Source organism: Methanoregula sp., assembly GCF_041645475.1.
GTDB lineage: Archaea > Halobacteriota > Methanomicrobia > Methanomicrobiales > Methanospirillaceae > Methanoregula.
Window position 1 is genome coordinate 1 of sequence record NZ_JBAZQA010000002.1, and the last position, 57,039, is coordinate 57,039.

The 57,039-nt window shown below is 54.7% G+C and carries 54 protein-coding genes and 2 tRNA genes (1 of these 56 only partly in view); 21 read left to right on the forward strand and 35 right to left on the reverse strand.

Features of this window, described 5'->3' with window-relative positions; translation table 11 throughout:
• Positions 1-7: 7 nt before the first annotated feature.
• Positions 8-82, reverse strand: a tRNA-Pro gene (locus WC598_RS01910).
• A 48-nt stretch (positions 83-130) separates the two neighbouring features.
• On the reverse strand, positions 131-835 hold the full coding sequence (pyrH, locus tag WC598_RS01915; protein WP_372959776.1) for a UMP kinase: 705 nt from the start codon (positions 833-835) through the stop codon (positions 131-133).
• A 39-nt stretch (positions 836-874) separates the two neighbouring features.
• Here pyrH and WC598_RS01920 point away from each other — a divergent pair, with 39 nt between their 5' ends.
• On the forward strand, positions 875-1,060 hold the full coding sequence (locus tag WC598_RS01920; protein WP_372959777.1) for a hypothetical protein: 186 nt from the start codon (positions 875-877) through the stop codon (positions 1,058-1,060).
• Positions 1,061-1,424: 364 nt separating this feature from the next.
• Here WC598_RS01920 and WC598_RS01925 read toward each other — a convergent pair whose 3' ends face one another.
• The gene (locus WC598_RS01925) at positions 1,425-3,152 is read right to left on the reverse strand and encodes a histidine kinase N-terminal 7TM domain-containing protein (RefSeq protein WP_372959778.1); all 1,728 of its coding nucleotides are present in this window, start codon (positions 3,150-3,152) and stop codon (positions 1,425-1,427) included.
• A gap of 108 nt (positions 3,153-3,260) precedes the next feature.
• Here WC598_RS01925 and amrS point away from each other — a divergent pair, with 108 nt between their 5' ends.
• The 3 genes from amrS to WC598_RS01940 all read left to right on the forward strand — a co-directional run bounded on the left by amrS (position 3,261) and on the right by WC598_RS01940 (position 5,165).
• On the forward strand, positions 3,261-4,274 hold the full coding sequence (gene amrS / locus WC598_RS01930) for an AmmeMemoRadiSam system radical SAM enzyme (protein WP_372959779.1): 1,014 nt from the start codon (positions 3,261-3,263) through the stop codon (positions 4,272-4,274).
• Entirely contained in the window at positions 4,264-4,755 is a 492-nt protein-coding gene (locus WC598_RS01935; RefSeq protein WP_372959780.1) for a Mut7-C RNAse domain-containing protein, read from the forward strand. Before amrS ends, WC598_RS01935 begins: the two co-directional genes overlap by 11 nt.
• Before the next feature lie 137 nt (positions 4,756-4,892).
• Entirely contained in the window at positions 4,893-5,165 is a 273-nt protein-coding gene (locus WC598_RS01940; RefSeq protein WP_372959781.1) for a hypothetical protein, read from the forward strand.
• Positions 5,166-5,191: 26 nt separating this feature from the next.
• On the opposite strand, the gene WC598_RS01945 is transcribed toward WC598_RS01940, so the two are convergent.
• The 12 genes from WC598_RS01945 to WC598_RS02000 all read right to left on the reverse strand — a co-directional run bounded on the left by WC598_RS01945 (position 5,192) and on the right by WC598_RS02000 (position 16,283).
• Entirely contained in the window at positions 5,192-5,884 is a 693-nt protein-coding gene (locus WC598_RS01945; protein WP_372959782.1) for a molybdopterin-dependent oxidoreductase, read from the reverse strand.
• Positions 5,885-5,937: 53 nt separating this feature from the next.
• A complete protein-coding gene (locus tag WC598_RS01950; protein WP_372959783.1) occupies positions 5,938-6,717 on the reverse strand; it encodes an alpha/beta fold hydrolase in 780 nt (259 codons plus the stop codon).
• A 70-nt stretch (positions 6,718-6,787) separates the two neighbouring features.
• Positions 6,788-7,306, reverse strand: coding sequence for an NADH-quinone oxidoreductase subunit B family protein (locus WC598_RS01955; protein WP_372959784.1), 519 nt, complete (start codon positions 7,304-7,306; stop codon positions 6,788-6,790).
• A gap of 11 nt (positions 7,307-7,317) precedes the next feature.
• The gene (locus WC598_RS01960) at positions 7,318-8,898 is read right to left on the reverse strand and encodes an NADH-quinone oxidoreductase subunit C (RefSeq protein WP_372959785.1); all 1,581 of its coding nucleotides are present in this window, start codon (positions 8,896-8,898) and stop codon (positions 7,318-7,320) included.
• Positions 8,898-10,385, reverse strand: coding sequence for a proton-conducting transporter membrane subunit (locus tag WC598_RS01965; protein WP_372959786.1), 1,488 nt, complete (start codon positions 10,383-10,385; stop codon positions 8,898-8,900). The genes WC598_RS01960 and WC598_RS01965 overlap by 1 nt, the downstream gene beginning before the upstream one ends.
• Complete coding sequence (locus tag WC598_RS01970; protein ID WP_372959787.1) at positions 10,382-11,071, reverse strand: hydrogenase subunit; 690 nt, start codon at positions 11,069-11,071, stop codon at positions 10,382-10,384. Before WC598_RS01970 ends, WC598_RS01965 begins: the two co-directional genes overlap by 4 nt.
• The gene (locus WC598_RS01975) at positions 11,068-12,009 is read right to left on the reverse strand and encodes a respiratory chain complex I subunit 1 family protein (protein WP_372959788.1); all 942 of its coding nucleotides are present in this window, start codon (positions 12,007-12,009) and stop codon (positions 11,068-11,070) included. The genes WC598_RS01970 and WC598_RS01975 overlap by 4 nt, the downstream gene beginning before the upstream one ends.
• Positions 12,006-13,946 carry a proton-conducting transporter membrane subunit gene (locus WC598_RS01980; RefSeq protein WP_372959789.1) on the reverse strand — a complete coding sequence of 647 codons (1,941 nt, stop codon included), beginning with the start codon at positions 13,944-13,946 and terminating at the stop codon, positions 12,006-12,008. Before WC598_RS01980 ends, WC598_RS01975 begins: the two co-directional genes overlap by 4 nt.
• Before the next feature lie 538 nt (positions 13,947-14,484).
• A complete protein-coding gene (locus WC598_RS01985; protein WP_372959790.1) occupies positions 14,485-14,823 on the reverse strand; it encodes a hypothetical protein in 339 nt (112 codons plus the stop codon).
• 66 nt (positions 14,824-14,889) lie between these two features.
• Complete coding sequence (locus tag WC598_RS01990; RefSeq protein ID WP_372959791.1) at positions 14,890-15,405, reverse strand: ferredoxin-thioredoxin reductase catalytic domain-containing protein; 516 nt, start codon at positions 15,403-15,405, stop codon at positions 14,890-14,892.
• A complete protein-coding gene (locus tag WC598_RS01995) occupies positions 15,402-15,683 on the reverse strand; it encodes a glutaredoxin family protein (protein WP_372959792.1) in 282 nt (93 codons plus the stop codon). The genes WC598_RS01990 and WC598_RS01995 overlap by 4 nt, the downstream gene beginning before the upstream one ends.
• Positions 15,684-15,785: 102 nt before the next feature.
• Positions 15,786-16,283, reverse strand: a complete 498-nt coding sequence (locus WC598_RS02000; protein WP_372959793.1) for a ferritin-like domain-containing protein — start codon at positions 16,281-16,283, stop codon at positions 15,786-15,788.
• A 179-nt stretch (positions 16,284-16,462) separates the two neighbouring features.
• Between WC598_RS02000 and carA the strand changes: the two genes are divergently transcribed.
• The 6 genes from carA (at position 16,463) to WC598_RS02030 (ending at position 24,947) form a co-directional block, all read left to right on the forward strand.
• Complete coding sequence (carA, locus tag WC598_RS02005) at positions 16,463-17,518, forward strand: glutamine-hydrolyzing carbamoyl-phosphate synthase small subunit (RefSeq protein WP_372959794.1); 1,056 nt, start codon at positions 16,463-16,465, stop codon at positions 17,516-17,518.
• A gap of 1 nt (position 17,519) precedes the next feature.
• A complete protein-coding gene (gene carB / locus WC598_RS02010; protein WP_372959795.1) occupies positions 17,520-20,681 on the forward strand; it encodes a carbamoyl-phosphate synthase large subunit in 3,162 nt (1,053 codons plus the stop codon).
• A 140-nt stretch (positions 20,682-20,821) separates the two neighbouring features.
• Positions 20,822-21,325 (forward strand): hypothetical protein, encoded by a 504-nt coding sequence (locus WC598_RS02015; protein WP_372959796.1) that lies wholly within the window; start codon positions 20,822-20,824, stop codon positions 21,323-21,325.
• 181 nt (positions 21,326-21,506) lie between these two features.
• Positions 21,507-22,703, forward strand: coding sequence for an argininosuccinate synthase (locus WC598_RS02020; protein ID WP_372959797.1), 1,197 nt, complete (start codon positions 21,507-21,509; stop codon positions 22,701-22,703).
• Between the two features lie 481 nt (positions 22,704-23,184).
• Positions 23,185-24,684, forward strand: a complete 1,500-nt coding sequence (locus WC598_RS02025) for a methanogenesis marker 14 protein (protein WP_372959798.1) — start codon at positions 23,185-23,187, stop codon at positions 24,682-24,684.
• 23 nt (positions 24,685-24,707) lie between these two features.
• Positions 24,708-24,947 carry a hypothetical protein gene (locus WC598_RS02030; RefSeq protein WP_372959799.1) on the forward strand — a complete coding sequence of 80 codons (240 nt, stop codon included), beginning with the start codon at positions 24,708-24,710 and terminating at the stop codon, positions 24,945-24,947.
• Between the two features lie 24 nt (positions 24,948-24,971).
• Here the strand turns inward: WC598_RS02030 and argF are convergent, their stop codons facing one another.
• From argF to WC598_RS02050, 4 genes are read right to left on the reverse strand one after another with little or no spacing between them, the layout of a single operon-like run.
• A complete protein-coding gene (gene argF, locus WC598_RS02035) occupies positions 24,972-25,895 on the reverse strand; it encodes an ornithine carbamoyltransferase (RefSeq protein WP_372959800.1) in 924 nt (307 codons plus the stop codon).
• Positions 25,892-27,178, reverse strand: coding sequence for a phosphoribosylamine--glycine ligase (gene purD, locus WC598_RS02040; RefSeq protein ID WP_372959801.1), 1,287 nt, complete (start codon positions 27,176-27,178; stop codon positions 25,892-25,894). The genes argF and purD overlap by 4 nt, the downstream gene beginning before the upstream one ends.
• A gap of 35 nt (positions 27,179-27,213) precedes the next feature.
• Complete coding sequence (pyrE, locus tag WC598_RS02045; RefSeq protein WP_372959802.1) at positions 27,214-27,726, reverse strand: orotate phosphoribosyltransferase; 513 nt, start codon at positions 27,724-27,726, stop codon at positions 27,214-27,216.
• Positions 27,720-28,220: a CDP-2,3-bis-(O-geranylgeranyl)-sn-glycerol synthase gene (locus tag WC598_RS02050; RefSeq protein ID WP_372959803.1), complete on the reverse strand. Its 501-nt coding sequence runs from the start codon at positions 28,218-28,220 to the stop codon at positions 27,720-27,722. Before WC598_RS02050 ends, pyrE begins: the two co-directional genes overlap by 7 nt.
• Positions 28,221-28,367: 147 nt before the next feature.
• Here WC598_RS02050 and tes point away from each other — a divergent pair, with 147 nt between their 5' ends.
• Positions 28,368-29,840, forward strand: a complete 1,473-nt coding sequence (gene tes / locus WC598_RS02055) for a tetraether lipid synthase Tes (RefSeq protein ID WP_372959804.1) — start codon at positions 28,368-28,370, stop codon at positions 29,838-29,840.
• Between the two features lie 540 nt (positions 29,841-30,380).
• On the opposite strand, the gene WC598_RS02060 is transcribed toward tes, so the two are convergent.
• From WC598_RS02060 to pyrC, 5 genes are all read right to left on the reverse strand, one after another.
• A complete protein-coding gene (locus WC598_RS02060; RefSeq protein ID WP_372959805.1) occupies positions 30,381-31,319 on the reverse strand; it encodes an ornithine cyclodeaminase family protein in 939 nt (312 codons plus the stop codon).
• A gap of 109 nt (positions 31,320-31,428) precedes the next feature.
• Positions 31,429-31,710 carry a UPF0058 family protein gene (locus tag WC598_RS02065; protein WP_372959806.1) on the reverse strand — a complete coding sequence of 94 codons (282 nt, stop codon included), beginning with the start codon at positions 31,708-31,710 and terminating at the stop codon, positions 31,429-31,431.
• 60 nt (positions 31,711-31,770) lie between these two features.
• A complete protein-coding gene (gene dnaG / locus WC598_RS02070; RefSeq protein WP_372959807.1) occupies positions 31,771-33,003 on the reverse strand; it encodes a DNA primase DnaG in 1,233 nt (410 codons plus the stop codon).
• Positions 33,004-33,186: 183 nt separating this feature from the next.
• Positions 33,187-33,501 (reverse strand): DUF167 domain-containing protein, encoded by a 315-nt coding sequence (locus tag WC598_RS02075; RefSeq protein WP_372959808.1) that lies wholly within the window; start codon positions 33,499-33,501, stop codon positions 33,187-33,189.
• A 258-nt stretch (positions 33,502-33,759) separates the two neighbouring features.
• Positions 33,760-35,019, reverse strand: coding sequence for a dihydroorotase (gene pyrC / locus WC598_RS02080; protein WP_372959809.1), 1,260 nt, complete (start codon positions 35,017-35,019; stop codon positions 33,760-33,762).
• A 156-nt stretch (positions 35,020-35,175) separates the two neighbouring features.
• Between pyrC and WC598_RS02085 the strand changes: the two genes are divergently transcribed.
• From WC598_RS02085 to WC598_RS02095, 3 genes are all read left to right on the forward strand, one after another.
• A complete protein-coding gene (locus tag WC598_RS02085) occupies positions 35,176-35,910 on the forward strand; it encodes a hypothetical protein (protein WP_372959810.1) in 735 nt (244 codons plus the stop codon).
• Positions 35,911-35,990: 80 nt separating this feature from the next.
• Positions 35,991-36,221, forward strand: coding sequence for a YwbE family protein (locus WC598_RS02090; protein WP_372960073.1), 231 nt, complete (start codon positions 35,991-35,993; stop codon positions 36,219-36,221).
• 119 nt (positions 36,222-36,340) lie between these two features.
• Positions 36,341-36,865, forward strand: coding sequence for a DJ-1/PfpI family protein (locus WC598_RS02095; protein WP_372959811.1), 525 nt, complete (start codon positions 36,341-36,343; stop codon positions 36,863-36,865).
• A 127-nt stretch (positions 36,866-36,992) separates the two neighbouring features.
• On the opposite strand, the gene WC598_RS02100 is transcribed toward WC598_RS02095, so the two are convergent.
• Positions 36,993-37,075, reverse strand: a tRNA-Leu gene (locus tag WC598_RS02100).
• A 298-nt stretch (positions 37,076-37,373) separates the two neighbouring features.
• On the opposite strand from WC598_RS02100, the gene WC598_RS02105 reads away from it, so the two are divergent.
• From WC598_RS02105 to WC598_RS02135, 7 genes are all read left to right on the forward strand, one after another.
• Positions 37,374-38,378: an asparagine synthase C-terminal domain-containing protein gene (locus WC598_RS02105; protein ID WP_372959812.1), complete on the forward strand. Its 1,005-nt coding sequence runs from the start codon at positions 37,374-37,376 to the stop codon at positions 38,376-38,378.
• Entirely contained in the window at positions 38,368-38,637 is a 270-nt protein-coding gene (gene gatC, locus WC598_RS02110) for an Asp-tRNA(Asn)/Glu-tRNA(Gln) amidotransferase subunit GatC (protein ID WP_372959813.1), read from the forward strand. Before WC598_RS02105 ends, gatC begins: the two co-directional genes overlap by 11 nt.
• Positions 38,637-39,935: an Asp-tRNA(Asn)/Glu-tRNA(Gln) amidotransferase subunit GatA gene (gene gatA / locus WC598_RS02115; RefSeq protein WP_372959814.1), complete on the forward strand. Its 1,299-nt coding sequence runs from the start codon at positions 38,637-38,639 to the stop codon at positions 39,933-39,935. Before gatC ends, gatA begins: the two co-directional genes overlap by 1 nt.
• Positions 39,936-39,937: 2 nt before the next feature.
• On the forward strand, positions 39,938-41,392 hold the full coding sequence (gene gatB, locus WC598_RS02120; RefSeq protein WP_372959815.1) for an Asp-tRNA(Asn)/Glu-tRNA(Gln) amidotransferase subunit GatB: 1,455 nt from the start codon (positions 39,938-39,940) through the stop codon (positions 41,390-41,392).
• 5 nt (positions 41,393-41,397) lie between these two features.
• Positions 41,398-44,226: a DNA topoisomerase I gene (locus WC598_RS02125; RefSeq protein ID WP_372959816.1), complete on the forward strand. Its 2,829-nt coding sequence runs from the start codon at positions 41,398-41,400 to the stop codon at positions 44,224-44,226.
• A 159-nt stretch (positions 44,227-44,385) separates the two neighbouring features.
• On the forward strand, positions 44,386-45,072 hold the full coding sequence (locus WC598_RS02130; RefSeq protein WP_372959817.1) for a phosphoglycerol geranylgeranyltransferase: 687 nt from the start codon (positions 44,386-44,388) through the stop codon (positions 45,070-45,072).
• A gap of 9 nt (positions 45,073-45,081) precedes the next feature.
• Positions 45,082-45,843: an RNA methyltransferase gene (locus WC598_RS02135; protein WP_372959818.1), complete on the forward strand. Its 762-nt coding sequence runs from the start codon at positions 45,082-45,084 to the stop codon at positions 45,841-45,843.
• A 12-nt stretch (positions 45,844-45,855) separates the two neighbouring features.
• Here WC598_RS02135 and WC598_RS02140 read toward each other — a convergent pair whose 3' ends face one another.
• The 10 genes from WC598_RS02140 to WC598_RS02185 form a co-directional block, all read right to left on the reverse strand.
• Positions 45,856-46,122: a M48 family metallopeptidase gene (locus WC598_RS02140; protein ID WP_372959819.1), complete on the reverse strand. Its 267-nt coding sequence runs from the start codon at positions 46,120-46,122 to the stop codon at positions 45,856-45,858.
• Complete coding sequence (locus WC598_RS02145) at positions 46,119-49,028, reverse strand: type I restriction endonuclease subunit R (protein WP_372959820.1); 2,910 nt, start codon at positions 49,026-49,028, stop codon at positions 46,119-46,121. Before WC598_RS02145 ends, WC598_RS02140 begins: the two co-directional genes overlap by 4 nt.
• 3 nt (positions 49,029-49,031) lie before the next feature.
• The gene (locus tag WC598_RS02150) at positions 49,032-50,057 is read right to left on the reverse strand and encodes a restriction endonuclease (RefSeq protein WP_372959821.1); all 1,026 of its coding nucleotides are present in this window, start codon (positions 50,055-50,057) and stop codon (positions 49,032-49,034) included.
• Between the two features lie 46 nt (positions 50,058-50,103).
• Complete coding sequence (locus WC598_RS02155; RefSeq protein WP_372959822.1) at positions 50,104-50,997, reverse strand: hypothetical protein; 894 nt, start codon at positions 50,995-50,997, stop codon at positions 50,104-50,106.
• Positions 50,994-52,289: a restriction endonuclease subunit S gene (locus WC598_RS02160; RefSeq protein WP_372959823.1), complete on the reverse strand. Its 1,296-nt coding sequence runs from the start codon at positions 52,287-52,289 to the stop codon at positions 50,994-50,996. The genes WC598_RS02155 and WC598_RS02160 overlap by 4 nt, the downstream gene beginning before the upstream one ends.
• A gap of 170 nt (positions 52,290-52,459) precedes the next feature.
• Complete coding sequence (locus WC598_RS02165) at positions 52,460-52,600, reverse strand: hypothetical protein (RefSeq protein WP_372959824.1); 141 nt, start codon at positions 52,598-52,600, stop codon at positions 52,460-52,462.
• Positions 52,601-52,763: 163 nt separating this feature from the next.
• Positions 52,764-53,168, reverse strand: coding sequence for a hypothetical protein (locus WC598_RS02170; RefSeq protein WP_372959825.1), 405 nt, complete (start codon positions 53,166-53,168; stop codon positions 52,764-52,766).
• A 315-nt stretch (positions 53,169-53,483) separates the two neighbouring features.
• Complete coding sequence (locus WC598_RS02175) at positions 53,484-53,621, reverse strand: hypothetical protein (RefSeq protein ID WP_372959826.1); 138 nt, start codon at positions 53,619-53,621, stop codon at positions 53,484-53,486.
• Positions 53,622-53,683: 62 nt separating this feature from the next.
• Complete coding sequence (locus WC598_RS02180; protein WP_372959827.1) at positions 53,684-55,225, reverse strand: N-6 DNA methylase; 1,542 nt, start codon at positions 55,223-55,225, stop codon at positions 53,684-53,686.
• A 1,444-nt stretch (positions 55,226-56,669) separates the two neighbouring features.
• Positions 56,670-57,039, reverse strand: the final stretch of a protein-coding gene (locus tag WC598_RS02185; protein ID WP_372959828.1) for a hypothetical protein. It continues 557 nt past the right edge of the window; the window shows 370 of its 927 coding nt (coding positions 558-927); its start codon lies beyond the right edge, outside the window; the stop codon is at positions 56,670-56,672.

Consider the following 57,039-nt stretch of genomic DNA (forward strand, 5'->3'; position numbering starts at 1 on the left):
GGTCCTATGGGGTAGGGCGGATTCGAACCGCCGTCAAAGCGTCCCAAACGCTCTAGGATGGACCAGGCTACCCTACTACCCCGTGCCATCATACCTGTGCCGGCAAGATAAAAATAGGTAGTGGATCAGTTCAGAGCGGCAGCGGCTTCTTCTTTCCATCGGAAACGACGGTGCCGGTATATTTTCCCTTGAGAATTGCATTCGAGAGGTTTTTTGGATCCCGGCCGTCAAGCACAACGAGCGGGATACCGCTCCGCTCCACAACCCGGGCAGCGACAATGTCCAGCACGTTGTTCGACCCGGCGCCGAGGCCCGTTCCCCCGACAATGTCCAGCAGCTGTTTGGGTGTTAAGAGTGCAAACCGCTTTGCATCCGGAACTTTTTTCGGGTCTGCCGAATAGATGCCGTCAACGGACGTTGCGTTGATGAAGACCGCTGCCCTGACCCGCTCGGCAAGGACTGCCGCTACAGCGTCGGTTGTCTGGCCGGGCGTGATCCCGCCCATAACAACGATCTTGCCGGACTCGGCAAACTTCTTTGCCTCCGAGTGGGTCTCGGCAACTTTCGGGTATGCATCCTCCCCGAGGGCAGAGATCAGGATGGTTGCATTCAGCCTTGTTATCAGGATGCCGATTTCATCCGAGGTCCCCTCATCGATACCCAGCTCGCGGGTGACGCTGATGTAGCGCCGGGCCTCGCCGCCGCCGCCAACAACGACAAAGAGCCGGTGGGACTTTGCGATCTTCTTCAGTACGGGAACGTATTCCTTGATGGTATGGTTCTCCAGCGTCGGGATCAGGATGGAACCGCCCAGCGAGATGACAACCGTTTTCATTGCATTAGTTTTTGTACCGGAGGCACATAGAGTTGTTCTATGTTCTACTGCCCAACGTGCAAAAGCCAGGAGATATTTCCGGTCGCTGGTGGGTATGTCGGCCAGATCTATCTCTGCAAGGACTGCGGGTATCGCGGATCGTTTGTGCTTGAGATCGATTCCCCCGATACGCTCCGCGAGATGGAACAGGACCTAAAAGAGCACCCGAAATCGTCCAAACATTGATCCGGTAGTGCGTAAGTCCGGATTTTTTTATACTACCTTTTTATTGGATGTTGTTGTCACAACTTCTCTATGTTCAGCGCCCGTCATCGTAACCCCCCTCGGGACGGTATGGTCATCAGAACATTGGCAGATGCTAAGCAATGTCCGCACCTGACGAACTGTGATACACAAATTACCATTACTTGTGGTACATACCGGCATGAGGGTGGATCCAATCCCTGAACCGGATTTTCATCCGAAAAAACGGACCGTATTTTTATTTTTTAACTATCCGGAATGTGTTATTTAAGAAACGGGAACGCAGCCGGTTCTCCGTTACTCTCCGGAACCGGATTTCCAAAAAAAACGCCGGAGAGCCGAGCCCTCACCGCACTTTTCCCGGCCCGCTGAACCGGTACGCTCCCTGCGGGACCGACATCTCGAACCGTGCTCCTTTCTGCGGTTCGCCGGATTCCCGGATCGTTATGCCCGTTATGCCCAGAATATCCCGCACAAGGAAGAGGCCAAGGCCGGTATTATGGCCAAACCCCCGCTCGAAGATCCGTTCTTTGTTCTCCCGGGGTACTCCCGGGCCGTCATCCTCCGCATAGAGGATGAGATCTCCTCCATCCCTTGTGTACCGGAGGGTGAATGTTGTCATGCCGCCGGCATACCGGATCGCATTGTCGAGAAAGTTGTAAATAACCCTCTGGAAGAGGTGGTCTGCGAGGATCTCAAGGCCCCCGGTCTCATCCACCACCCGGAAACCCGAACAGTCAAGCTGCCGCCCGGCTCCTGCCAGCGCTTCGCCCACATTCTGCCACGAGGGGGCAGCAACACCGAGATCCTGGTATTCCTGGGTGAAATCGATCAGGGTCCGGATCCCTTCTGCGGATTCATGAATTCCGTTAAGATATTCCGCCCCGCTGCTCTCTCTTGGGGTCTCTGCTGCCAGTTCGAGATTGATGAAGAGCGCAGTCAGCTTGTTCTTCACATCGTGCCGGATGATCCCGGAAAGGAGGTTGAGCTTATGGTTGGCTTTCTGGAATGCAGTCTCGGCGTTCTTCCGCTCCGTCACATCCCGGAACGACAGGAGATGTCCCCCCTCGTACTCCCCTTCAGAGGGTATGGTGACGGTCCTGACCTCATAGGTGCGGGACAGATCCCCGGGAGGGAGCCGGATCTCGTTCCTGTCCGTTCCGGAAGATTCATCCGCTTGGAAAAAACGTTCAAGCCCGGGAGCGACTTCGGCCAGTTTTCGGCCAACCCCCTCATCTTCCGTCATCCCGAGCAGAGCTGAACCGGCCGGGTTGATGAGCGTTATCCTTCCCGAAGCATTGGTTGCAACAACCCCGTCCTTCATCGTTTTTACGGCAAGGGAATTTGTCAGCGGCTGCAGGGAAAAGAGCCTGAAATTGAGCGTGGCTATGATGAGCAGGAATCCCGAGATAACGAATGTCACCGGGGTCCAGTCAAACCCCGCTTCGGGATCGAGTTCGAGATAGTAGAGGAAGGTTGCAATGAGCGGAATGATGCCCGCCGCAAGGACGAGCGAGATCTGGTTCCGGAACAGCGTGCCTACGGTCCTGTAACGGATAACAAAGAGGATAAAGGCAGCAAGGATCAGGACAAAGGAGTAGGACGCATTGATCCAGAAGAGGGGGCCCTGGGTAAACGTCCAGATAAGGGAATTTCTCGGCCCCTCAACAACAGAAAAACCGGTATAATAGAGGTGGTGCAGGTCATTGGTGGCAACGAGGCAGACCGTGAGGACCGGCACCACGAAGAGGAGGGACAAGAAGAGATTGGAAGGCCGGTAATCCTGCTCGGTATACCAGAGTGCAAACAGAAGGTAGGCAACCGGGATGGTGACGATTGCAGGGTAGGCAAGAGCATCCATGGATAATGCCATGGCAAGATTTGTATTTGCCAGCGATACCGCTGACGCTGCAAGCCAGATCGTGGCCGCAACAAAGAGGACAAGAACCGGGACAATCCCGGGAGTCTTGCGGCGTTTCCAGGCAAAGAGCGAGAACGACCCGAGAAGTATTGCCGCGATCACGAGGATGAGCGAGAGCGGGGAATACTGCCAGCTCATTCTCTGTCCTGCCATGCCCGCCAGGGAACCATGGTATTACATTTGCCGGTGACGGGGAAAAAAGGTATTGCCGGACCCATATCTTCATGTAACGGGAGAGCAATCCACGATCAGGAGATCCCCATGCACGAGGCACGCCAGTACAGGAAATCGGAGAAGGATACCGTGACCTGTTCACTCTGCAGCCACCGCTGCGTGATTCCTTCGGGAAAACATGGGATCTGCGGGGTCCGCGCAAACGAGAATGGAATCCTGTATGCAACAACGTACGGGAAGATCAGTGCCGAAGCGGTCGACCCCGTTGAGAAGAAGCCACTGTACCATTTCCTGCCGGGCACACGCACGTACTCTCTTGGGAGCATCGGGTGCAACTTCCATTGCCGGCATTGCCAGAACTGGCATATCTCCCGGGCAAAGCGGGATGAGACGTTTCTCGGTAATCTCTCTCCGGCGGACGGGGTGAAAAGAGCACAGGAAAGCGGCAGCGCGAGCATCTCGTGGACGTACAACGAACCTACGATCTGGCACGAGTACACGCTCGACATGGGAACCCTCGCACGGGCAGCCGGCCTTGGCACCGTTTACGTAACGAACGGTTATATTACCGAAGAAGCCCTGCGGGAACTCGCACCTATGCTCTCTGCCTTCCGCGTGGACCTCAAGGCGTTCACGGAGGATTTTTACCGGAATGTCTGCGGGGCGCACCTCCAGCCGGTGCTCGATTCGGCCGTCCTTGCCCGGGAACTGGGTATGCATGTCGAGACCGTCACGCTCGTGATCCCGGGCCTCAACGACAGCGTCGAAGAGCAGACCTCCCTGATACGCTGGGTGATCGAGCACCTGGGCCCCGAAACCCCGATGCACTTCTCGGCGTTCCACCCGGATTACCGGATGACCGATCGCGGGAGAACGCCTGTTGCAGCACTTGAAAAGATTTACCGGGTGGCAAAAGAGCTCGGCCTCCGCTTCCCGTATATCGGCAATGTTGCCCACCACCAGTACGAGAACACGTTCTGCCCGTCCTGCGGGGCTTCCCTCATCGAGCGGCTGGGTTTCTCCAGCCGGATCGTGGGGCTTGACGGGCAGCAGTGCACACATTGTGGAGAGAAGATCGAGATTATTCTGCATGTCCCCTGATCCCGCCAGAACACGCTTCCTCGCGGACCGTATGCTCGGTACCCTTACGAGATACCTCCGGTTCATGGGCTACGATACCACGAGCGCAAACGGCCTCGCGCCGGGGAACCGGAAAGAGGACACGGTGCTGCTTGACTTATCCCTCCAGGAGAACCGGATTCTGCTCACCGGCGATGCCGAGCTTGCCCGTCGCGGGAAAGAGCGGGCAGTATACATCCGCAGCGGGGATATTTCGGTGCAGATTCAGCATCTCATCGATCACGGGTTTGTGGAGTCCCGTCTTGATCTCAGCCGGTGTTCACTCTGCAATACCGTGCTCCGCATTGCAACGGATGACGAGATCGGCAGATCCGGTTATGCGCCTCAGGACCGGGAAGGGTTGTCGTTCACCTGGTGTGATCACTGCCGGAAATTGTACTGGAACGGGTCACACGGAGAGCATATCGCGGATATGCTTGAAAAAATAGCAAGAGGAAGGTAGCGCTCCTATGGAGAGGAACGGTTCCGCGCCGGGGAGGAGAGCGGTACGGGTTTGACCGGGTACTTTTTCTTACCCGGTTCTTTTTAAAAAACTCAATTTAGATCCTGAACCCAGATTACGCTACTGGAGAAGAACATATGAAAAACCAGCAGATTATCCGTTGGGGCGTGGATGTTGCCCTGGGCATAACATTCCTTCTGAGCCTGGTAACCGGCCTTACCAAGCTCACTGTACTGATGCGAGTGACGGGAATCGGGCAGATTGTCCTGCCGCTTGCGTGGATCTCCGATATCCACGATATGGCAGGTGTACTTCTCGCCAATCTCGTCTTCCTCCACCTGTACCTGAACCGGCAGTGGATCCTTGCCACAACCCGGCGGATCCTTGCAGGAACAATGGCAGACGAATGAATGCCGGTACCGCAGGAAAACGGGGGTTACCCAAACTGGCTCCGGTTCAGGTCACCGGTAGTGGAATAGCCCCGCGCTTCCCAGTAGCCACGGTACGTGGGATTATCCGAGAGCTCGATCTTCTCCACCCACCGGATCCACTTGTATCCCCACTTGTCCTCCGCCACCAGCTGGAACGGGAAGCCCCGCTCCGCCGGCATCGTCACATTGTTCATCCGGTATGCCAGCAGGATATCGCGGTCCTGGAAATAGGAGCGGGGAAATGAGGTTGTGTACCCGTCACGGGCAGTAAAGATCACTGTATCTGCGAGGGGGTCCGGCCCGGCATCTGCGAGAATATCCCGTACAAACACCCCTTCCCAGAGGATTGTTGCATCCCAGCCTTCCACGCAGTGGAGGGTGACGACCTTTGTATAATGCGGATATTTCGCCAGGATCTCATCGTATGTAAGAACCCGGGTCCGGTTGGCAAGACCGGTCACGGTCAGATGGTAAGTGGAAATATTGACCTGCTGGGGACCCCGTATGGAATTTTCCCGGAGATCATTCACTGACGAGAGGTCTGCTCCCTGGTACGACCGGATTTCCACGGCACCAAGGGAAGCCGGGCCACCTGGAGCGGAGCCGGTAGTGATTGAGGGAATCTGGAGGACCATGAAAAAAAATGCAATGGCTATCAGGAGAAGTACCAGGATAATGAAGCCGGTCCGGTAGTTCATGAAGGATGATAGGTACCGCAGCTTATCAAGACTGTGATGGAGGGAAAAATGAGTCAGATCTCTTCTACAAGCACTTTAAAGAAATCCTCGGAGGCGTTCCGCTCGGCCCACGGGCGGTGGCCGCATTTATCGAGGAGCACGAACCGGAAATCCTTGAGTTCCTTTGTCAGCGGCTCGTTCACGCCTTCCGCCGGGTGAGGATCCCAGTTGCCGTGGATTGCAACCACCGGGCATTTGATGGATTTTGCCATCTGGATGAGGATCTGCGTGCGCCGGAGTTCGGCTGCCTCGTCCCAGACTCCCCGGAATATATCGTACTGGCAATGGAATGCTTCGTCTTCAGAGTTCGTGGGATCAAAAGCATCGGCCCGGGCGAGCAGGCAGCCGAGCCGGGCCAGGATGGCATTCTTTTCTGTGGTTTCGGGATTGTCGAGCTTACCGATGAGCGCCTGGGCCTCGGCCTGGTCTTTCTGCTTGAGCCGGATGAGCCGGGTCCTGGTGATGGATGCTGCGTACTGGTCGTCAAATGGGGGACAGCTGACAAGGATCAGTTTTTTTACCAGCGCGGGATACCGGGCTGCCACAAACCACGAGAGAAAAGCTCCCCAGGAGAACCCGACAAGGGTTACCGGCACTTTGCCCTGCTCCAGAAGGATCGAGCGGAGTTCCTGGACCTGACCATCAAGCGTTGTTTCGGTCTGGAGCGGCTCGAGCACCCCCTGTACCGTTGACAGTTCCCGGGCAACCGGTGCAACTTCGCCGGGAGCACCCGGGCCCCCGTGGATGACTGCAACCGAATACGGTCCGCGCCCCCATTTCCGTACCGTGCTCATACAGTATTCCGGTTATCTTCAGAGTATTTATTATTCCGGGTGAGGGGGTTTTATGCCGGAGAGGCGGCACTTACGTTTTATTCCGCGCTTTTTTCATCAGCGCAAGCAGTCCCTCAAGGATCTGCAGGGGAGTCGGGGGATTTCCGGGAATTTTCAAGTCTACCGGAAAGATCCTGTCAGCCCCGCCAAGCACCGCGTAGGTCCCGGCAAAGATCCCGCCATCGCAGGCATCGTCGCCAACCGCAACGACAAACTTGGGTGACGGCATTGCATCGTAGGTTTTCCGCGCTGCAATCGCCATGTTGTGCGTCACGGCGCCGGTCACAACCAGCACGTCAGCGTGACGGGGCGAGGCAACGAACGTGATACCGAACCGCTCGACATCGTAATAGGGATTGTTGAGGTTGTTGATCTCGATCTCCGCGGCATTGTCGCTGCCGGTATCAAGTTCCCGTATCGCAAGGCTGCGCCCGAAAACGGCATCGATCTCGCGCCGGAGACCCAGCCCGGTAGCTTCAATCTCCTCGTTGCGTGCGGGAATATCGCGTGTCACTTTCTTTTTTAAGAAACAGGATAGTGCGTTTACCATTTCATCTCACCTCACAGGTCCGTTCCCGCGTAGGACAGGTTCAGGCTCTTGTTGATGACCGGGAAATCCGGTACTATGTTGCCCTGCACCGCGTGTTCAATGGCGAGCCAGTTGCAGAACGATGCCGTCCTCATCTTATACCGGTCTATCACTCCGTTGCGGACAAGAACCCAGCAAAGATTTTCGCCCCGGGCAGACTCGACAAGCGAGAGTGCATGCCCGTCCCGTACCACAAACTCCCCGGCAACCGGGCCCTCGGGCATTGAGGCGAGCAGCTGTTCGATGAGATCCATGGAATCGAAGATCTCGGACGCCTTGACCGTGAACCGGGACAAGACATCCCCGTCATTGAGGGGTTTTGGCTGGGGGACAAAACGGTCATAGATGCCATACGGGTGATCGGTCCGAACATCCCCTTTTCCCCCGGAAGCCCGGGCTGCGGGGCCGGTGATATTGAGCGGCTGGAGCAGGTTCTTTTTGATGACACCGGTTGAAGCAAACCGGTCGATGACGGACGTTGTCGAGAGGACGATCTTGAGGCCCACCCGGTACCGTTTCCGGAACACCTTTGCAAAGATCCCGAGATCCTGGAGTTGCTGTTTGCTGATATCGTGGGAGAGTCCGCCACAGCAGACCATTCCCCGGAGGAAGCGGGAGCCGGTCAGGTGGGCATTCATCCGGAACATGTCCTCCCGCAGGACCGAGAACTGGTTGGCACCCAGCGGGAATGCAATGTCGATAAGCATACCGGCCTGGTCCCCGAGATGGGAGCAGATCCGTTCCAGCTCAAGGAGGATAGTGCGCAGGTACCAGGCCCGGTCGGGGACTACTGTACGGGAGATCCGTTCAGCCGCCATGCAGAACGCGGTTGCATTGGCAACGGACTCATCCCCGCTCACGGCTTCGGCTATGCGCATGCAGTCCTGCGGGGATCGACCTTCCGCAAGCTTCTCGATGCCCCGGTGCTTGTAGAACATGCGGAGCTCGAGATTGAAGATGGTCTCTCCGATCACGCTGAACCGGAAATGCCCGGGCTCGATAATTCCCGCGTGCACCGGCCCGACCGGTACCTGGTACACCCCATCGCCGCTGACTTTCCGGAACGGATATTCCTCACTTGATTCAACAGCCAGTTTGGGCTGAATGGGCACGTTCCTGACGGATTTTTTCAGCGGGTGGAATCCCTCCGGATAGGTCTCGTGCAGGAAGAGGCGGCGATCATCGAAGGACCCGTCGAATTCCACGCCAAAACCGTCCCGGCATTCGCGCTCGAACCAGCAGGCCGAGGGAAACTCCCGCGCAATTGAAATGGCCCGGTCCTTAACGTTCCGGATAATTACAAGAACACTCGTCTTCCTCTCGAATACGTAGAAGAGCGAGAACCGTGAAGAGGCCACAAACCCTTCAACACAGAAGAGACCGGAAAGGACGCACTTTCCCGCGGAGAGGTACTGGACCAGGGTCTCGAACTCGTATCCTTCCTCCGTAAGATAATATTCCCCGCTGCACCCGCTCACGATCCGGCCGGGGTCGGTAATACAACCAACCATCTCCCGGACTGCTGCAAACCCGGCATCTGTACTATCGGTCATCAGAACCTCAGCTCCCCTAAGATCTGGTTAAAGAACGAGATCTCACCTGTAGTAAAGATGATCCCGAGGATAACGATAAGACAGAGGAGAATGACAATGGGCACCTTCATGCTGATCGGCGTGTGGTACTGCTCGATATCCGAAGAAGCCCCCGGTGGCGAAACCTGCGTAAAGGCAGTGATCACGAAGTAACCAAGGGCAACCGCTGCGATAAAGAGGAGGACGAGGACAACTGCAAGTACGATGGGAGAGACTGCACCCAGCCCGAGCAGGATGAACAGCTTCGAGAAGAAGATGGGAAATGGCGGCATCCCGACTATTGCCAGGCTGCCAAGGATGATGCCCCATGCGGCAAGAGGCTGGAGCCGGAAAACGTCCCGTATCTCATCGATGGCATTGCTCGATAAGTGGCTGCGGTACTGGCGGTGAAGGATACCTGCCGAAAAGAAGAGGGAGGCTTTCGTCAGGGAGTGTGCCATAACGTGGAAGAGCACCCAGAAGATCGCAAGGGGCGTGCAGACAGCAATGCCGATGAGCAGGAGGCCCATGTTCTCAACGCTCGAAAACGCGATGAGCTTCTTGAGGTTCTTCTGCGGGAGCATCGAGACCGCTGCAATTGCTATCGTAAGGACTCCAAAGAGCCCGATGAGCGGGGTGATTGTAGTAATCGCGGCGTTCTGGTGGGCGATCGCAACCATACGGAGAATCCCGTAGATCCCGACATTCAGGAGAACCCCGGACAGGATTGCGCTGACGGCTGACGGCGCCTTTGCATGGGCTTCGGGAAGCCAGGTATGGAACGGGAAGATACCGGATTTTGCCGCAAACCCGATAAAGATGAGAGCAGAGGCCGCAACCATCATCCCCGGGGGAAATGTGGCGGCATGCTGCATGAGTTCGGTCCAGTTCAGCGTCCCGGCCCCTGCCCCAAGGACCATGCGGGAGGTCTCGAAGAGGAAGATGAGGCCGACGAACGAGAAGAGCATGGCAACCGAGGCAACGAAGATGTACTTGATCGCGGCATCGATGTTCTCCCGGGCTGAAAGGGTGGCGATAAGGATGGCGGATGTGATCGTTGTCAGTTCGGCAAAGATCCAGAAGAGGGCCAGGTTGTCCGAGCAGAACGCAAGCACGATGATGAGAAGAAGGAGAGCCCATGCCGCGTAGAAGAGTTTCAGGCTTCCCTTCTCCAGTTCCCCGCTCTCGAGAAGGCCGGTCACATAGCCTCTCGCATAGATCGCAGCCAGGCTGAATATGACTGATGTTATCAGGATCTCAAAAACACCCAGGTGATCAATGAAGAAGAACTGGTTGCCGATCATAAACGAGGATACCGGTACTGCATTCAACAGGATGATGAAGACCGTTATGATGGTAAAAAGGATGGCCTGGACTGCGCAGACAAGGTTCATCCGGTTGGCGGTGTGGCTTATGGCAATGAGCAGGATGGCTGCAATGGTGCAGGCAATAAACGCTATCAGGATCATGGGCCCTCCTCCTCTTCCCAGAGGTGGAAGCGGTGGAGCCTCTTGTGATAATCCTCGAGCGTTGAGTCGATCCCGACCGTGAGGATCGTTGTGAGGAGCACGACGATTACCAGGTCGATGATGATCAAAAACTCAATGATGAAGGGGAGCTCCGTGACAAACAGTCCGAAGAGCAGGACGCCGTTCTCCATCGTGAGGTACCCGATCACTTTGGTGATCGCCCGTTTCCGCGAGAAGGTCACCATCATGCCCATGAGCATTAACGAGATGCCAAGGACTGCCCCGAAGAAGAGGAAGCTCTGGCGGGCCTGCGTCCCTGCAAGGATCTGCGAGAGCGCGATGTAGATGACGAGCATCAGCCCCATCGAGAGGAGGAGGGATGTTGTCGGGCCGATGAAATGGAATTCGATATCACGACGGATCCGTACCTTCTCCTGGATGGTTGCGATAAAGTACGGGATGAGGATGACCTTGCTTGCAAAGGTGATGACGGCAATGGCGAGCAGCACGGGGGCTCCCTCAAGCAGGTAGAGGACGAGGGCGATGAGCACCAGCGTTAAGGACTGGATGGCGTATACGGAGACGAGCGAGAGGAGGTTGCGGGTCGAGATGATGTAGGCCGCAGTGATGATCACGACGGCAAACAGGATCTTGATGACTGCCTGGGCAAGGGCCGTATCGATCATGCGAACACCTCGATGATGATGATCAGGGTCGAGAAGAAAAATGCCATGGCAAAGAGGCTCGGGAGCCGGAAGAACCGCATCTTTGCAGTCGAGGATTCAAAGAGCCCGATGATCCCGGCAAGAATGCTGCCCTTGACAACGAAGAGGACTGCTGCAAAGGCGAGGCCGGCAAGGGTGAACGTTGTCATGAGACCGAACGGCACAACGAGGTTGATGAGGAGGGCCATCAGGAGTGTCAGCTTGATTGCCGATGCGAGTTCCATGAGGGCCAGGTTCCTGCCGGACTGTTCGAGGATCATCCCCTCGTGGATCATGGTCAGTTCGAGATGGGTCTCCGGGTTGTCAACCGGGATGCGGGAGGTTTCTACAATGAGAATGATAAAGAGCGAGATCCCGATGAGGATGAGGACCGGGGTGGATAATGTCCCGGCAGCTGCCGAAGAGGAGAACATGTCGAATATGTTGAGCGACTTGAAGACGAAGACCAGCGCAGCAAAGACGATGATGGTTGTCGGTTCGATGATGGCGGAGATGCTCATCTCCCGGGAGCTGCCCATCCCGCCAAAGGCACTGCCGGCGTCGAGGCCGGCAAGGGCCATGAAGAATTTGGCAAGGGCGAGCAGGTAGAGGAAGAGGATGATGTTCCCGATACCCCCGGCCGCTTCCGGAACAAAGACGAGCGGGACGAAGAGGGCTGCAACAAGGAGGGCTGCCATGGTGACGATGGGCGTGACCCGCATGATCCTTGAAGAGTTGGGGGAGTAGATGACCTCTTTTTTCAGGAGTTTTGCGAGCGTACAGTACGTCTGGAAGACGGACGGGCCGCTTCTCCCCTGGGTTCTGGCTTTCACTTTTTTTATCAGGCTCACGAAGAGCGGGGCTACGGCAAGGACAATGAGTGTATTGAGGATGAGATAGAGAACAAACATACCGTTCATGCAAACCACCCGAGGTAGACGATGATGGCTATCACCGCAAAGAAGACATAGAGCAGGTACGTGTCAAGGCACCCGTTCTGGACCCGCGATACCGCAGTTGCGGCCTTCAGCGAAGCCCGGGATATCGGGAGATAGAGATACTCCTCGAAGAGTTTGAGGAGCCGGATCTCGGCGGTCCCCTCTTTAAAGAGGGTGTTTTTGTCGTCGAAGAATGTGCGCTCATTCTTCATCCGGGTCCGGTAGATTGATGAGAAGATGATGTCAATGGGCTCCGAGAACCCGTGACCGCTGTATTCTGTTGATGGCTGCTGGGAAAGTGTCCCGCAGCCCCAGGTCTCGCTCACCCGGACTTCCCTTGACGCCGTGAAATACAATACGATCCAGGTCAGTCCTCCCATGACGAGGAGGAGAAGACCTATCACGAGCATATCCGGCTCAGGGACGGTTAAACCCACGAGCTGGAAGATCTGCAGGGCAAAGATCCCAAGGAAGATACACCCGGCGGCAAGGATTGCGGGTCCGAGCAGCATCAAAAACGGCACTTCCTTTGCTCTCGCGCTCTCTTCCGATCGCGGCATGGCGAGGAAGATTGACCCGAATGCCTTGACAAAACAGGCTGCGGAGAGTGCACTCGTCAGAGCAAAAAGGGAGAGGCAGATGAACATGACCACCTTGAGCAGGGGATCGACCGCCGATACTGACGAGAAGAACGAGATGAAGATTAGGATTTCGCTTGCAAACCCGTTTAAGGGGGGGAGAGCCGCGATTGCAACGGCGCCGATAAAGAAGAGGGCCGAGGTCCAGGGCATGACATGGGAGAGCCCCCCCATGTGTTCGATATCCCGTGTGTGCGTTGCATGGACCACGGAACCGGAGGTAAGGAACAGGAGGCTCTTGAAGAGCGCATGGTTGAGCGCATGGAAGAGCGCCCCGAGAAGGCTTATTGTGGCCAGGACCGGCAGGTTGACTGCGGTCAGGATTACCGAGAGGCCGATCCCGATGAAGATGATCCCGATGTTCTCGATACTGCTGTAGGCAAGCATCGCTTTGATGTCATGTTCCTTGAGGGCGTAGATGATGCCAAGGACCGCAGATGCAGTACCTGCTGCGAGGATGAGGAGGCCCCACCAGAGATCAGGTGTGAAAACATCGAGCAGGAAACGGATGAGACCGTATACCGCGATTTTGAGCATCACACCTGACATCAGGGCCGAGATCGGCGACGGGCTTGCCGGGTGGGCATAGGGGAGCCACTTGTGGAACGGGATGATGCCGGCTTTGATGGAAAAACCAAGGAACAGGCAGACAAACGCAGCCGGAATAAGGGGGGAGGCAGGTGACTGCGCAAGGGAAAATGCAAACGAACCGGTCCCGGTATAGAGTATGATAACACCGAGAAGCACGAAGAGCGTCGAGAGCTGGGTCATCACAAAGTAAAAGATGCCCGCCTTCCGCGTCTCGGGTGAGGTATACTCGTACATGACGAGAAGGAAGGAGCTCGCCGCCATCAGTTCCCAGAAGAAGAGGAACGAGAGGGTGTTGGACGATGTAACAACCAGCACCATGGAGAGGATGAAGAGGTTGGCGCAGCCGCAGAGCAGGTTCCTGCGCAACCCCCCTTCAAGGTGTTCGACATATTCTCCTGAATAAACCGCCACGCAAAGGGAAACGACTGCGATGATGAGAAGGAAAAACGCTGCAAGGCGATCGATCACAAATGCAATGGAGAAGAATTCGAATGGCTGGTACGCGGTCCAGGAAAAGCCCTGGGTGGTGATGAGGACAATCAGCGAGAGGACGATGAGCACCGCGGACGATGCTATCGTGCAGAGGAGTGCCAAGGTCCGGACGAGCCTGCGGTCCTTACCGGCGGCAATGGGAATGACGGTCCCGAGCAGGAGGAGGAGAACCGCGAGGATAAACAGTTCAGTTTCCATTTAATTCACTCTCCCGGTATCCACAACGGGGAACCTGTCCGTACAGGGAAAACCGCCATCAGGCAGCACCGGGTGGGACGTTCCAATAAAAAAAACCTGAAAATGTTTGCAGAATGACATTGGGATCATCGGAGATGTTAATTTAACACGGTTATTTTTCCAGCCATATATATTAATGTGACCACAGGAACCGGAAAACGTGAAATTATTTTTATTTTTTTCCTCCAATGAAGCGCCGCCGCTTATTTTGGATAAAAAAAATCTGATAGATCATTCTCTTGCAGAATTGCAGTAAAATTTTGGAGTATTTGCAGATCTGCGCGCCCGGGCGTACACCTGCACGGAAACTGCAAAACGATCGCTGGAGCGAAAACCAATGAGTGTTCTTCCGGAAAACGCCCGCTGATTCCAAACGCCCGCGGGGGGATACCCGCAGGGTGGAAAAGATACCGGAGGCGTGGAAAAAATTTTCAAAAACGATATGAACGGTGAATCCTGGCAAAAAAGAGGAATACCTGATTTTTTCCAAGGAAAAAAATTACAGTTCTTTCTCGATCTCGGCTTTTATCCGGTCAAGGGTGATCCGCCCGATTTTTGTCACCCGTCCGTTCACGAGCACCATGGGAATCGGGGGAAAGTCCCGCTCAATGATCGTGCGGATATACTCAGGTGCACCGTCGTCAACAAGGGTCAGTTTGAGATCAACGCGGTCACCATATGTTTCATGAAGAACGCTCTTTAGTTCGCGGAATGCATCAACAAGTTTTCCCGAATACAGACATCCGGAGAGCCCGCAGGTGCGGTTCTCATCACAGGGAAAAGGGGAACATTCCGAGATTTTGAGGCCGACAACTTCGATATGGACGGTACCTGCCATACCAGTAAAATGGAACCGGCCAATATTTGAGTATTCGTTATTGGACCGCGCCAAAAAAAAAGATTGTTAAGCGAACCGCTCGAACCTGTCCTTTTTTACTTTGCAGATCGGGCAGATCTCCGGGGGATGCTCGCGGGCACAGAGATAACCACAGACTTTGCAGCGCCAGACCGGGAGAGAGAATCCTGTTGCCGGTGTTGCAGAAACGGTTTTGAGAATACCTGTCTTTTTCCGGTCCGAGCGGGGAGGGCGGCGCTCGGGAACCGGTGCTGCCTGGTTTGCCCCAAGGGAGATGGCATCGCTGACATAGAGAGCACAATAGCAGGCACCATATGCATCGAGATCCGGATCCCGGTAATCGCAGGGGCAGATGATATCGAGATCCTCCTCTTTTTTACCGGTGGCAAGACGACAGGGGCATGCCCGGTACCCGTACCGCTGCTCGTTTTTTAAGAGGCCGCGGACAAGGTTTTTGGTAAATTCCGGGTCCGGATTGAGGCGATACCCTCCCCCCTCTGCTTCTTTTTTGAGGATCAGATATATCCGTTCAACATCGCTGTCACTTATACCGGGGATGTTCATGCACCAAGAGCCTCCCGGATCTCCTGTTCGCGGAACCCGACAATCGCACGTTTGTCACCAATCACCAGCGTAGGAAAAGAACCGCTCGGGTTCCATCTCTCGACAGCATTCATCGCATCGTCCTGCTCGCTGCCCTCCAGCAGGTCAACGTACACAAAGCTGAATTCAATGCCGATCTGCCGCAGCAGATCTTTGGTCTTGCCGCACCATCCGCAGGTGGAGAGCGCGTACAGCATGACATTTCCCTTGTTCTTCCCGCTCACATGTTCGATTGCCATTTTTTGACCCTCCTCACAATGAAAGGAGATTGCGGCAGATACTATAAATAACCGGGGATCGTGAGAACGGGGTCCGTAAAAGAGAAGTGAGGAAAAATTCCGTCACTTGTTCTTCATGATGATCTCGACGTCCTCAAGGAGGGCCTGGAGATCTTCTTCGTGCTCCACTTCCTGCGAGAGGATGGTGAGAAGCATATTGTACGTTACCGGGTCCTTATCCCGGGTCTTTTTCATGAGGGCATTGTACGTCTTGATCGCACACTGTTCGCCCTTGATATTCTGTTCAAGGATTTTCACGATGAACGGATCGTCCGGCGCCTCGTATCCGCAGTTGGTCAGTTTGAACCACTGCTGGGGATTGGTAACCGGTGTACCTCCCAGCTGGATAATCCGTGTAGTCAGAAGGGTGGCATGTGCCAGTTCCTCGGTTGCATGGAGCGTCAGTTCGGCAATGACTGCTTCCTTGTTTGGCCCCTTGACAACCTTCGATCCAATCCAGTACTGGTAGTAGGCAAGCCACTCGTCGGAATATGCCTTGTTGAGCAGGTTCACGAGGTCCTTGACATCAGTATCAACAATCTTTCTGCCTAATGTTCCCATGGTAAACACCGTCAATAGCAATTACTGACTGTTGAATATCAACTCTTCACCTTTTTATGCATATCCGAACGGGCACCCGGATGCAGGAAGCCGGATTCCGGCGAAAACCACAAAGGCTACCGGACCGGCACCTGCATTATCGTTAATAACTATTCCAGCGCATTGACTATGATAAAATTATGAAGGCTGTTCTGGGTCTTGAAGACGGTCAATACGTCGTTGGGGAGGGATTTGGTGTCGAAGGGGAATGTGCCGGGGAACTCGTATTCAATACACAGATGACCGGCTACATGGAATCCCTGACGGATCCGAGTTATTATGGCCAGATCCTGATGTTCACTTTTCCGCTGATCGGGAACTATGGTGTCGATTTGCAGAATTTCCAGAACAAAAAAATTTGCGCCCTTGGATGTATAACAAAAGAGATCTGCGAGAAACCCGCCGCCCAGCCGTCCATCAGATCCTATTTTGAAGAGAACAACCTTCTTGGCATCACCGGTGTTGACACCCGGGCCCTGACCATCAAACTGCGGGTCCACGGTACGATGAGGGCAGCCCTCGTGGTCGGGAGTGACGACGGGGAAGCTGCAGTAAAACTCGCGCGGAGGACTCCTGCCATCTCCGATATCGTTCCCATCCCGGAAGTTTCCTGCAGAGAACCGTACCACATTCCGGGAAGCGGAAAACGGATTGCCGTCATCGACCTCGGCATCAAGAAGAACATGATAACAAGCCTCCAAAAGCGCGGAGGCGACCTCTTCGTCTTCCCCCACAACACCTCCGCAGACCAGGTTCTTGCCTGTAAACCCGATGCCCTCTTCGTCAGCAACGGTCCCGGAGATCCCAAACAGGCCACCCACGCAATCGCGTGCGTCCGGGAACTGCTCGGCCAGATGCCGATCTTTGGCATCTGCATGGGCAACCAGGTCTCTGCCCTTGCACTGGGTGGCAACACCTACAAGCTCAAGTTCGGGCACCGGGGCGCAAACCAGCCGGTCCGGTTCAAGGACGGCAGGATCTTTATCACCACCCAGAACCACGGTTTTGCCGTGGACGCCGAATCCCTGCCGGAAGGCTCAAAGGTCACTTACACCAACGTCAACGACGGGACTGTGGAAGGTTTCGAGAACGAGAAACTCTGTCTCACAACCGTCCAGTTCCATCCGGAAGCCCACGGGGGGCCGCGCGATACGGAAGCGCATTTCTTCGACGCCCTTTTCAGGAGGATCGCATAACATGCCCAGGCGGACAGATATCAAATCGGTTCTCATCATAGGATCCGGGCCTATCCAGATCGGCCAGGCAGCTGAGTTTGATTTTTCAGGATCACAGGCCTGCAGATCGCTCCGGGAGGAAGGGATCAAAGTCATCCTCGTCAATTCCAACCCGGCAACGATCATGACCGACCCTGAGATGGCAGAGGTCATCTACATCGAGCCGCTCAGGGCCGAGATCATTGCCAAGATCATTGAGAAGGAGAAGCCTGACGGTATCCTCTCCGGAATGGGTGGCCAGACCGGGCTCAACCTTACCGCGGAGCTTGCCGAGATGGGCGCCCTTAAGGGTGTGGAGATCCTCGGAACTCCGCTCGACGCCATTTACAAGGGAGAAGATCGCCAGAAGTTCCGCGACCTGATGGTGGAGATCGGTGAGCCGGTCCCCAAGAGTATAGTTCTCAATTCCCTCAACCAGGTGGATGATGCAATAAAGGAGATCGGTCTTCCTGCTGTAGTCCGCCCTGCATATACTCTCGGGGGAGCCGGTGGCGGGATCGGGAAGACCCGCGAGGAACTGATCCGGATCATCGAGCTGGGCCTTTCCCGCTCGCGTATCCACCAGGTACTCATCGAAGAGAGCGTCATGGGGTGGAAGGAGATCGAGTTCGAGGTGATGCGCGACTCTGCCGATACCTGCATCATAGTCTGCGGCATGGAGAATGTCGACCCCATGGGGATCCACACCGGAGAGAGCGTGGTCGTTGCCCCGATCCTCACCCTCCGTGACGATGAGTTCCAGATGATGCGCAGTGCAGCGATCCACATCATCCGCTCGCTGGATGTCCAGGGCGGCTGCAATGTCCAGTTCGCGTTCCTGAACGGGGATTACCGCGTCATAGAAGTGAATCCCCGGGTCTCCCGCTCGTCGGCCCTCGCTTCGAAAGCCACCGGGTATCCCATTGCACGGGTGGCCGCCAAGATCGCCATCGGCCTGCGCCTCGACGAGATCACGAACACGGTGACCGGTTGCACCCCTGCCTCCTTCGAACCCACCATCGACTACATCGTTGTCAAGGTCCCCCGCTGGCCGTTTGACAAGTTCAAGGGAGCTGATCGGACCCTCTCGACCTCCATGAAGAGCACGGGAGAGGTCATGTCAATCGGGAGGACGCTCGAAGAGGCCTTCATGAAGGCCAAACGGTCCCTGGACACGGATGTCCGGACGCACACGAGCCCAAGCGAGATCCGGATGATCCTCTCCCGGCCAACGGACGAGCGCTTCCACTGCCTGTTCGATGCGTTCCGGCTCGGTTTTACCCTTGACGAGATCACGAATCTCACCTCCATAACGCCATTCTTCCTCGAGAAGATAAAAAATATCGTGGAGATGGAAAAAGCGCTCGCGCTCCGGTGCGATGCAACGACTGTACCGGCCGCGAAAAAACAGGGTTTCTCGAATGCAGAGATCGAGAAACTGAGCGGCAAATCCCGGGAAGAGATCGAGAGCCTTGCGGGTCTGCCCTCCTACAAGATGGTTGACACCTGTGCTGCGGAATTCCCGGCAAGCACCCCGTATTTCTACTCAACCTATGAGCCGGCCTGCGAGATCGTGCCAAGCGACCGGCAGAAAGTGCTCATCCTCGGTTCAGGTCCCATACGGATCGGCCAGGGAATAGAGTTCGACTACTGCACGGTCCATGCGGTCCAGGCGTTAAGGGAAGAGGGAGTTGAAGTCCATATCGTCAACAACAACCCCGAGACGGTCTCAACCGATTTCGACACCTCCGACCGGCTCTTCTTTGAGCCCATGCAGCTCGAGGACGTGGCAAATATCCTCCGCAAGGATCGGTATTGTGGTGTAATGGTCCAGTTCGGCGGCCAGAACGCGGTCAACCTTGCCGTTCCCATTGAGAAAGAGATTAAGCGTCTTGGTCTCCCCACACGGATCCTCGGGACGAGCCCGGATGCCATGGATATTGCTGAGGACCGGGATCGCTTCAGCATGCTCTTAAAAAAGCTCGCAATTCCCAGCCCGGCCAACAGCTCGGCCTATTCCGAAGGTGAGGCAAAGGCAATGGCTGACGCGATCGGGTACCCGGTGCTTGTGCGCCCCTCGTACGTGCTTGGCGGCAGGGCAATGGAGATCGTCCACGATGAGCGCGAGCTTGAGACCTACATGAAAGAGGCAGTCCGCGTCAGCAAAAACCACCCGGTGCTCATCGACTCCTATCTCCAGAACGCAGTTGAGCTTGATGTCGATGCGGTCTGTGATGGCGAAGAGGTACTGATCGGCGGCATCATGGAGCATATCGAACAGGCAGGCATCCATTCAGGGGATTCAGCCTGCGTGATTCCCACCCAGTCACTCTCCCCAGAAGTTATTGTAAAAGTGCGGGAATACACAAGAAAGATTGCACTCGGGCTTGGCGTGGTCGGGCTGGTCAACCTCCAGCTGGCAGTCAAGGACAATGTGGTTTACGTTCTCGAAGCAAACCCGAGAGCAAGCCGGACCGTCCCCTTTGTCTCAAAAGCCACGGGGCTCCCCATAGCGAAGATAGCTGCGAAAGTGATGGTGGGACGGAAACTCAAGGATCTCGGATATCACGAGCGCGAGTTCAGGCACATTGCTGTCAAGGAAGTGCTCCTCCCGTTCAACAAACTGGCAGGAGTTGATACCATGCTGGGGCCCGAGATGAAGAGTACCGGAGAAGTGATGGGCATTGACTACGACTTCGGTCTGGCCTTCTACAAAGCCTGCCTGTCTGCCGATAATGAGCTGCCCACCAAAGGCAATATTTTCATATCGGTGAACATAGAGCAGAAAGCAGAGGTAATACCGATTGCACGACAGCTGCGGGATCTCGGGCTTACGCTCTACGGGACCGAGGGGACGGTTGACTACCTGTATGAGGCAGGAGTTGAGGCAAACCTTATCCGCAAAGTCCAGGAAGGCTCACCGAATGTTCTCGACATGATGCGCCACGGGGAGATACGGCTCATCATCAATACCCCGCAGGACAAGCAGTCACGGCACGATCACTACCAGATCATGCGTGCGGCAGTAGACTATGGTATTCCCTATATTACCACCCTGCAGGCAGCGCGGGCGGCGGCGCTTGCGATCGATGCCATCAAACACGAGAAAGTTACCCTTGAGCCAATCGGCCATTACCTGAAGTAGCACCGGCGTAAGATTCAGGATTTTCCTTTTTCTGGATTATTCAATTGGATTCCACGTACTGCACCAAAGGTTTACGGATCCTGTCAATGAACTCACAATAATTGAATATCCTTATATACCGAAATAACAAAAAAAGATGCATGAAGAAATTACTTGTTGTTCTTGCGATCCTGTTTATCGGGATTCTGCTTGCGGGATGCACATCCCAGCCGGCAGCACCAGTAGCCACCCCGACACCCACCCCGGTTGTAACCGCTGTCCCGACAACTGTTGCACCCACCCCGACGCCCACCAAGGTTGTCGTCATCGTTGTTGAGAACAAGACAACCCCCGTGAAAACCACCGCAACCCCGACAAAGGCACCGGTCTACACCATCACCTTCACGCAGGATCTGACAATTGTTCCGGGCACTTCAGCAACCATTCCGGTTGGCAGCCAGGTAACCTGGGTAAATGCAGACCCCTACAAGCCCCACTCAGTTATGGCCACTGATGATACCGATGGTGCATGGTTTGGCGGACAGACCACGGCAGAGATCCCCGTCGGGAAGTCCTTCACGGTTACGTTCCCCAACAAGGGGACATTTGAATACACCACCGGTCCATTCCAGCCCCAGACAACTGGAATTATCACCGTCAGTTAAAAAAATACTCGTTCAGGATCAAAAAAGCCTGAACAACCTTTTTTGTTCTTGGGATCTCATTCCAGGGAATTGTTATCGCTTTTGAGTAGTTGTTGACACATCCTCCGGCAACTGGCCCTTACATTATAAGGGAAAAACGTCAAAACACTATATCACGATTAGTAAATAAGGAGTATCCATCATGGGAAAAGGTACGATTGTTCTTGCATATTCCGGAGGCCTTGACACCTCCATCTGCATCCCCCTGTTAAAAGAACGATATGACTATGACCGTGTCGTCACCGTTGCGGTCAATGTCGGCCAGCGCGATGAGGAGATCGAGGTTGCGACAAAGAAAGGCGAAAAACTCGCAGACAAGCATTACACGATCGATGTCCGGGAGAAGTTTGTCAGCAACCATATCTTCCCTGCGATCCGGGCCAACGGGTCCTACGAGGGCTACCCCATGGGCACCTCCCTTGCCCGGCCCCTGATTGCTGAAGAGGTAGTCAGGATCGCAAAGAAGGAGAAGGCAAAGGCAATCGGTCACGGCTGTACCGGCAAAGGCAATGACCAGCTCCGGTTCGATTTCATCATCCGCAGCGCCGGCCTCGAAGTGGTAGCTCCCATACGGGAACTCAATCTCACCCGGGACTGGGAGATCGATTACGCAAAGAAGCACAAGATACCCGTGCCGGTCAAGAAGGACAAGCCCTGGAGCATGGACGAGAACTGCTGGAGCCGGAGTATCGAGGGAGGAAACCTTGAAGATCCGGCGTACTATCCGCCGGAAGAGATCTTCCTCTGGACCGTCTCTCCTACAAAAGCGCCAAACAAGCCGGAAAAAATAACACTCGGTTTCGAGGCAGGGATCCCGGTATCCCTCAATGGCAAGAAACTCGGTGGATATGATCTCATCCAGAAGCTCAATACCCTTGCCGGGGGCCACGGGATCGGGCGCAACGATATGATCGAGGACCGGATTCTCGGTCTCAAGGCCCGGGAGAACTACGAGCACCCGGCAGCAACTGTCATCCTGACCGCCCACCGCGACCTTGAGAGCCTGACTCTCACCCGGTCGGAACTGGCCTTCAAGCGGATGGTTGATGACAAGTGGTCGGAACTGGCCTACAAGGGCCTTGTCTACGAACCGCTCTATGCCGCTCTGAATGCATTCATCAACACCACCCAGGAGCGGGTGAATGGCAGTGTGGATCTCGAACTCTACAAGGGCAGTGTCCGCGTCCTCGGCAGGAGCTCGCCGGATGCAATCTATTCAAACGACCTTGTCTCCTTTGAAAGTGCCACGATCGACCAGTGCCACGCCATCGGGGTATCGCAGTATTTCGGCATCCAGGCCCGTCTTGTCCGGCAGATGCAGCAGAAAAAGAAGAAATAATTTTTTTAGGGTAATGTACTATTCCAGCCCCTTAAATCCAGGAAGGATTTACGGAGTGAAAAAAGGTAAAAAATACATGCCTGAAATTTAATGCAAAAAAGGAATTTCGTTTCGGAGCGGAAATACTGACGCTCCAGAGGCTTCGCCCCGCCGCTATGGCGCCCCGGTTGCGATAGTGCTGTATTACCTGAATCGGGATTTTTGGTAATACCGGGGAATCGCATGCGCCCCCGCCCCCAAGGGGCAGGGCTGGCGCAAAAGGGGGGGGGTTATTGTAAAAGATAGATGTCAGGGGCTGGATTGGCACTTTACCCTTTTTTTTATCTACCCGCCCACCGGGAAATCCTCCGGATCATCAACCAGAACCGGGCCGGATCTTCAACCGGGCTTTGCGAATGACCTTATGGGTGCTTTATCCCCGCGGGGAAGACCTGCATAAAAACAGAAACTTATAAGGATTGACAATCAAGATTCGGATACTATGTGCGCCAGTTTTTTTTCCCGGTTCATAAAACAAAAACCGCATATTGTGGAGTGCCCGCCTCCCCCCTCTATTTCCCACGGTGCCGGTATGCAGATTCCGGAATACAAGAACAAACCGTACTTTATCGTAGCCTCCGTTGAGATGGGAAACACCACCACGAAATGCATCCTTACCGGCGTGAGTCTTGAGACCGGCATGTCGTATGTCATCCACAAGACGGTGAGCATGAGCCGGGATATCCGGCCCCCGAAACCCGGCGAAACGATCTTTGGCGCAACACTGGACGGCACGGAACTCACAAGGGAAGCGGTTACCGAGCTTGTCCGGGATACCCTGATCCAGTGCCACGAGGAGGCACATCTCGATATCCAGAAAGACCTCGACTTTGTTGTCCGGAGTACGGGCGTTGTCGCGGAGATGGAGTCCCCGGACCAGGTGGGGGATTTTGTCATCGCCCTTGCAAACGGGTGCCTCAATGCAGGTGTTCCGCCCCGGAAGATGACGCCTCCCATGTCGAAAGCCAACCTCCCCGAGAAACTCCAGCAGTTCAGTTTTGCCGACAAGGTGGTCTTTGTCGGGGCGGTTGCAGGTGTTCTTCCCCCGGTCGGATCCACCGGGGTCGAGATGGTGGCAAACGAAATGGAAGGGGAACTCGCAATGGCAGGGATCAAGGAGGGCGCCAAGTGGACACCGGTGGATTTCCGGAACCCCTGCATCTCGGTCGACTTCGGGACAACCCTTGACGGGAGGATCACGAGCGATGTTGACCCGGCTAACCCGAACCCGTTTGCAAAGACCGTGGGGAACTTCTGCGGGCTTGCCGGTGCCATTCCCGATGCGATTGTCCGGGGAACGGGACTTGTCCAGTCAAGAACGGGAACCGCTCTCGACATCTTTGGCGAACACAGCACCTCCGGTGGCCTGTTCTCCAGGGGCAGCCACAGGGTAGTCGAGGAGTACGTAAACCGCTGCCATGAGCATATCGATATCCGGAACGTCCCCCCCGAACGCGACCGCTTCGGCAGGGTGCCGGTCAATGCCAAGCTGGCAGAGGAGTCCGGCATTGCCATGATCGGCTGCGACTGCGGCACGAACAGCAGCGACATGGACAAACTGCTTGCAATCGGGGCTGAGATCCACAAGAACCACGGCCTCTCGACATTGAACGAAGTGATCGACCGGGTCTGCGCCCGGATGGCCCTCCGGCTTATCGATGTTGCCGTTGAGAAGAATCTTGTCCCCCGGAATGCCTCGATCGGGTTCACCGGGAGAGCAGCCATCTCCGGCAGGAAACCGGATTATATCCTCGAAGGGATCATAGAGCGCAACCTCTTCGACGATCCCGTGGACCACCTTGTTTTTGTCGACGACGGTCTTGCGCGGGGAGCCTCCCTTATGGGGAGGTGTATGAACTCGCTTGGAAAGCCCAAGAACCCTATCGGGGGGGTGCGGGGCGGACGATGTATTATGAGCCAGCGGATAAAGATAGGTAAATAGCAACAATACAGGACTGTAAAACCATGACCGACGACGAAAAACTCTACGATATCCTGATCCCCCCCGGGGTTCCCCAGAAGATCATCTTTGCCATAACCGAGAAGTACGATGTGAAAGTCGTGGAACGGATGGAGAAGATCAAGTTCGCGAACATGGAAGGCGACGAGCGGGAACTCCTGGCATTCCGGGGAAAGCTGGACGTGATCCAGAACGTTGAGAAAGATATGCTCGAGCAGCTCAGAGCATTTGTTGAAGAAAAATAAATTTTTAATTATTTGTTTTTTCATTCATTCCGGCAGCTTGTTTTTCAGAAGCCGCACAAGCAGGGCTTTCTGGGCGTGGAGCCGGTTTTCCGCTTCGTCCCAGACAAGGCTCTGGCCCCCTTCCATCACTTCATCGGTAATTTCCTCGCCGCGGTGGGCCGGGAGGCAGTGCAGCACCCGGGCCTCCGGGGATGCAAGCTTCATGAGCGGGGCATCAACCGAGTAGTCCTTAAAGATCCGCACCCTCTCTTCCTTCTCGCCCTCGTCTCCCATGGAAACCCAGGTGTCAGTGACGATAACTTCTGCATCCTTGACCGCGATCTCGGGTTCCCGGACCAGGGTCACATTTCCCCCAAGGGCCCGGGCTTTGGCAACGATCTCCTCCGGGGGCTCGTAGCCTTTGGGCGTTGACACGGTCACGTTCAGGCCGGTGAGGACGGTTGAGAGGATTAAGGAGTTGCAGACATTGTTCCCGTCCCCCACCCACGTAACGTTCAGCCCCTCAACCGAGCCGAAGTGCTCCTGCATGGTCATGATATCCGCAAGCAGCTGGCAGGGATGTTCGAGATCGGAGAGGCCGTTGATGACCGGGATTGTTGCATATTTTGCATACTCTTCAATCGTGCTGTGCTTGTAGGCCCGGATCATCATGGCGGACACGTACCGGGAAGCTGCCCGGGCGGTATCGCGGATCTCCTCGCCCCTGCGGATCTGCATGTCGCGGGCATTTAAGAAAAGGGCATGCCCGCCCAGCTCGTTCATCCCGACTTCGAACGAGATATGGGTCCGGGTCGAGGACTTCTCAAAGATCATGGCAAGGGTTTTTCCGGCCAGCAGGAGATGGGTTGTTCCTGCCTTCTTCTGCCGCTTGAGCTGGTGCGCTTCCGAGAGCAGCTGTTCGAGTTCCTGCTCGTTGATATCGAGGATGGAGATAAAATCCTTCTTCATCGTAGCTCCTTCATGTGGGCGATCCGCCGGTCAAGCAGGGTGCGGGTGCCGATATCGGACCGGTGGAATACCCGGCCCCTTACGCCGGATGCTGCTTTTTCTGCGGACTGTTCCGCAGTTTCGAGCGTATCCCCGATACCAACGAATGCAAGGGTTCGCGATGACTGGGTGATCAGGTGATCGCCTTTCTGCTCCACGTTTGCATAATACAGGAGGGCTCCCGAACTGTTGCCAAGGGTCAGGGTCTCTCCCGCCCGAGGGGTGTCCGGGTAGCCTTCCGGTACAATATACTTGCATACCGTTGCCTGAGGCGCGAACGTGACCTGGGATTTCGAGAGCGAGCCTTCTGCTATCCGGCAGACGATCTCGGTGAGATCGGAGGACAGGAGAGAGAGGACGTTCATTGCTTCGGGATCGCCGAACCGGGCATTGAACTCAATGACCTTGGGGCCGTCTGCGGTATTCATGAACTGCCCGTACAGGATTCCCTTGTAGGGCTGGCCGGTCCGGCTCATGGCGGCAACAACCTCCTTCATGATATCCAGCGCCCGGTTGTAATCCGACCGGCTCACAAAGGGAAGCATGTGGTCCGGGAGGGAATAGGATCCCATTCCCCCCGTGTTGGGGCCAGTGTCGCCTTCATACGCCCGCTTGTGGTCCTGCACGAGCGGCATGGGCACGAGATGGTTGCCGTCAACGAATGCCTGGAGGGTGAACTCCTCGCCGAGCAACCGCTCTTCGATGACAGCCTCCCCGTTAAGGGACCGGACATACGCGATAGCGCCAGCCCGGTCAACCTGCTCTCCCATGATGCGGACGCCTTTTCCGCCGGTCAGGCCGATAGGCTTGACCACGACATCATCCTCGTAATTCTGGATGAATGCGACCGCGTCATCGTTCGAGTGGAAGATGCGGTACATCGGGCAGCCGGCGATCGTGTGACGGTTCATCATCTCGCGGCAGAAGCCCTTGTCGGTCTCGAGCCTGGCTGCCGCCCGGGTCGGGCCTACTGCCGGAATGCCGGCCTCTTCAAGAGCATCGACAATCCCTGCTTCGAGCGGGGCTTCCGGGCCGATGAAGGCACAGTCTGCCCCGCTCTCCTTTGCAAAGGCCACCACACGGGCAGTATCCGTCTCTTTTACGAGCAGGGTTTTTTGGGCAAGCGCCGCAATGCCGGGATTCTGTTTGGCCATAACCGAAATAATCCCGGTCTCCGGGTTGCGGGCAAGGGCAACAGCTATCGCATGTTCCCTTCCTCCCCCGCCCACAACAAGTACTTTCATGATCCTTCCTATTGTACGCCCGTATTACAAAGTCCTTACTGTTTTAAGAGCTCGCTCACTTTCACGAGCGGGATGAGCTGCACGTCGTGATCTCTGAGCTTGGACTCTGCACCCTGCTCGCGATCAACGACCGTTACTACCCGTCCTGCGCTGGCCCCGGCTGCCCGGAGGATATCAATACCGTACATTGCCGAGCCACCGGATGTGGTGACATCCTCGATGAGCAGCACGTTACGGCCTTTGACCCTGCCGATGATCAGTTCTTTTTTCCCGTGATCTTTTCCGGAGGAACGGATGATTGCGTACGGTTTTTTGGCAGCAAGCGCCACGGCCACCGCAAGGGGAACTCCCCCGACCGCAACTCCAGCAACGATATCGAACTCGTACGATTCCGAGACAACCCGGGCAATGGCAGAGAGGAGGTCCGGGTTGGTTACGGCAGTTTTCACATCAATGTAATACGGGCTTTTCACGCCGGATGCGAGCGTGAAATCGCCAAACTCTATCGCCTTGTACGAGACAAGCATGTCAGTTAATTTGTTCACCATGGTACCTCCTTGACTTTGAGAAGATAGCCGATAATATTGGTTGCCCGGTGGAGGATGGGCGTAAGTATGAGAATGAGGATAAAGGCTGCAAGTGTAACCTGGGCAAAGAGCCAGGACGGGTCAATGACGAGCAGGAGCAGAAATGCCCCAATAACGAGGTCATACATATCTGCGAGAGGCCACTTGGATCCCCGCTCTTTACCTAACCGCCGCTTGAAGAAACTCTTGCACAGGTCGCCCAGGAGGGCCCCTGTGGCAAGCAGGGAGATAGAGAGGAGTGTGTGAGCCGGGAGATACGTGAGGCTGAAGACTGCCTGGGCCTGGATCTGGAGTAGTCCGATGACAACGCCGGCAAGAATGCCCGCAACAAGTCCCCGGTAGGTCTTCCCGTCACCAAAAAGGCGGCGCCCGTCCGAAAAATTCCTCCCGAGATCTATGGGAGTCCCGCCGCCAAAAAGTGCAGCAACGGGATTGGGGATATACGCCGGCAGCATGATCCAGATGGCCGAAAGCAATGCTATTATGAAGAAGTCAATACTAATAATGTAGCACTCCGATACCTCTAATAAAGAGCAGTCAAAAAGATTAAGGTTACTCAACAACCAAAAAGTATTTGATAATCTTCAAACGGGTGGACATCAATGCTGATAAAAAAGACACGGGGTCTTTGCCCAACATGCAATTCCGTCCTCGATGCGGAAATTGTCGAGGAAGAGGGGAAGATCTGGCTGAAACGGACCTGCCCGGAGCACGGAACCTTCCGGCACTTGTACTGGTCGGATGCTCGGATGTATCATCGGTTCGAAGAGTACGATGCCGTGGGAAAAGGGGTCACGAACCCCCAGAACCCGGATGCTCCTCTGAACAGCTGTCCTACAGCCTGCGGGCTGTGCAGCAACCATCATTCCGGGACCCTTCTTGCCAACATCGACCTGACGAACCGCTGCAACCTGGATTGCGATTTCTGTTTCGCCAATGCACGGGCCTGCGGTTTTGTGTACGAACCGGAATTTGACGACGTAGTCAAGATGCTGCAGGTGCTCAGGGACGAAAAACCGGTCCCGGCCCCGGCAGTGCAGTTCTCGGGTGGCGAGCCCACCATGCGCGACGACCTGCCGGAGATCATCCGGAAGGCAAAAGCCATGGGCTTTCCCCAGGTGCAGATTGCAACAAACGGCGTGCGGATATCAAAGGAGCCGGAGTTCCTCCAGCAGCTCAAGGATGCCGGTCTCAACACGGTCTACCTCCATTTCGACGGGGTGACTCCGGCCACGAACCCGTTCCTGAAGATCCACTTAAAAGCGATCGAGAACTTCAAGAAAGTCGGCATGGGCATTGTCCTTGTCCCGACCGTGATCCGTGGCAGGAACGACAAGGAGCTCGGCGATATCATCCGCTTTGCCATTGAGAACATCGCCGTTATCCGTGGCGTGAACTTCCAGCCGGTGGCGTTCACCGGTGCGGCAAGCGACGACGATCTCCAGAAATCCCGGATCACTATCCCCGACGTTGTCCAGGAGATCGAGAACCAGATGCCGGGTCTCCTGAAAAAGGACGACTTCTACCCGGTTCCCTGCGTGCTTCCCTTCTCGGACCTTGTCGAAGCCTATACCGGCCGCCCCCAGGTCCGGTTCACGGCCCACCAGCACTGCGGTGCTGCGACCTACGTCTTTATCCAGGAGAATGGGAGCATCGTTCCGGTGAACCGGATGGTGGATGTGGACTCGTTCTTCGAGACTATCGAGCATATGGCCGAGACGCTCAAGAAAGGCGGTACCCTCAACAAGTACAAGGCGCTTCTCGAAGGGGTCAAGAGCATGCACGACTCCGTCAAGAAAGGGGAGCAGGGCAATACCACGGAGTTCTGGAAGATGATCGGGAAGACCTTAATCGGCCAGAACTTCGAGGCGCTAAGGGAGTTCCACTGGAACGCGCTCTTCATCGGCACCATGCACTTCATGGACAAGTACAATTACGATATCGACCGGGTCCAGCGCTGCTGCATCCACTACGCCACGCCGGATGGCAAACTCATCCCCTTCTGCACCTACAACAGCGGGCCGGTGTACCGCGAACAGGTCTGGAAGAAGTACGCAAAGAAGCCGGAAGAGTAAGAACCTCCTTTTTTTATACGATTTATTTTTCATTCGCTGCTGCGATGCCCCCACGGCAAACGCCTTGCCGGGTTTTGCTCCACTTGCTTACTGGTATTCATCCTTGAAACTCCCAAAACCGCCGCGAGGACACTCCCGGGGGGCAGCGGTGTGCATCGCACATTCCCCTGATGGGTGGGGGGCCCCCATTGAGACCGCAACGTCTTCACGCCATCACCAGCCCCCACCCCCACACCCCATGGGGGGGTTTTGCCCCCCCGCGATAGGGCTTCCGGCGTAAGAACTGGCATTTTTGTCACATGTACATGCGATAATCGCATGTACATCCAACTGTCGCATGTACATGTTACTGCAATTTTTCGCCCTGCGAGCCATGTTGGCAGGGGGGTCCACCCCCCGCCCCAAAAAAGACAGCGGATCGGATCCGGCAACCGGCCGGGAATCTTCTGGTCACGTATGGAAAGCGCAAACAGATACGGATACACTTTCCTGTGCACCAATCCAGCCCGGAGATTTCACCCTCTTTAATCCGGATCCCCCTTACGGGAACGGCAGATCGATTCCTGTCCCGTACCGCATTGCAAGGTGTGCGATTGCCAGATCCTGGATGGCAAGACCGGTCGAGTCAAAGATCGTTATCTCGTCGGGCCGGTCCCGCTTCTTCTTCCCGATAACAACCTCCCCAAGCGTTCCTGCAATCTCATCCTTACGGTACAGGTCTTTCTGTATCGGGACATTGATCTCACCGGAATGGACTGCCTGGGAATAATCGTCAACAAAGACCCGGGCCCGGCGGAGCAGCGCCGGGTCCAGCTCTTCCTTGCCGGGTGCATCGGCCCCGATGGCATTGATGTGGGTTCCCTCGTGCACCCATTCACTCTTAACGATTGGCGAGCGGGAAGGGGTGGTTGTGACAATCACCTCCGCATTGCAGGCTTTTTCTATGGATACGGCCGAACAGTCGAACCGGCTCCCCAGTTTTTGTGCGAACGCTCCGGCATGGGCAGGATTCCGGCTCCAGACACGGATCCTGTCGATGATCATTTCCTCCGCGGTTGCCAGAACCTGCGCTTCCGCCTGGCGACCGGTTCCCACGACCCCGAGGGTAATCGCCTTTTTCGGGGAAAGATACTTGCAGGCAACTGCCCCGGCAGCCCCGGTCCGGAGGTCGGTGAGTTTCGTTGCATTGATAACCGCCACCGGCATTCCCGTGGCAGGATCGAGGATGACGGTCAGGGCCATCACCGTGGGAAGACCCCGGGCAGGATTTTCCGTATGGACGTTGACGATCTTGACCCCGGCGATTGCAAGCGAGGGAAGATATGCGGGCATAGTCCGGAAATCCCCGGCAGGGAGGGTCACGTACACCTTGGGGGGCATCTGGACAAGGCCGTTCCCGTGATCGGCAAACGCAGCCTCCACAATGCGGTTTATCTCGCCAGGATCAAGGATCCTCCCGGTATCGGGGATATACTGCATGAGCGAGTATCAACGCTCATGCAATTTCAAGATATGGACGGTCCCCTGTCCACAGGGATAAGAACAGGATCATGCGGGAAGAAACGGGAAATGGAATGAATGAAAAAAATTACTGGCAGTCCATCTCTTTTAAGGTTTTATCGGCAAGTTCCTTCATCCGGGCCGAGATCCGGCTTGAAGACGTGTAATCCACTTCTTTCATGGCATTGGCGATCTCGGTGCCGAGGACGAAGATCGCGTACTTGTGCTCCATCTTGCTCTTATGCTGCTGCGAGGGGGTGATCTTCAGGGCGCTGTACTGGGTGAATTTCAGCTCGGGATTAAGTTCTTCGAAATAATCCTTCACCTCGTACAGCATTTGGTGGAGATTGATCAGTTCCTCTTTGTGCATAGCATCACTCCAGACAGTAACATGGTCTGGAACAACATAAATAAATTTGTGTGAGGGGAATTACGACCCCATCTTCATGAGCCGGATCGTCAGGGGCCGCTTGATAATTCCCTTGAAATCCCTTGCTGCCACGTACGAGAGCCCTTTCCAGACCAGGCGGTCTAAGAGTTTCTGGTCAACCGGGCGGTCGACGACAAGGCCGGTCGCCGATCCCTCGATGGTCTCGATGGCTTTTTCTACCTCTTCGGAGCGCAGTTCCTTGACAACGGTCATATCATCGGCCAGGAACCGGGCCATATTGTGGCCCCTGACATCATCCATATGATCCCGGAGGCTCAGGGGCCCGTCGGAACTGTCCCGCACGCGCTTTGGAGCCGGCGTGTGCCGGGTCTTTCGCTCATGCGATTCCTCCTCGTCAGGAAGTGTCCGCTGGATCTTCAGGTCCGCGGGAAGCTCGGCCGATCCCTCAAAGTACTGGTCGCGGACATATTCGACCGGCACCTTGTTGCGGAGGGTCTTGATGACCTCCTTCCGTGTCATGTCCTCTACGCTCTTTCCCTTGGGCGAGAAGGCAACAAAATCGATATCCGCTACCTGGAGGAGTTCTCTGAGGATCAGTTCCCCGCCGCGGTCGCCGTCGAAGAAAGCCGTTGTCGTCTTCTTCTCGCAGAGTTCGACTACGGTTTTTGGGATGTTGGTGCCTTCAACGGCAACAGCATTCTTGATCCCGTACCGCAGGAGGTTGATGACATCGGCCCGGCCTTCGACAATAATGACGGCATCGGAATCGAGAACATTGGGACCTGCCGGTACCCGTTCCTCCCCGATTGAGCCGATCTTCTCGATCCTTAAGCTCTGCCGGACATCGTCCAGCAGCTCGTCGCTGTCGATCGCCCCGTCCTCGAACCGCTCGATGAGGATCTCTTTTGCCCGCTCAACGATCAGCTTCCGCTTGCTGACCCGGATGTCCTCGATAGAGGCCACAACAACGTGGGCAACGCAGGGACCAACACGGTCGATCATCTCAAGCGAGGCCGCAAGGATGGCGGTCTCTGCCCGGTCAAGCGAGGAGGAGATCAGGATCTCCCCTTTCGTCTCTCCTTTCTTGCTGGTTATCTGGACGTCGATTCGTCCGACACGCCCCGTTCTCTGGAGATCCCGCAGGTCAAGGTCTTCGCCGAGTAACCCTTCAGTCTGCCCGAATATGGCACCGACTACGTCAGGTTTCTCGACCACCCCCTCTGCAGTGAGGCTGATGTGAATAAGGTACTTGGTAGTATCTGGTGAATACACGTAAACGCACCCCCATGGATCATGCGGTGAATGAAATGCCTGATCATAGGTATACGACATATATATCCTGTGGAATTACTTAAAAGGTGGCCTGGGGGCGGGCAGGCGGAATACGGGAAAACAGGGAAGAACGTTCCGTTTTTTGGAAAATCCAATGTATTCTATCCGGGAACAGATATGAATTCAGAAGCGTGACTGCACCTTTTCGAGCACAACGGATCTGGACTGGCCGGCAATGAGCAGTTTTTTCTGGGAGGATAGTGCCCCGGCCTGGATACTGACCGATGATGCAGGAATATCAAGCATTTCCGCAACCAGGCTGATGATAGCCCGGTTCGCTTTCCCGTCAACCGCTTCTGCGGATACCCGGCAGCCTATAGTCTTGCGCCACGCATTGTACCCGTCAGGAAAAATGTTCTTCTTTGCGCCGGCGGTCACTTCGATTGCCAGGATGACTCCCTGCCGGTTTTCCAAAACAGCATCGGCAATGTCTGGCATACCGTTCCCTGCAAATTGAGAAATGTTGCCCGGTTTTAACGCACGTGGATCATAAGTGGCTGTTGCCGTTCTTCACCGGTGTTTAAACCCAACCGGGCGTATGCCTGTCGCGCAACCGGGTTGTCCCATGGTTCATATCCAGACGCTTGTCAATCGATCGCCCGGGGACCTATGGATGCGCTGTATCGGCACCATCCGTTTCTTTTTCCCGCTATATAGCACTTCGGTACGGGTCACCTGTGTCCCGTGGAGGCAGGGCTACCCGGGGCTGTACCCGTTCCCGGGCATCCACCGCGGGGTTCCCGGCAGGAAATCCCCGTTGTTGAAAACAACCTGGCCCTCCATGACAACTACCATTGGAAAAACTGCCGGCATACCTTCGAACGGGGTCCAGCCGCATTTGCTGTGGAGGTTGTCGGCGCTAATCCGGACCGGCTCCCTGGGGTACAGGGCAAAATCCGCCCGGTTGCCCGGTGTGAACCCTGCGGCAGGGATCCCCATCAGGAGCGAGGGCGTGACGGCGGTTTTGAGGATCACGTCGGATAAGGAAATCCTCTTTTCAAGAACTTCTGCAAGGAGGAGGGGGACCATGGTCTCGACCCCGGGGACACCGGAAGGGGCTGCGGGGAAAGCGACATTCTTCTCGGATTTTGTGTGGGGGGCATGGTCGGACGCAATGACATTGATCTTATTCCACCGGGTCCAGAGGTTCTCCCGCTCCGCGCTGCTCCGGAGCGGGGGGTTCATCTTGGCAAACGTGTCGGTGCTGCCGAACCGGTCATTCGAGAGGAAGAGGTGATGGGGCGTAACTTCAACCGTACCTTTGGCGGCATCAATGGAGGCGCCGGTGCTCATGTGGCAGAAGTGGAGCCGGCAGCTGCGGGTATTGCACCGGGTCACTGCTTCCACGGCCCGCAGTTCGCCTGCCGGGGATCGGAGGGCGTCATGGGATGAGATGGTGTCATCCTCTCCCGGGCTCACCTCCTCTGCATGGATGGTGGCGAGCGCCCCGAGAGCGCTGATCTGCCCGAGGGCATCCTCAAGCGCGGTTTCATCGACTGCATCGCCATAGCTTGACGGGGCAAAGAAGGTCTCGCCAAATGCGGTTGCGCCGGCTTCCCACATGTCGGAAAACGGAGTATCGCGGGTAACCCCGCTGTTGATGGCGAAATTGCACAGCGAGTGCTCCCGTGCATCCGCCACCCGGTTCCGGAACGAATCAGGATTTGTTATGGGGGGAATGGTGTTGGGCTGGTCCACAACAACGGTCACTCCCCCGGCAAGAGCGCTCCGGCTCCCGGTTCCCCAGTCCTCCTTTGCCGACTGGGATCCCCCTCTCATATGCACATGGATATCGACAGCTGCCGGGAGAACCATAAGGCCCGTACAATCAAGGGTCTGGTCTGCCTGCCCCCCCGCCCCGATGTGGCCGACAACGCCGTTGCGGATCTCGACATCCCCGGTACGGCCGCCGGGGAGCGCGACATTTTTGAGCACGAGGGACGGGCGGTTTTTCATGGTTCTTCTCTTGTCTGCATGAGATTATAGCGGTGATGTCCGGGGCTGCAGGGTTCAATGCAGGATGCGGGCACAGATAACTATTCAATACGCGTTGGCTAATAATTGCTTATTATACTGCCGGCATGCCTGCAGCATGCCGGGGGGCTTTGAGTTATGGACCGGATCATCAAAATTACCCTTGGGATATTTATCATCATCCTCGTAGCGTTCGCCGCGGTTTTCGTGTACAACGGTTACGTTGAGAACGCGTACAGGTCATCGCTGTCGAGCACCTACACCTATTCCTGCACATTTGGCACGGATTCCCCCTTGTACAACGTGACATTGTTCATCCCGCTCCCGGCAAACAGGGCCGGGAATTCTCCGGTTGTCAACCAGTTCAGCGCGTTCCAGGTACCCGGTGTGCCGGATACCTGGAAGACCGTCATCATCGGCTCGGACAAGATGACGATGCTCAAAGTCACCACGCCTGCCATTATTCCCCCTGCCGGGACCAGCGCAAAAAATCCCTATCTCATCCGGTTCGGGACGGAAGTGAGCACAAAAGGGCCCATTGACACGGCCAATCCTGTCCTGGACAGCGCCATGTTCCGCCCGGTCAAGATTACCGGAACCTCCGAATGCCCGAAAGGTTCGGCCGGGACTTCCTGTATCTCCTATTATACCACATCGTTCTATGCGGATTATACCGCAAACCCGGACGCCGAAGTAACCTTTGCCTCGGAGCTTGTTGGGAAAAATACCTGGAAGATCTTCGAGCCAAAGTCCAACGAGTACCGCACCGGAATAAACCTCCTGCTGTTCGGAGAGAACCACGGGTGGACCGCAGCAAAGGGATCCCTTGAGAGCGGTATCGGGATCTACGATGCTCCCGTACTGCCCTCCTGATCAGTTTTTGAGATTCCCCTTTTTTGTTCTGACTTTTTGTTCTGAGTATGAATACCGGTAAACCCCACAGTACTGCACTCATGGAATCCACCACCAATCCCCGGCAAAGAGCCTCTGTCCGACCCGGACTTATTGTTGAGATCATCCTCAAACAGGACCAGCGCAGTGGCAGGCGGACACGGGGGGTTGTGCAGGAGATCCTGACCAACTCATCGTTCCATCCCCACGGGATCAAAGTGCGTCTTGCTGATGGCCAGGTGGGCAGGGTTGCGGCAATCCTGCCGGAAGAACCCGGTACGGACAAAAAATAGACAAATCCCCTGCGCAAGTTACGGGGAGAACCTGGCACCGCCCCCGCACGTTTTCTCGTTCCGGCATGACGGGATGAATCGCCAAACCTCAAATACAAGCAGAGAAAACCACAACCATCATGAAGATCCTCATTGCAGTTGCACCGGAAAAATTCCGGGACGAAGAGCTGGCAGAACCTGTTGCAGCATTGCAGAAAGCAGCTGTCGCGTTTGACATTGCCTCAACAAAGAGGGGAACCTGCACCGGGATGATGGGGGCAAAAGTGAATGCCACCCTGTCGTTCGAAGAGATCGATCCCAAGAAATACGACGGGCTCATCATTGTCGGGGGCTCCGGTTCCCAGGCACATCTCTGGGACGATGACCTCCTCAGCCTGCTGGCAAAATATTTTGCCGATTCCAGAAAAGTGGTTGGAGCTATCTGCTTATCACCGGTGGTTCTTGCCCGGGCCGGCGTCCTCAAAGGGAAGAAAGCCACGTATTTCAACAGCCCGGTCTCGTTCCGCGAGATGAAAGCCGGCGGAGCCGTCCTCGTTGACCAGCCGGTGGTCAGCGACAACCGGGTGATAACGGCGAACGGTCCTTCGGCCTCCAAAGCATTTGCCGAGACATTTGTCAAGGCACTTACAGCCGTAGAATGGTAACGATCCGGGTATCGGGTCCGGCATGAGGACGTATTTATTGTCTGCTCCGGGTCGGGACTGCAAAAGAACGGCCCGGGGTCCGGATATGCTTCCGGCTGGATAAAAGGAACAATAAAAGGAACAAAAATGGGAGGATTGGGATTCGAACCCAAGAACCACTAAGGACCGGATCTTAAGTCCGGCGGAGTTGGCCAGCTTTCCTATCCTCCCGCGGCTATCGGAACAATCTCTTTTTGCCCGGGTCTTTTTCCGGCTTGCCTTGCCGGCACATCTGCCCCCGTGCTCTAAAGTATTATCCCTTCAAGCCAAAAAACAATTCCCTCCTATTCACCTGGTTCACCGGGAGTCTGCTGTATGCGTGCCCGTGTGCCGGTCACTGCAGGATCAGATGACAATGCGGGACTGCCCGGGATGGTATTGTGGAGCCCTCCGTCGCAAGCCGGAACGATATGTTTTAAAAAGGTTGCCGAAGTACTGAGTGTGAACGATCGGGACGGAATAACTGCACATGACTGATCTCCAGGTATCCGGATGGGTGGAATACGAAGGAAAGATACTCGGACTTCCCGAGATCGATCTTATCTGCCACACCCGGAAAGAGCAGATCCTCCGGTTCGGCGGGGAGTTTTACCTTGCATGGGACGGGTGCAGTGCCCGCGACTGTTTTGGGGTTATGGAAGGAACCGGCCCCGCAGGAACGCTGCTCTGCAATGGCGAGCGGATCGGGTCGATTGAACCCCGGTTTTCCCCCATGCCGCTTGAGGAAGCTATCGTTACTGCCGTACAGCTGCGCAGCACCGAGGGGGTTGTCGCACTCTCGGGGGGCGTTGATTCCACGCTTGTCGCGTTCCTGGCACAACGGGAATGCGTTGCAGTGGGAATTGAAGGATCCCACGATCTCGCGCAGGCAAAGAAAGCAGCCGGGGTGCTCGGACTCTCCTGTACCTATGTAACCATCTCCGAAACGGATCTCGAAGAGGCATTGCCTGAGGTTATCCGGACCATCCCGAAAAAGGACCCGGTAAGTACCGGCATTGCCCTCACCCAGTTCTTCATCACCCGGTGGGCGGGCGAGAACGGGTACCTGCGGATCATCACCGGGCAGGGTGCCGACGAGATCTTCGGGGGCTACTCCCGCTATCTCGAATCAGCCGATCTCGAAGCCGACCTGGAGCGCGATTTCCTCGGGCTCGAACAGCAGGCCCGGCGCGACCAGGCAATCGCGGCCCTCCACGGCACTTACCTCTCCATGCCCTATCTGGATGCCCGGGTTGTGCGCGCTGCCCGGGCAATCCCGGCTGCGGACAAAGTACAGGGTGGCCGTCGTAAGATTCCCTTAAGAACGGTCGCAGAACAGTATATTTCAAAAGATCTGGCCTGGTACGAGAAGAAAGCCATGCAATACGGGAGCGGAGTGTACGGGGTACTCCGGAAGCTTGCCCGCAAAAACGGTTATAAAACGTCCATGCAAGATTACATAGACCACATCAGCAGGGTGGACCATGGTCAGTGAAAAAGACGTACAACATATCGCGGAACTTGCCGATATCGGCATCATTCCGGAGGAGCTGGGCACTTTTACGCACCAGTTCAACGCAATTCTCGAATATTTCGATACGCTCGACCGTGTGCCGGGCGAGACTACCTTCACGCACGATCTCTTCAATGTCCTGCGCGAAGACGTTGTGGAACCGTCGCTTCCAAGGGATGAGGTGCTGCGCAATGCACCGGCACAGGAAGACGGGTTCATCAAGGCGCCGAGGGTGATGTAATGGCCGGGCAGATCACGTTCGAGCCGGATGACCGGTACAACGCGTTCCTGAAAATCTGCAAAACCGCCCCCCACGGTTCGGGAAAACTCGCCGGTGTTGCCGTTGCCGTCAAGGATAATATATCCACGCAGAATATCGAGACAACCTGCGCCTCGAAGATCCTGAAAGGGTACATTCCTCCCTATGACGCCCACGCGGTCGGACTCCTCAAAGCCGCCGGGGCAGCCATTGCCGGCAAGACCAACATGGACGAGTTCGGCATGGGAACCACCACGGAAAACTCTGCTTTTGGCCCCACCCTCAATCCCTGCGACACCGGCCGCGTGCCGGGCGGTTCAAGCGGCGGCAGTGCTGCGGCAGTTGCAGCCGGCATGGTCCGGATGGCGCTCGGTACCGACACCGGCGGATCGATCCGGTGCCCCGCAGCGTTCTGCGGCATTGTCGGCTTAAAGCCAAGTTACGGGCGCGTCTCCCGGTACGGCCTCATCGCGTATGCAAACTCGCTCGAACAGATAGGACCCATGGGAAAGACGGTGACGGATGTATCGGATCTCATGGGCGTCATTGCCGGGTACGATCGCCATGATTCCACCTCCCGCGACAAGCCCTATGCCCACACCCCCAGGGCTGACATAAAGGGACTCCGGATCGGTATCCCGCAGGAATATTTCGGAAAAGGCGTTGACCCGCAGGTTGCCGCTGTTGTCAGAAAGGCAATCGGGCGCCTCGAGGAACTCGGCGCAGCAACCATTCCCTGCAGCATCCCGTCCATGGAATACGCCCTTGCCTCATACTATGTCACCTGCACCTGCGAAGCCAGCTCCAACCTGGCCCGCTTCGACGGGGTCCGGTACGGTCCTGCCGCAGATACGAAGAAGTCGTGGCACGACGCTTACCAGGAAGTGCGCCGGGACGGGTTCGGTCCCGAAGTACGGCGGAGGATCATGCTCGGCACGTTCGCCCTTACGAGCGGTTATTACGGGAAATACTATGCCAAGGCACAGATCGCCCGCGAGAATGTCAGGGCAGATTTCAACCGCATCTTTGCCGATGTCGACGTGATTGCCGGCCCGACCATGCCGACCATCGCGTTTCGGCTTAAGGAAAAGAGCGACCCGCTCTCGATGTACCTCGCCGATATCCTCACGGTCCCGGCAAACCTTGCCGGCATCCCGGCGATCTCGGTTCCCTGCGGCAAGTCGGAAGGAATGCCGGTCGGTCTCCAGATCATGGGCCGGATGTTCGAGGATGAGCGTATCGTCGATGTTGCCTATGCGTATGAACAGGCGGTGAACTGATCATGGTGGATGCAGAAGACCAGGTTATCGTTGGCCTCGAAGTCCACTGCCAGCTGGATACAAAGAGCAAGCTGTTCTGCGGATGTTCCACCGATTACCGGAGCGACGGCCCCAACACCCATGTCTGCCCGATCTGCCTCGGCCTGCCCGGCGTCATGCCGGCCCTCAACAAAAAGGCGATCCAGTACGCGATGCGGGTGGCAAAAGCCCTCAACTGCGAGATACTCAACGAATCCGAGTTCTCCCGGAAGAACTACTTCTATCCCGACCTCGACAAGGCCTACCAGATCACCCAGTACGACAAACCGCTGGCCGAATGGGGATACCTTGAGATCGAGAGCGACGAAGGCGGGGAGAAACGGGTGCGGATCACCCGTGTCCACGTAGAGGAAGACCCGGGAAGGCTCGTCCACATGGGAAACGTTGAGCGGGGCAAGTACTCGCTCGTGGATTACAACCGGGCGGGCATCCCGCTCATCGAGATCGTGTCCGAGCCGGACATGCGCTCCCCTAAGGAAGCCCGGAAGTTCCTCAACAAACTCCGCGCAACCTTAGAATACCTCAGTGTCTTTGACTCCGAGAAGGAAGGCTCGCTCCGCGTTGACGCGAACATCTCGATCAAGGGCAACGAGCGGGTGGAAGTGAAGAACATCACGTCCTACAAGGGTGTCGAGAAGGCACTCACGTTCGAAGTCACCCGGCAGAAGAACCTTGTGCGCCGGGGCCAGCGGATCGACCGCGAGACCCGGCACTTCCTCGAAGCCCGGGGAGTTACCCAGTCTGCCCGGAGCAAGGAACTGGAGAACGATTACCGCTACTTCCCTGAGCCCGACCTGCGCCCGCTCCGGGTCAAGTCCTGGGTCGAGGACATTGTCCTCCCCGAACTTCCGGATGCCCGGCGGGAGCGGTTCATGAAGGAGTACGGCTGCTCGCTCAATCATGCCCGCACCCTCACCGGCGAGCTCAAGCTCGCAAACTTCTTCGAGCAGGTGGTTGCCGCGGACAAGCCGGGCCTCTCGCCCCTTGCCTCCACCTGGATTGCCGACACCCTGATAGGTGAACTGAATTACCGCGACATGAGCCTGGATACCATCGACGCAGCCGGGTTCACCGGGCTTGTCCGGATCCTTAAAGCGGGCACCATCACTGACAAGAGCGGGGTGGATGTCCTGCGGGTCATGCTCGACCAGCGCCAGAAAGGCGAGACCCTTGAGACGGCAGAAGGGATTGTGAAGCGGCTGAACCTGGCAAAGACAACCGGGGATGCCGGTGCGATCACCGCGGCAATCCAGGAGGCAATCCGGGAAAACCCGAAAGCCCTTGAGGATTACCGGAGCGGCAAGGCCGGGGCGATCAATTTCCTTGTCGGGCAGGTCATGAAGAAGACCCGCGGGAAAGCCGATCCGGCAGAACTGAACAAGCTTCTCTTAGAAGCGCTCAAAGCCATGGGGGTGTAACTGCCGTGCACCTGATTGTTGCGGAAAAGAATATCTCGGCACGGCGTATTGCCCAGATTCTCAGCGGCGGGAAGAAAGTTTCCGAGAACAAGGATGCCGGCGTATCCACGTACAGTTACGGGGACACCATGACCATGGGGCTCCGGGGCCACGTTGTCGAGATCGACTTCGAGCCGGGCTACCAGAACTGGCGCAGCGACAAGTACACGCCGCGAAGTCTCATCGATGCCAAGACCATCAAGATCCCGACCGAGCGCCGGATCGTTGCCCTGCTCCAGAAGCTGGCAAAGAAAGCCGACCGCGTCACCATTGCAACGGACTTTGATACCGAAGGGGAACTGATTGGAAAAGAGGCCTTCGAGCTTGTCCGGGCCGCAAGCCCCAAAGTCCCGGTTGACCGGGCACGGTTCTCCGCTATTACGGAACAGGAACTTACCCACGCATTTTCCAACACCACCGAGCTGGATTTCGCCCTTGCTGCGGCGGGGGAAGCCCGGCAGTCCATCGACCTGATGTGGGGTGCATCCTTAACACGGTTCATCTCCCTTGCAGCCCGGAGGGGTGGCCAGAATATTCTCTCGGTCGGAAGAGTGCAGACCCCGACGCTCGGGATGATCGTTGACCGGGAGAAAGAGATCGATGCCTTTGTCCCGGAAAAATACTGGCAGCTCTCGCTCTTAACCGAGAAGTCCGGGGAGGCCATTGAGGCCCGGCACACGAACGGCAGGTTCCATGAAAAGGCCGTTGCAGAAGCGGCCCGGGACCGGACAAAGGCCCCGCTTGTCGTGACCGATGTCAAGTTCGGCAGCAAGCAGGACCGGGCGCCATCGCCATTCGATACAACAACGTACATTGTTGCGGCGGCCCGGCTCGGGTTCTCGGCCGCAAATGCGATGCGGATTGCCGAAGACCTGTACATGAACGGTTTCATCTCGTACCCGAGAACCGACAATACCGTGTACCCGCCATCGCTTGACCTCAATGGCATCTTAAAAACGATCAGTAACTCCCCGTTTCGAAAAGACGTGGAGTGGGTGATGGCAAACCGCCGGGCCGAACCCACGCGGGGCAAGAAATCCTCGACCGACCACCCGCCGATCCACCCGACCGGGGGGGCAACCCGGGAAGCACTCGGCGACGACATTTTCAAGATCTACGAGCTCGTGCTCCGCCGGTTCCTTGCAACCCTCTCGCCCGATGCACAGTGGAAGACCCTCAAGATCCTCTTCAATGCAGGAGGAGAGGAGTACACAACAACCGGCGGGCAGCTCATTGAACCCGGGTGGCATACGGTCTACCCCTTCAGCGAGGCCCGCGAAATGCTCCTTCCCGCGTTCGAGACCGGGGAACACCTTCCGATAAAAAAGGTGCAGCTCGACGAGAAAGAGACCCAGCCGCCGGCCCGGTACACCCAGAGCAAGCTCATCCAGCGCATGGAAGAGCTGGGCCTTGGCACCAAGAGCACCCGGCACGAAGTGATTGCAAAACTCGTATCCCGGAAATATGTTGAGGGCAATCCCCTCCGCCCGACCCTTGTTGGCAGGGCGGTTACCGAGACGCTGGAGCAGCACGCGGATGCGATCACGAAACCCGACATGACCCAGACGCTCGAAGCGCACATGCAGCAGATCAAGGAGAGCAAGCGAACCCGGGAGGATGCCATCCGGGAATCGCGGGAGATGCTGCACCATGCCTTTGACCAGCTCGAAGCAAACGCGCAGGTGATAGGCGACGACATCCGGGACCGCACCGCCGAGGAGATGAACCTTGGCAAATGCCCGGTCTGCGGCGGAACCCTCGCAATCAAGCACCTGCGGGGAAACACCCAGTTCATCGGGTGTTCACGGTATCCCGAATGCAGTTTCAACATCGGGCTTCCCATGGCCCAGTGGGGTTTTGCCGTCCGCACGGACGAAGTCTGCGACAAGCACCAGCTCAATTTTGTCCGGCTCATACGGAAAGGGGCACGCCCCTGGGACATAGGCTGCCCGCTCTGCCACCACGTCAACTCCAACAGCGAGTCGCTTGCCGAGATACCCTCCCTTGACGAGAACCTGGCAAAAAAGATCCGGGCGCAGCATATTTACACCGTTGCCGAACTGGCACGCAGTGCTCCTGACGTGCTGGCAAAGAAACTGGAACTCCCAATAGACAAGGCAGAGCGGCTGATCCGTGACGCCGAGACCGTCCTTGCCACCCTCCGGCGCCGGTCCGAATGCCGCAAGTTCCTGCGCGAGAACCTCATCCCGAGAAAAGGGCGCAGCTACTCGAAGATCATGGGCTCCCTGAAAGAATCGGGGATCTCTGAACTCTCGGGCCTTGCAAAGACCGATATCGCGAGCCTGAAGAAAGCCGGGATCGGCGAGGGAGAAGCAGAAACCCTCCTCCTTGAAGCCAAAAAAATCTACCATGGCCAGATCCTAAAAGAGATCGGTATCCCCGCAGTAAGCCTGAAAAAATACCTGGCGGCCGGGATCATGGAACCGGAATCCTTCTGCACCCACACGCCTGCAGCTCTCGGGGACCTTACCGGCATGTCACCGGCAACCGTCCAGAAACATGTTGAGATGGTCTGCACATACCTTGGTAAGCCGATGCCTAAAAAAATCTCAAAGATCCAGATTGAGAAAGGCAAAAAAGAACTCCTTTCCATCCGGGGACTCACTGAAACGATCCTTGGGAAGCTGTTCCAGGCCGATATCGTCAACGGTGACGCCCTGCTGGCAGCAGATGTTGCAGGTGTTGCCGCAGCAACCGGGATACCTGAACAGAAATTAAAGGATTTCCAGAAACTCTGCCAGAAAAAGAGAGAAACTTCCGTTATCCAGCTCTAAAAAAAGAGCCGGATCATTTATTCAGGGCAAGCTGGATTGCAACCCGCAGGTCATTATTATTAAAAAATCTTCACGATAAACGCCCCGTATTTTATCTTTTTCGCCCATCCAAGGGATACCGTTTAAGGGTATGGAATTCCAAAAGGTACAGTGATTGTGATGAAGTGGAAAGACTGGGTTCATGTGACCAAACTCGATCCCGACAAACAGCTGAGACCCGGTGATATCGACGCGATTGCCGCGAGCGGCACCGACGCTCTCATGCTCTCCGGCACGCTGAACGTTACGGAGGAAAACCTTGCCGCACTCTTAAAACAGGTCAAGGCCTACGACCTCCCGCTGGTCATGGAGCCCGCAGGACCGGAAGCGGTCCTGACAAAAGGCATAGATTATGTTTTTGTCCCGAGCGTCCTGAACACCACCGACGTCCAGTGGATTGTGGGCAAGCACCGTGCCTGGGTGCAGATGCAGAGCGGGAAGATTCCCTGGGAATACATTGTTCCCGAAGCCTACATTGTCCTCAACCCAAACTCCTCGGTGGGGAAAGTGACGAGGGCGGTCTGCGATCTCAAGGCCGACGAGGTTGCCGCATATGCGACTGTTGCCGACCACTACTTCCATTTCCCGATCATCTACCTTGAATACAGCGGCACCTTTGGCAACCCGGAGGTTGTGAAGGCCGCTTCAGAAGCCGTCGACAAGGCAATCCTGTACTATGGCGGCGGGATCAACTCTGCGGAGAAGGCTGCGCAGATGGGAAAATATGCCGACACGATCGTTGTGGGAAACGCCGTGTATGACCAGGGCGCCGGTGTCCTGAAAGCAACCGTTGATGCGGTCCAGTAACTTTTTTTTATGCCCGAGATTGATATCGTTCTTGTCGAACCTCTCTACGAGGGAAATGTCGGGTTTGCCGCCCGGGTTATGAAGAACTTCGGCTTCACCCGCCTCGTGCTCATCAACCCGTGCAAGCTGGGCAATGAAGCGGATGGCCGGGCGTCCCATGCGTACGATGTGCTCCACGCAGCAGAGGTCTGCACGATTGAGGATGTTTTTGCCCGGAGCAACATCGTCATCTCGACCACCGGGGCCGTGAGCAAATCGGTCTGCCACGCCATGCGGATGCCGTTTTATTCCCCGAAGGAACTCCGCGAGCGGATCAAGGACGTTGACGGCCGGATCTCGATCCTGTTCGGGCGCGAGAACTGGGGCCTCAACAACGCGGAGGTCAAGCGGAGCGACATGATCTGCACCATCCCGACCCACGAGGAGTACCCGATCCTCAACCTGTCGCATGCCGTGGGGGTTGTCTGCTACGAGCTCTCGAACCTCCCGCTGCCGGAGATCCGGCTCGCGCCACCGGGGGATATGAATCACCTCTACCGGCACGTTGACCGGTACCTGGACGAGATCCATCACCCGGAGTTCAAGCGGGAGAACACGATGATCCTGATCCGGCGGGTTCTCGGCCGGGCCAACCTGACCATCCGGGAGGCAAGCACCCTCCACGGGCTCCTGCGCCGGAGCGAATGGCATATCGACCCGGCGCTGCTGGACCGGGACCGGACGGGGACATCGAATCTGCGGGATGCCGGGGAAGAGAAAGGGGAGCGGTAGACACTATAAAATTCATTTGTCAGCAGTATACGCGTTCAACATTGCTCGGAACATCTTGCCGTGATTGGGATATTTTAAATGAAGCAATTCATGCACAATAATTTTTTTCCGCTCGTCTTTGGATTGGCGTAAAATTGCCGGGTCAAAGGTCAGCCTGCCCCTGCTTGAACAGCTCGCCAACTTGTTCTTCATTTTCCGCAGGTGAATTTCTTTGATTTCAACCTTGCAGGTCTTCGCCCATCCTCCAACAGAACGTTTGAAAAATTCCGGTGAGATCATATGACTGCCCGTTTGAGAACACTCATGATCTGATCAACGATCTTTTTGATCTCTTTGACATCGCGGATTCCGGATTGCAGGATAACCGTGTACAGTTCCTGTTTCACATCACGGGCCTGTTGTTCACTGTTTCTCCAGTGAGGATGGTGGTTGAGGACATTCTTCATTTCATGGGCTTTTGTTTCCGGATCGCTGATACTGGTTTTGTTAAGGATCCAGAAAATTGAAAATTCTTCTATCGGGATATTGCGCTTCTCCTGTTCAAGCCGGGCGGCATTGATCTCTTCGAGAATGGTTTTAAGTTCGGCTAATGTTTCCTGCGTGGTTTTCTGGCGGTCCTTGTAGAGCTGGATCACCGCATCCGCCTTTTCACTGATGGAAAGAAGGTACGGTGAATCTTCCGTATGTTTCCGTACGAGATTGGCAATCCCTTTGCTGAGATTGAACACCTTCTCGATATCAGAGACCGGCTGCTCTTCAATATACCGGAGGACTTTATCGTTGATCTCGTAAATTCCGTCGGGTGAACCGATCTCACTGCTTAATGTATGATCCTGGACAAGTCGTGCGATCTTACGGGAGAATTCCCGGTCAACGGAGATGCCGGGGTCAAAGTTTTCCCGCACCATACGGTACATTTTCGCAAGCGTATCCACGTCATCGATGTATGGTCTCAGGAATGCATCGGGAGAAAGGATTTCATAAATGTCCGAAAGTTCGTGGAAGAATGCATAGAAGGTATGGCGGATCTCTTCATTCAGGAAATGTTCAAGCACTGCTTCGACCGCCTTGTCCCGAGTCTTTCCTTTGGCAAGCCCGAGGTACTGCTGTGCTTCCCGTGTCATCAGCCGTGTGAACCGGGCTTTGAGTACGTCAAGGTCATTTACGATATTCTCGATATCGCTGGAGTCGAAAGCGAGGGCTTTTTTGAGATTGTTGAAGATCCCGACAATGTCGAGCACGAACCCTGCGGGTTTCCTGTGTCCTTCATCGTCTTCATAGGGCCGGTTCACCCGGGCAATGGCCTGGAGGAGGACATGATCCCGCATGGGTTTATCGAGATACATGCAGTAGAGGACCGGGGCATCAAACCCAGTGAGGAGCTTTTCGGTGACGATGAGGATCTTCGGGTTTTTCTCCGGGCTCCGGAATGCCTTGCGGATGCGTTTCTCTTCATCTTCAGCATGATAGTATGTGCGAAGGTCTACGCGTTCATTGCCTTCATCCCGGGGATTCGAGCTGTAGACAACCTCCGAATATTCCGGGGGCAGATGTTTATCGAGTTCCTTTTTGTAGAGCGCACAGGCTTCCCGGTCAACGGCAACCAGGAACGCCTTGTACCCCATAGGCTCTACGTTGTTCCGGAAATGTTCTGCCACGAACTGTGCCACCTTCGGCACCCGCTCGGGGCTCTTCATCATGTTCCGGAGGTTGACTGCTTTTTCAAGAACCTTGTTGAGTTCCGCGACATCGCTGATCCCTTCCGCTTCGGCAAGGTCAAGGAATTCCTTTTCAAGAGTCCGCCGGTCAACGAGCAGGTCATTGGGAGCGAGCGTGTAGTGGAGCGGGACCGTGGTGCCATCGCTGATGGACTCTGCAATGCGGTACCTGTCGAGATAGCCGTGAGGGGGATCGTCGCGCCCGAACGTGATGAACGTCCCCTGTCCGTACGCGGTCTTATCGATGGGGGTGCCGGTGAATCCGATGTAGGTGGCATTCGGGAGAGCACCCATGAGGTAGTTGCCCAGCGTGCCGGTGGTGGTACGGTGGGCTTCGTCCACGAGAATGAAGATCGTGTCCCGGGTATTGATCTTTTCCGGCATCCCTTCGAACTTGTGAATCATGGAGACGATGAGGCCCCGGTGATCGGAGGCAAGAAGTTTCTGAAGTTCCCGCTTGCTCTCTGCGACTTCGACATTCCCGATGCCGGCAGCGGTGAGATTGCCGAAGAGCTGTGTTTCGAGTTCGTTCCGGTCCACGAGCAGGATCACGGTCGGGCTCTCAAAGACCGGTTCGCGGAGGATCTTCTGCGCCGCCACTATCATCGTGTAGGTCTTGCCCGATCCCTGCGTATGCCAGACAAGGCCGCGTTTCTTTCCGGCATCCCGTGCCCGCCCGAGCAGCTTATCGACAGCCCGCATCTGGTGCTGGCGGAGCACGACTTTCTTTAACTCTTCATCCTGCCGGGTGAAGAGGATCCCATCGGTGAGCAGCGTGAGAAAACGTTTCCGGTCACAGAAGGTTTTGACCAGTGTCTCGTAATCCCCGCCGGCTTCATCCTTCCAGTTGAAGAGCGTCTTTTTCGAAGTGTTCCAGGTGGCGCTGTAATAGTACCGGATGATGTGGGTGAGAGCATAGAGCTGGAGGACCGCGAGCAGCTCGGGGCATTCGCGATGGTAGCGCCGGATCTGGTCGAGAGCTTCAGCAATGCCCTCTTTCTTGTGGGCGGCCTTGGCCTCTACGAAAAAGACCGGGATGCCGTTGACGAGGAAGACCACATCCTCGCGGATGGTCTTTGAACCGTTCGTGAACGAGAACTCATCGGTGATGTGGAAAGTGTTGTTCTCAATATCATCGGTGTCGATGAACCGGACATCCCGCTCCCGTTTCTCTGCCGGGACAAATATCGTTTTTACTCCTTTGAGAAATTCCCATGCAATGAGGTTGCCTTCAATGGTGGGGGGAATACGCCCGATCCGTTTCGCGAGTTCGGTGGCGAGCTCGCGGGTCATGAAGGAATTGTTGAGCCGGATTATCTGGTCGATGAAAAGATCTTTGAAAAGGATGCCGGTGGGGCCGCCTCTTAGCTTTGTGGCTTCATCCTTCGGGACATATTCCCACTTTGAATATTCGGCATAGGCAATGAACGGATTCTGTACTGAGCCGCGCTCACCGCCGAGTGTCATGTATCACTCCTCTTCCGGAACAAGGATCCAGATTCGTTTTAATGGAAGGTCCGCTTTGATCTCATCTGGGATTTTATCGTAATAGGTCTGGATCATCTGAATGAGATCATCGGCATTCCAGAGTCGGATCTCGAAAAATTTTGTTGATGTTTCTTTTGGGACCGTCCCGCTATAGCCGCCCCATGATACCAGCAAGCCATGTTCGGCCTGGAAATTCTTCATGACCCCCTGCAGTTCCCGGACAATCTTCACATCACACGGACTGTCACTGGACTTGACCTGAACAACCAAACGGGGATGATCAAATCCGAGCGGACCTTTTCCTGCGATGATATCGACACCTCCATCAGCGCCAGGTTTTGCGATACAGATAGTATACCCCTGTGCCTCAAGTATGGCGCCAACGAGCCGGGGTAAATCATGGCCCCGGAATTTCCTGCTGATAAGATCCCGGAGCTGGTCGGTTGCCATTTCCTCAATATCGAGAACGAGAGCAACATCCCCCTCGCCTTCTGCGGGTTTTTGCCCATCAATCTTTCTTTTCACCGAGGGGGTCTTTCCCTCCAGCAATTCCTGGATCCGCTCTTCAGCATTATTCCGGTGAATCCGGCACACGGTCATGAAGGCACCAAGCGAATAGAGGAGATCCTGATCGAACTTGTCGCGGGGGATCTCTTTTACCCAGTCAACCTTGCGGCAGTGGCGTGCATTCTCCGGAAAATCCTTGTGATAACTGTAAGGTCCGGCAATCTTACCGAATGCAATAGCAGCCCTGCTCTTCAACGGCATCGCGATAAGATCACCGATCTCCATGCCATGCAGAAACGGCCAGATCTGGCTTTCCCAGTTGATATGCGTCTTAGGTTTATCATCGGGAAATGTTTTTTCAAGGAGCGCCCGCAACTGATCCCGGGTCTCGATTTTCGAGAGGTCCGGCAATTCATTCCAGCCGATGACGGCGACTTTATTTTCAAGGGCAAACTCTTCCCGTTCACCGTACCGGCCGCTGCGAACCATCCAGAGGGTCATAGTAATGTTCCTGTGTTAATCCTACTACACCATTAATCTCTTGAAGTTATTTTATCGGGGCAATATCTAAGTCTGACTGTGGATTGTATAACCAGAAGTTCAACGGATAATTTGGATTAGGCGTCTGCAAACCTTTGTTACTCTTCAAGCTAACGCCAAGCTTGTTTGCTTTGCATAATTTGTTAAAATATGCCAGGACTTTACATCGTTCTTTATCCCGGTTCGAAAATTCTACTGAGGTTTCATTCTGGAACAATCGTGTCTGGCCACACTCTAAAAATTCCCATTCACAAAATTTTGCAAAATTCATTCGGGAATATGATGCGATGCCGGCAAAAAAATCACATACCTGAGTGGGGTAACATGAAGAAGATTGTACTTCGGTTATCCCGTCAAGCGTTACCAGGTTTTTAAGACCCAATTCATCATCAGAATCTGATGGTAACTGGCGTGTTTTCTGAAGTTCACGCTCGATGAAAGACTTCAGGTTTTCCCAATCAACTGAACTCTGCTCATCGGGGAAAAATTTCCAGAGTGACGGGTGTTCCCACCGATGCTTCAGAACATTTTTGAAGAGGTGGTAATACATTCGCCGGAAATTTTCATTGTCATCCCGCCCTACAATTTTATGGCGCGAATCTTCAACATCCCATGTCAATACATCGATGCGGAATTCTCCACCTATTACTTGTTTGATCACGTAATCGACAATTTTCGTTGCACAAAAACGCATTTTTGCATCGTTAAGGTTTTTCCATTTGAACTCGCGGACGCTGCTGCCTTCTAATGTTGCATGAATTTTTTCATCAAACAAATCCAGATTACGATGAGGCAAACTTACCATCGCGATGGAGCGATATCTGCCAATATTATGGTTTGATTCATCGGAAAAGGCGCAATGGGTAATTCCCCGGATATCAGTAAGACATGAAGACTTCATACGGTAATTTCATTTACCCTAATTTTCGCGGTCATGAGATCGTGCAGGAGCGATGTGAACAGGGTGTCGAGCGTTTCCCTGCGGGATTGTTCGGCAGCGAGTTTTTGATCGATGGAGGAGAGGATTTCAACAATTTGTTGTTGAGTCTTTTCGGTAGGAATTGGAACTAAAATTGTTTTGATAATTGTTGCGCTTAAATTCCTCTGATGAGCACCATGTCCAAGCAATCGATTTTTTTCGTAACTAAATTCGAGGTAGTAATAAAGAAAAGGCGTTAACATTTTTTCTGAAGGAAATATTGCTGCCACTGCTTGATTTATCGATGCGTCAATTCCCGTAATTCCAACTCGGCCGCGAGTAATTCCTTCACCATACATTGCCATCAAGAGAGTCCCCTTGGGAACCATCCGAGTGGATGAATTTTCTAGCCCCGCTTTGGTAATTTTTTCTTCAGTTTTTTCAATTATCGAATAATTGATTTCTCCAGTCCTGATCCATGGAATTTCACCATTCCAATAACTTGGCTCAGTTCTACTCGGAGTACCTCCAGAAGAAATTTTTGATATATTGCCTAAAGGCTGAAGATCCCACCCCTCTGGCACCCGCCCGATCTCCGTCTCCTTCAGCGCCACTCGCTCCGCTTCTTCCGGTGGCACCGGGCCGTACGTGAACAGGTGCTTCATCATCGCCGCCTTGAGCGCTTTGGTCGCCGCGATCACGTCATCCGTTTTTTCCTTTGCCTCCTGCACGGTGCGGAGGGTGGTGGCGATGGCGTGCTGTTCTGGGAGAGGGGGGAGGGAAACTTTGAGAGATTTTATTTTTGCTTTGTTCAACGTTTTTCCTTTAATTGCAGTATCGTAGTATTCGGAAAAATCGATAGTTGGTAAATAATAAAAGAGATAATCTCTCGTGACTTCAGAACCCTTTGGAAAAATCGCAGCAATAGCTTCGTTATGGAATGCATCAACTTTTAAGATACTGGTTCTTCCAATCGTTAATTTGAAGCTCATGAAAAGTGTTTCTTTCGGGATAATTTTTCCGTTCAAAATTGTATCATATGCAAGTTGAGAAACGGTCTCTTTTGTAAAATTAATATCACTGAAATCAGACATATCAGAGATACTTACCCAAGGATAAATTCCGTTCTCCCAATATTGTAGATCTTTCCTTGGAGGCGTTCTGCCTAATTTGAAATCTACAATATCCTCTAATCTCTTAACTCCCCACTCTTCCGGTAACACATCCTGCTCCTTCGCCATATACCCCTTAGGAACATCAGATGATTCAGTCACAGTAACACCGGTAATAAACAGAAAATTTGATTCGAATCGATAAGCAATGTGAGTTTCCTGAAGTAATACGTCTAACGTTATCGATTTGAAATATGAATAACCGGAAAAGAGTACTAGAACAGAATCAGGAATGGGGGGTGGGACTTAAACCCACCAAGCTGTCAGCGTGGTTAGAGGACTTCGACAATTATTCCCTGCGTCATCACATTGAACGGGGTGTCACACCCCATGCCGACAGCCCATCCAACGATCGTACAGTAGATCAGCGTTCTCATCTCGTTCCGAGGATACTTTGCTAACTTTCTCATCATCAACATCACCTTCATAGTCAGGTACAATGCGACAACGGCGGGAATGATCGGGAGTCCTACCCCCACCCATTTTTTACAAAATATTATTCGATCTCCATTAATAAAAACGTGACTAAACCTTTTCAGTAAACGAACTGGCATTTGCCACAAGAACGCAATCCGACTATTTCTTCGCTTGCTGCTTCCCGCCGTGTTTCCGTTTTGTCCGGAAGATATTCATTGATTCTTTTGGGGTAACAAGAAGGATGTGATATTCATCATTGAGCATCTTCTTCCCATTTTTTATCAGGGATTTATCGAGGGTGACAAAATAGTCTGCCTTATCGAGAATCGCCGAGGTCAATAACGTTGCATCATGGGTTTTGGCTTCTTTGATCATGAAGAGGATTGAAGAGTAGACATCCCAGTAATTCGGGCTCTCCGGGGATTGTTCAACCATCAGCTGAATGACACTGTCTCGTGTTTTGCCGTCTTCAAACAAGGGAATGAATGCCTGGAGGGTTTGCTTATACACGGCCTGGTAATCTATTGCATCAATGATCGGATCATATCGTGGATTTCTCCACATGGAAATTGGACAACCTTTATTGAAGAGAAGAATACTCCGCATCTCATCACGGATTGCAGAGAATAATTCATTAATCGCAAGATGTGAGACAAAAAAATTGTCGGTAATCCCTTGGTTTTTCTTATCGATGACAGTGTTTACAAATGTCAGGGATGGTTCATACCGGCTTGAATAAATTTCGAAAAACTGACGTGGAAGAGCAGATTGTTCACATAATAACTGGAGGACACCGCCAGTTCCAAGAACCCAATGGGCCAGAACATTAGTATCAATATACCAGCGCTGAGGTGGAATGGTATCGCCCTTCGATAAAAATTATTTTTTCTTCTTTTTTGAACTCCACAATCCCTTGATCTGACCAGCTTCGCCATATGCGCTAGAACGCTGGCGAATCTCGTAATATTTCCCTGTCAGGGGATTGTAAATTCGTTTTTTTGCGGTTGATGGTGACATGATCGTCTCCTTCCGATATTCAATTATACATATGCTCTCTGGCTATAAACTTGTTTATTGAATCAAAGTTCAAGCCCCAGACCCGCCAGCACTTTCTTCAGCCGCTCGTCCGCTTCCTGCCGCACCTCTTCAGCTTCCCGCAGCAGCACAACCGCGTCCTCCAGGGGGAGCGTCTCGTCTTTGCCGTTCTGTGTAACGTACCGGGACGGGCTCAGGTTGAAATCGTTCTTCGCAACATCGGCAGCAGAGACAATCGTGCTGATCCCGTCCACCGTTTTCCAGTCCCGGAAAATCCCGGCAACCTGCGCAATGTTCTCGTCTGGCATAAAGTTCTTCGGCCGTCCCTTCTGGAAGAGTTTCGCAGCATTGACCAGCAGGCACTCGCCCTTGTGCGGCTTCTTCCGGTTGATGACGAGGATAATCCCAGGTGCTGTTGTGTTATAGAACAGATTCTCCGGTAGGAGAATGACCGCTTCCACAAAGTCGTGCTCGGCAAAATATTTCCGGATATCGCGTTCCCGGTTCTTCCCGGTATTCCCGCTGCCCCGCGAGACGGCTCCGGTATCCAGCACCACCGCCATCCGCCCGGTTTTCTTTAAGGAGGCGAACATGTGCTGGATCCATCCCCAGTCCGCACTGCTTGAAGGTGGGAAGCCAATCCCGAACCGGTTGTAAGTATCGGTCTCATAGATCTTCTGCTCGAAATCCTGGTTCCACATCGGGTTAGCCGTCACGATGTCGAACTGCCGGAGCGCCCCTTCTTTTTTCAGGAACTGGGGGAACTTCATCGTATCTTGGAGAGCGATCTGTGCCTCCATGTCGTGGATGAACGTGTTCATCTTCGCCATGGCAAACGTTGCGTGCTGGTTCTCCTGCCCACAGAACTGGAGCGGGGCAACTTCGGGATCATTGTGATAATGTTCCCGGAAGTTCATCGCACACTTGATCAGCAGACCCCCGGACCCGCAGCACGGATCATAGACTTCCTCACCCGGTTTCGGGTCGAGGATCTGTGCCATGAGAATGGCAACCTCACGCGGGGTATAGAACTCACCGGCACTCTGGCCGGATCCTTCAGCAAATTTCCGGAGCAGGTACTCGTAGGCCCGACCGATAATATCCGGCTCAACATCCGCAAGCCCGAGCCGGTGTTTTCCCATGACCCCGATCAGCGTCTTGATCGAATCATCTGGGATGATCCGCTGCCCTGCTGCGGTCGCGTTGAAGTCCACGATGTCAATCGAGCCCTGGAGCTTTGGATTCTCCCGGGCAATCGATCGCATCGCGTCCGTGATCAGTTCCCCGAGTCCCGTACTCTTTTTGGCGATTGCATCCCAGCGGGATTCCGGTGGCAGGTAAAACCGTACCAGCTGGTGATCCTCCGCAAGGATCTTTTCCACAAGATCGCTGCTGCCGTACCTGCTCTCCAGCTTTTTCGCTTCGTCATCAAAGACATCGGACAACCGCTTTAAAAAAATGAGCGGCAGGATATAGTCCTTGTATTTCGGGGCATCGATCTCCCCCCGGATTTTGCAGGCAGCTTCCCAGAGCCAGCCCTCAAGGGTGGTGATATCGAGCGTGATATTGTTTTGAGATTGTGCCATTGGTTCCTCTGTGGAATAGTTTCGTGAAGAGAGAATGAATAATATTCCGAAGTTATTGAGAAAAAATGTGGACGTAATTATTGTCGACTTCCTTCCGGTTCTGTAATCCTTCGTCTATTACCAGTACCGTTCACTCACTCAAAATCTCCGGTAAGTGCAAGTCCCGGTGCCCGTCATGTACTGGCAAACGCCCCACGCTCACCGGCCCCGGCTGTGCCCGGGTTTCAGTAGGGGGGACTGTGCCGGAAATAATTGAGCTGCCCCTGCATGAAAATTTTTCATCGGATCTTGTTTGAAAAATTCCGGGCAGACCCTGGCAGAAAAAATAATTCAAATCCTGTCGGAAATTTTTCAACCGGACCGTGATTGAAATCTTTTAAGCAGACCTTATCAAAAAAATTTCCGGGAAAAATCAAAAAACAATTTCACCCAATTCCCTCAGATCGAAAAATCCCCGTTCCCCCGTCCTCAAACCACCCCCCGGAACCCCCTCAATAAGCACTTCACAACCCCACCCCTCCGGGCACCGGACGGCCCCCGTCTCCCCAAAAATTCCAGACAAAGCCCAAAATGAGCCCCGTCTCCGATCCGATCACCCCCTGTCTGGTCGAAAACTCCTGGAGGAATTGTATAAAGGGGGGGTCCGGCAGGAACCGCGAAATTCACGTCGGTTTCCGACGTGGGGGCGATCCGTTCCGGGCCCTAAAAAGGGGGTTCTTTTCGTTTTGACCGTGCTACCCCCCCAGCCAAAATTGGGGGCTGCCGGGCGCCCGCTAAATTGCAGGTTCAAAATCCCTTAAAATCTGTCCAATGGGGAAAATAATCAATTAAAACCGTATTTTTTGTATGCGTGGACATTTTTTCCCATGGTCAGAAAACTGATTTCGTCCGATTGTCAAACCGGGCATTTTACGGGCTTATTTGGGATGAGGCCCAGTCATCCTACCATATCTTCTGGATCCCCTCCAACTGCACCCCTACCCACGAACCGGTCACAGCCTGGCCGAGAAGTTTCCCCGTAAACCCCCGGCAAAAAAATTACCGGATCCGAACCCCTGGGAAAAAAGTGCGAACGTTGCCGGAAAACTTTTATAAAAAATCATATATTGATAAACCAATTTTAAAATAATCAAAGAATTGCTTTTAAAAAAACTCCAAGTAGATTTCCCATTAATTTTTTTTCTCCAGGGCTTCTACCCGGTCCTCAATCTTTTTCAAATTTGTTTTTGTTGATTCTCGCCATGCCTTGAAATCTGAGTAGAGATAAGCGAAGATGATAAACGCAATTATGATAAGCGTAGGGAGATATTGGGCGAGGGCAAATCCGATTATGCTTACGATACATCCGATAACGAATAGGAAAATCAACTGATTCCGGTTCATTGTAACACAACTCCTTGTTTAAAAGAATCCAGATTAATAGCTATGCATAAAAAATAAAAAATTAGCCTGTACATCCATCACTGTAAAGCGATATCCACTGGTTGGTTGAACCCCCGTCACTTCCGGTCAACCAGGCATCAACACCTACCCAGATATCCATCTGGAACCTGAGGTTGAGCGTTCCGAACTTGTAATGATTATAGAGTTGCCCGGAGGTAGTTCCTACACCGGATGTCTGGTATGTGTAGGAACATGCAGAGTACCCTGGGAAGAGTGGATTAATCCAGTATGAACTGCTGTTCGAAATTGATGTGATGCTGACACCGTAGTTGACATAGAACACACCGGTAGTAATAAGTCGTGCAATTGTATCTCCAAGTCCATTACGATATACATCAGTACGGGTTCTGGTAACGGTATATGTGCTCATA

What these genes read in the sequence shown, in the direction of transcription:
- WC598_RS02175 (WP_372959826.1), bottom strand. Translation starts at nt 53,621, where the DNA reads ATGTCACCATCAACCGCAAAAAAACGAATTTACAATCCCCTGACAGGG.
- WC598_RS01955 (WP_372959784.1), bottom strand. Translation starts at nt 7,306, where the DNA reads ATGGTAAACGCACTATCCTGTTTCTTAAAAAAGAAAGTGACACGCGAT.
- WC598_RS02060 (WP_372959805.1), bottom strand. Translation starts at nt 31,319, where the DNA reads ATGCAGTATATCCCCGATACCGGGAGGATCCTTGATCCTGGCGAGATA.
- WC598_RS02140 (WP_372959819.1), bottom strand. Translation starts at nt 46,122, where the DNA reads ATGATCTCACCGGAATTTTTCAAACGTTCTGTTGGAGGATGGGCGAAG.
- tes (WP_372959804.1), top strand. Translation starts at nt 28,368, where the DNA reads ATGCTGATAAAAAAGACACGGGGTCTTTGCCCAACATGCAATTCCGTC.
- WC598_RS02090 (WP_372960073.1), top strand. Translation starts at nt 35,991, where the DNA reads ATGGAATCCACCACCAATCCCCGGCAAAGAGCCTCTGTCCGACCCGGA.
- argF (WP_372959800.1), bottom strand. Translation starts at nt 25,895, where the DNA reads ATGAAGAAGGATTTTATCTCCATCCTCGATATCAACGAGCAGGAACTC.
- amrS (WP_372959779.1), top strand. Translation starts at nt 3,261, where the DNA reads ATGCACGAGGCACGCCAGTACAGGAAATCGGAGAAGGATACCGTGACC.
- WC598_RS02165 (WP_372959824.1), bottom strand. Translation starts at nt 52,600, where the DNA reads ATGATGAGAAAGTTAGCAAAGTATCCTCGGAACGAGATGAGAACGCTG.
- WC598_RS02065 (WP_372959806.1), bottom strand. Translation starts at nt 31,710, where the DNA reads ATGCACAAAGAGGAACTGATCAATCTCCACCAAATGCTGTACGAGGTG.
- WC598_RS02075 (WP_372959808.1), bottom strand. Translation starts at nt 33,501, where the DNA reads ATGCCAGACATTGCCGATGCTGTTTTGGAAAACCGGCAGGGAGTCATC.
- gatA (WP_372959814.1), top strand. Translation starts at nt 38,637, where the DNA reads ATGGCCGGGCAGATCACGTTCGAGCCGGATGACCGGTACAACGCGTTC.
- gatB (WP_372959815.1), top strand. Translation starts at nt 39,938, where the DNA reads ATGGTGGATGCAGAAGACCAGGTTATCGTTGGCCTCGAAGTCCACTGC.
- WC598_RS02130 (WP_372959817.1), top strand. Translation starts at nt 44,386, where the DNA reads ATGAAGTGGAAAGACTGGGTTCATGTGACCAAACTCGATCCCGACAAA.
- WC598_RS02170 (WP_372959825.1), bottom strand. Translation starts at nt 53,168, where the DNA reads ATGTGGAGAAATCCACGATATGATCCGATCATTGATGCAATAGATTAC.
- WC598_RS01945 (WP_372959782.1), bottom strand. Translation starts at nt 5,884, where the DNA reads ATGAACTACCGGACCGGCTTCATTATCCTGGTACTTCTCCTGATAGCC.
- WC598_RS02145 (WP_372959820.1), bottom strand. Translation starts at nt 49,028, where the DNA reads ATGACACTCGGCGGTGAGCGCGGCTCAGTACAGAATCCGTTCATTGCC.
- WC598_RS02150 (WP_372959821.1), bottom strand. Translation starts at nt 50,057, where the DNA reads ATGACCCTCTGGATGGTTCGCAGCGGCCGGTACGGTGAACGGGAAGAG.
- WC598_RS01925 (WP_372959778.1), bottom strand. Translation starts at nt 3,152, where the DNA reads ATGGCAGGACAGAGAATGAGCTGGCAGTATTCCCCGCTCTCGCTCATC.
- WC598_RS01920 (WP_372959777.1), top strand. Translation starts at nt 875, where the DNA reads ATGTTCTACTGCCCAACGTGCAAAAGCCAGGAGATATTTCCGGTCGCT.
- WC598_RS01970 (WP_372959787.1), bottom strand. Translation starts at nt 11,071, where the DNA reads ATGATCGATACGGCCCTTGCCCAGGCAGTCATCAAGATCCTGTTTGCC.
- purD (WP_372959801.1), bottom strand. Translation starts at nt 27,178, where the DNA reads ATGAAAGTACTTGTTGTGGGCGGGGGAGGAAGGGAACATGCGATAGCT.
- WC598_RS01985 (WP_372959790.1), bottom strand. Translation starts at nt 14,823, where the DNA reads ATGGCAGGTACCGTCCATATCGAAGTTGTCGGCCTCAAAATCTCGGAA.
- WC598_RS01980 (WP_372959789.1), bottom strand. Translation starts at nt 13,946, where the DNA reads ATGGAAACTGAACTGTTTATCCTCGCGGTTCTCCTCCTCCTGCTCGGG.
- WC598_RS02050 (WP_372959803.1), bottom strand. Translation starts at nt 28,220, where the DNA reads ATGCTGCCGGCGTATATCCCCAATCCCGTTGCTGCACTTTTTGGCGGC.
- gatC (WP_372959813.1), top strand. Translation starts at nt 38,368, where the DNA reads ATGGTCAGTGAAAAAGACGTACAACATATCGCGGAACTTGCCGATATC.
- WC598_RS01940 (WP_372959781.1), top strand. Translation starts at nt 4,893, where the DNA reads ATGAAAAACCAGCAGATTATCCGTTGGGGCGTGGATGTTGCCCTGGGC.
- WC598_RS02105 (WP_372959812.1), top strand. Translation starts at nt 37,374, where the DNA reads ATGACTGATCTCCAGGTATCCGGATGGGTGGAATACGAAGGAAAGATA.
- pyrC (WP_372959809.1), bottom strand. Translation starts at nt 35,019, where the DNA reads ATGAAAAACCGCCCGTCCCTCGTGCTCAAAAATGTCGCGCTCCCCGGC.
- WC598_RS02085 (WP_372959810.1), top strand. Translation starts at nt 35,176, where the DNA reads ATGGACCGGATCATCAAAATTACCCTTGGGATATTTATCATCATCCTC.
- WC598_RS02025 (WP_372959798.1), top strand. Translation starts at nt 23,185, where the DNA reads ATGTGCGCCAGTTTTTTTTCCCGGTTCATAAAACAAAAACCGCATATT.
- carB (WP_372959795.1), top strand. Translation starts at nt 17,520, where the DNA reads ATGCCCAGGCGGACAGATATCAAATCGGTTCTCATCATAGGATCCGGG.
- WC598_RS02180 (WP_372959827.1), bottom strand. Translation starts at nt 55,225, where the DNA reads ATGGCACAATCTCAAAACAATATCACGCTCGATATCACCACCCTTGAG.
- WC598_RS02000 (WP_372959793.1), bottom strand. Translation starts at nt 16,283, where the DNA reads ATGGGAACATTAGGCAGAAAGATTGTTGATACTGATGTCAAGGACCTC.
- WC598_RS02020 (WP_372959797.1), top strand. Translation starts at nt 21,507, where the DNA reads ATGGGAAAAGGTACGATTGTTCTTGCATATTCCGGAGGCCTTGACACC.
- pyrE (WP_372959802.1), bottom strand. Translation starts at nt 27,726, where the DNA reads ATGGTGAACAAATTAACTGACATGCTTGTCTCGTACAAGGCGATAGAG.
- WC598_RS02015 (WP_372959796.1), top strand. Translation starts at nt 20,822, where the DNA reads ATGAAGAAATTACTTGTTGTTCTTGCGATCCTGTTTATCGGGATTCTG.
- WC598_RS02135 (WP_372959818.1), top strand. Translation starts at nt 45,082, where the DNA reads ATGCCCGAGATTGATATCGTTCTTGTCGAACCTCTCTACGAGGGAAAT.
- WC598_RS02030 (WP_372959799.1), top strand. Translation starts at nt 24,708, where the DNA reads ATGACCGACGACGAAAAACTCTACGATATCCTGATCCCCCCCGGGGTT.
- WC598_RS01965 (WP_372959786.1), bottom strand. Translation starts at nt 10,385, where the DNA reads ATGATCCTGATAGCGTTTATTGCCTGCACCATTGCAGCCATCCTGCTC.
- pyrH (WP_372959776.1), bottom strand. Translation starts at nt 835, where the DNA reads ATGAAAACGGTTGTCATCTCGCTGGGCGGTTCCATCCTGATCCCGACG.
- WC598_RS01935 (WP_372959780.1), top strand. Translation starts at nt 4,264, where the DNA reads ATGTCCCCTGATCCCGCCAGAACACGCTTCCTCGCGGACCGTATGCTC.
- WC598_RS02095 (WP_372959811.1), top strand. Translation starts at nt 36,341, where the DNA reads ATGAAGATCCTCATTGCAGTTGCACCGGAAAAATTCCGGGACGAAGAG.
- WC598_RS01990 (WP_372959791.1), bottom strand. Translation starts at nt 15,405, where the DNA reads ATGAACATCCCCGGTATAAGTGACAGCGATGTTGAACGGATATATCTG.
- carA (WP_372959794.1), top strand. Translation starts at nt 16,463, where the DNA reads ATGAAGGCTGTTCTGGGTCTTGAAGACGGTCAATACGTCGTTGGGGAG.
- WC598_RS01995 (WP_372959792.1), bottom strand. Translation starts at nt 15,683, where the DNA reads ATGGCAATCGAACATGTGAGCGGGAAGAACAAGGGAAATGTCATGCTG.
- WC598_RS01950 (WP_372959783.1), bottom strand. Translation starts at nt 6,717, where the DNA reads ATGAGCACGGTACGGAAATGGGGGCGCGGACCGTATTCGGTTGCAGTC.
- WC598_RS02155 (WP_372959822.1), bottom strand. Translation starts at nt 50,997, where the DNA reads ATGAAGTCTTCATGTCTTACTGATATCCGGGGAATTACCCATTGCGCC.
- WC598_RS01975 (WP_372959788.1), bottom strand. Translation starts at nt 12,009, where the DNA reads ATGAACGGTATGTTTGTTCTCTATCTCATCCTCAATACACTCATTGTC.
- WC598_RS01960 (WP_372959785.1), bottom strand. Translation starts at nt 8,898, where the DNA reads ATGACCGATAGTACAGATGCCGGGTTTGCAGCAGTCCGGGAGATGGTT.